The sequence below is a fragment of the Arthrobacter psychrolactophilus genome, from assembly GCF_003219795.1.
Taxonomy (GTDB): Bacteria; Actinomycetota; Actinomycetes; order Actinomycetales; family Micrococcaceae; genus Specibacter; species Specibacter psychrolactophilus.
Window position 1 is genome coordinate 1 of record NZ_QJVC01000009.1, and the last position, 57671, is coordinate 57671.

44 protein-coding genes (1 of these 44 running past the window's edge) are annotated in these 57671 nt (G+C 61.6%); 26 read left to right on the forward strand and 18 right to left on the reverse strand.

Annotated features, from left to right (window positions below; genetic code table 11):
• Window positions 1-56 precede the first annotated feature (56 nt).
• A complete protein-coding gene (gene lipB / locus CVS30_RS10365) occupies window positions 57-767 on the reverse strand; it encodes a lipoyl(octanoyl) transferase LipB (RefSeq protein ID WP_281268081.1) in 711 nt (236 codons plus the stop codon).
• A gap of 104 nt (window positions 768-871) precedes the next feature.
• Here lipB and CVS30_RS10370 point away from each other — a divergent pair, with 104 nt between their 5' ends.
• Window positions 872-2542 carry a serine/threonine-protein kinase gene (locus CVS30_RS10370; protein WP_110485274.1) on the forward strand — a complete coding sequence of 557 codons (1671 nt, stop codon included), beginning with the start codon at window positions 872-874 and terminating at the stop codon, window positions 2540-2542.
• Window positions 2543-2631: 89 nt separating this feature from the next.
• Here CVS30_RS10370 and CVS30_RS10375 read toward each other — a convergent pair whose 3' ends face one another.
• From CVS30_RS10375 to CVS30_RS10395, 5 genes are all read right to left on the reverse strand, one after another.
• Entirely contained in the window at window positions 2632-3060 is a 429-nt protein-coding gene (locus CVS30_RS10375; protein WP_110485275.1) for an OsmC family peroxiredoxin, read from the reverse strand.
• Between the two features lie 207 nt (window positions 3061-3267).
• Entirely contained in the window at window positions 3268-3621 is a 354-nt protein-coding gene (locus CVS30_RS10380; protein ID WP_110485276.1) for a hypothetical protein, read from the reverse strand.
• 145 nt (window positions 3622-3766) lie between these two features.
• Window positions 3767-5434, reverse strand: a complete 1668-nt coding sequence (gene sucB / locus CVS30_RS10385) for a 2-oxoglutarate dehydrogenase, E2 component, dihydrolipoamide succinyltransferase (RefSeq protein ID WP_110485277.1) — start codon at window positions 5432-5434, stop codon at window positions 3767-3769.
• A 140-nt stretch (window positions 5435-5574) separates the two neighbouring features.
• Complete coding sequence (gene lpdA, locus CVS30_RS10390) at window positions 5575-6957, reverse strand: dihydrolipoyl dehydrogenase (RefSeq protein WP_110485278.1); 1383 nt, start codon at window positions 6955-6957, stop codon at window positions 5575-5577.
• A gap of 294 nt (window positions 6958-7251) precedes the next feature.
• A complete protein-coding gene (locus CVS30_RS10395; protein WP_370800807.1) occupies window positions 7252-8775 on the reverse strand; it encodes a leucyl aminopeptidase in 1524 nt (507 codons plus the stop codon).
• Between the two features lie 213 nt (window positions 8776-8988).
• Here CVS30_RS10395 and CVS30_RS10400 point away from each other — a divergent pair, with 213 nt between their 5' ends.
• From CVS30_RS10400 to CVS30_RS10415, 4 genes are all read left to right on the forward strand, one after another.
• The gene (locus tag CVS30_RS10400) at window positions 8989-9954 is read left to right on the forward strand and encodes a proteasome assembly chaperone family protein (RefSeq protein WP_110485279.1); all 966 of its coding nucleotides are present in this window, start codon (window positions 8989-8991) and stop codon (window positions 9952-9954) included.
• A 4-nt stretch (window positions 9955-9958) separates the two neighbouring features.
• On the forward strand, window positions 9959-11317 hold the full coding sequence (locus tag CVS30_RS10405; RefSeq protein ID WP_110485280.1) for an MFS transporter: 1359 nt from the start codon (window positions 9959-9961) through the stop codon (window positions 11315-11317).
• Between the two features lie 149 nt (window positions 11318-11466).
• A complete protein-coding gene (locus tag CVS30_RS10410) occupies window positions 11467-12735 on the forward strand; it encodes a DUF4192 domain-containing protein (RefSeq protein WP_110485281.1) in 1269 nt (422 codons plus the stop codon).
• 330 nt (window positions 12736-13065) lie between these two features.
• Complete coding sequence (locus tag CVS30_RS10415) at window positions 13066-14322, forward strand: RNA polymerase sigma factor (protein WP_281268082.1); 1257 nt, start codon at window positions 13066-13068, stop codon at window positions 14320-14322.
• A 192-nt stretch (window positions 14323-14514) separates the two neighbouring features.
• On the opposite strand, the gene CVS30_RS10420 is transcribed toward CVS30_RS10415, so the two are convergent.
• Entirely contained in the window at window positions 14515-14739 is a 225-nt protein-coding gene (locus tag CVS30_RS10420) for a DUF7455 domain-containing protein (protein ID WP_110485353.1), read from the reverse strand.
• Window positions 14740-14935: 196 nt separating this feature from the next.
• Here CVS30_RS10420 and CVS30_RS10425 point away from each other — a divergent pair, with 196 nt between their 5' ends.
• The gene (locus tag CVS30_RS10425) at window positions 14936-17056 is read left to right on the forward strand and encodes a DNA gyrase/topoisomerase IV subunit B (protein ID WP_110485282.1); all 2121 of its coding nucleotides are present in this window, start codon (window positions 14936-14938) and stop codon (window positions 17054-17056) included.
• A gap of 90 nt (window positions 17057-17146) precedes the next feature.
• Here the strand turns inward: CVS30_RS10425 and CVS30_RS10430 are convergent, their stop codons facing one another.
• Window positions 17147-18097, reverse strand: a complete 951-nt coding sequence (locus CVS30_RS10430; RefSeq protein WP_110485283.1) for a M56 family metallopeptidase — start codon at window positions 18095-18097, stop codon at window positions 17147-17149.
• A gap of 46 nt (window positions 18098-18143) precedes the next feature.
• On the reverse strand, window positions 18144-18521 hold the full coding sequence (locus tag CVS30_RS10435) for a BlaI/MecI/CopY family transcriptional regulator (RefSeq protein WP_110485284.1): 378 nt from the start codon (window positions 18519-18521) through the stop codon (window positions 18144-18146).
• Window positions 18522-18691: 170 nt separating this feature from the next.
• Between CVS30_RS10435 and CVS30_RS10440 the strand changes: the two genes are divergently transcribed.
• From CVS30_RS10440 to CVS30_RS10455, 4 genes are all read left to right on the forward strand, one after another.
• Window positions 18692-20278: a cytochrome ubiquinol oxidase subunit I gene (locus CVS30_RS10440; RefSeq protein ID WP_110485354.1), complete on the forward strand. Its 1587-nt coding sequence runs from the start codon at window positions 18692-18694 to the stop codon at window positions 20276-20278.
• Window positions 20279-20344: 66 nt separating this feature from the next.
• Window positions 20345-21406, forward strand: coding sequence for a cytochrome d ubiquinol oxidase subunit II (cydB, locus tag CVS30_RS10445; RefSeq protein WP_110485355.1), 1062 nt, complete (start codon window positions 20345-20347; stop codon window positions 21404-21406).
• 1 nt (window position 21407) lies between these two features.
• Window positions 21408-24809, forward strand: a complete 3402-nt coding sequence (cydC, locus tag CVS30_RS10450) for a thiol reductant ABC exporter subunit CydC (RefSeq protein ID WP_110485285.1) — start codon at window positions 21408-21410, stop codon at window positions 24807-24809.
• Between the two features lie 9 nt (window positions 24810-24818).
• Entirely contained in the window at window positions 24819-25808 is a 990-nt protein-coding gene (locus tag CVS30_RS10455; RefSeq protein WP_110485286.1) for a GNAT family N-acetyltransferase, read from the forward strand.
• A 37-nt stretch (window positions 25809-25845) separates the two neighbouring features.
• Here CVS30_RS10455 and CVS30_RS10460 read toward each other — a convergent pair whose 3' ends face one another.
• Together CVS30_RS10460 and CVS30_RS10465 are read right to left on the reverse strand one after the other, a co-directional pair.
• Window positions 25846-26364 (reverse strand): DinB family protein, encoded by a 519-nt coding sequence (locus CVS30_RS10460; protein WP_110485287.1) that lies wholly within the window; start codon window positions 26362-26364, stop codon window positions 25846-25848.
• A gap of 52 nt (window positions 26365-26416) precedes the next feature.
• Entirely contained in the window at window positions 26417-29020 is a 2604-nt protein-coding gene (locus CVS30_RS10465; protein ID WP_110485288.1) for a DNA gyrase/topoisomerase IV subunit A, read from the reverse strand.
• Between the two features lie 83 nt (window positions 29021-29103).
• Between CVS30_RS10465 and CVS30_RS10470 the strand changes: the two genes are divergently transcribed.
• Genes CVS30_RS10470 through CVS30_RS10480 form a run of 3 tightly spaced genes read left to right on the forward strand, consistent with a single transcriptional unit; the run spans window position 29104 to window position 33753 of the window.
• Window positions 29104-31779, forward strand: a complete 2676-nt coding sequence (locus tag CVS30_RS10470; protein ID WP_110485289.1) for a bifunctional acetate--CoA ligase family protein/GNAT family N-acetyltransferase — start codon at window positions 29104-29106, stop codon at window positions 31777-31779.
• Between the two features lie 56 nt (window positions 31780-31835).
• The gene (locus CVS30_RS10475; RefSeq protein ID WP_110485356.1) at window positions 31836-32531 is read left to right on the forward strand and encodes a DUF5998 family protein; all 696 of its coding nucleotides are present in this window, start codon (window positions 31836-31838) and stop codon (window positions 32529-32531) included.
• Window positions 32494-33753 carry an alkaline phosphatase family protein gene (locus CVS30_RS10480; RefSeq protein ID WP_306418771.1) on the forward strand — a complete coding sequence of 420 codons (1260 nt, stop codon included), beginning with the start codon at window positions 32494-32496 and terminating at the stop codon, window positions 33751-33753. Before CVS30_RS10475 ends, CVS30_RS10480 begins: the two co-directional genes overlap by 38 nt.
• 61 nt (window positions 33754-33814) lie before the next feature.
• Here CVS30_RS10480 and sepH read toward each other — a convergent pair whose 3' ends face one another.
• Entirely contained in the window at window positions 33815-35098 is a 1284-nt protein-coding gene (gene sepH, locus CVS30_RS10485) for a septation protein SepH (RefSeq protein ID WP_110485291.1), read from the reverse strand.
• 264 nt (window positions 35099-35362) lie between these two features.
• Here sepH and CVS30_RS10490 point away from each other — a divergent pair, with 264 nt between their 5' ends.
• Window positions 35363-35653 carry a DUF4193 family protein gene (locus CVS30_RS10490; RefSeq protein WP_110485292.1) on the forward strand — a complete coding sequence of 97 codons (291 nt, stop codon included), beginning with the start codon at window positions 35363-35365 and terminating at the stop codon, window positions 35651-35653.
• Window positions 35654-36007: 354 nt separating this feature from the next.
• Here the strand turns inward: CVS30_RS10490 and CVS30_RS10495 are convergent, their stop codons facing one another.
• On the reverse strand, window positions 36008-36505 hold the full coding sequence (locus CVS30_RS10495) for a DUF3093 domain-containing protein (RefSeq protein ID WP_110485293.1): 498 nt from the start codon (window positions 36503-36505) through the stop codon (window positions 36008-36010).
• Window positions 36506-36600: 95 nt separating this feature from the next.
• On the opposite strand from CVS30_RS10495, the gene dut reads away from it, so the two are divergent.
• Genes dut through CVS30_RS10515 form a run of 4 tightly spaced genes read left to right on the forward strand, consistent with a single transcriptional unit; the run spans window position 36601 to window position 39026 of the window.
• Entirely contained in the window at window positions 36601-37110 is a 510-nt protein-coding gene (gene dut, locus CVS30_RS10500) for a dUTP diphosphatase (RefSeq protein WP_245934552.1), read from the forward strand.
• 57 nt (window positions 37111-37167) lie between these two features.
• Window positions 37168-37944 (forward strand): DUF3710 domain-containing protein, encoded by a 777-nt coding sequence (locus tag CVS30_RS10505; protein ID WP_110485295.1) that lies wholly within the window; start codon window positions 37168-37170, stop codon window positions 37942-37944.
• A gap of 2 nt (window positions 37945-37946) precedes the next feature.
• A complete protein-coding gene (locus CVS30_RS10510) occupies window positions 37947-38285 on the forward strand; it encodes a single stranded DNA-binding domain-containing protein (RefSeq protein ID WP_110485296.1) in 339 nt (112 codons plus the stop codon).
• Window positions 38286-39026, forward strand: coding sequence for a DUF3159 domain-containing protein (locus CVS30_RS10515; RefSeq protein ID WP_370800819.1), 741 nt, complete (start codon window positions 38286-38288; stop codon window positions 39024-39026).
• Window positions 39027-39078: 52 nt separating this feature from the next.
• Here CVS30_RS10515 and CVS30_RS10520 read toward each other — a convergent pair whose 3' ends face one another.
• Together CVS30_RS10520 and CVS30_RS10525 are read right to left on the reverse strand one after the other, a co-directional pair.
• A complete protein-coding gene (locus CVS30_RS10520; protein WP_110485297.1) occupies window positions 39079-39753 on the reverse strand; it encodes a potassium channel family protein in 675 nt (224 codons plus the stop codon).
• A 3-nt stretch (window positions 39754-39756) separates the two neighbouring features.
• Window positions 39757-40428: a potassium channel family protein gene (locus CVS30_RS10525; RefSeq protein WP_110485298.1), complete on the reverse strand. Its 672-nt coding sequence runs from the start codon at window positions 40426-40428 to the stop codon at window positions 39757-39759.
• Between the two features lie 152 nt (window positions 40429-40580).
• Here CVS30_RS10525 and CVS30_RS10530 point away from each other — a divergent pair, with 152 nt between their 5' ends.
• From CVS30_RS10530 to CVS30_RS10560, 7 genes are all read left to right on the forward strand, one after another.
• Window positions 40581-42551, forward strand: a complete 1971-nt coding sequence (locus tag CVS30_RS10530) for an APC family permease (protein ID WP_110485299.1) — start codon at window positions 40581-40583, stop codon at window positions 42549-42551.
• A gap of 5 nt (window positions 42552-42556) precedes the next feature.
• Complete coding sequence (locus tag CVS30_RS10535) at window positions 42557-44005, forward strand: class I SAM-dependent RNA methyltransferase (RefSeq protein WP_110485300.1); 1449 nt, start codon at window positions 42557-42559, stop codon at window positions 44003-44005.
• Between the two features lie 9 nt (window positions 44006-44014).
• Entirely contained in the window at window positions 44015-46573 is a 2559-nt protein-coding gene (locus tag CVS30_RS10540; RefSeq protein WP_306418772.1) for an HAD-IC family P-type ATPase, read from the forward strand.
• 68 nt (window positions 46574-46641) lie between these two features.
• Entirely contained in the window at window positions 46642-49470 is a 2829-nt protein-coding gene (gene acnA, locus CVS30_RS10545) for an aconitate hydratase AcnA (protein ID WP_110485301.1), read from the forward strand.
• A 220-nt stretch (window positions 49471-49690) separates the two neighbouring features.
• Window positions 49691-51682, forward strand: coding sequence for a 1-deoxy-D-xylulose-5-phosphate synthase (gene dxs / locus CVS30_RS10550; RefSeq protein WP_110485302.1), 1992 nt, complete (start codon window positions 49691-49693; stop codon window positions 51680-51682).
• Window positions 51683-51708: 26 nt separating this feature from the next.
• Entirely contained in the window at window positions 51709-52269 is a 561-nt protein-coding gene (locus CVS30_RS10555) for a DUF402 domain-containing protein (RefSeq protein WP_110485303.1), read from the forward strand.
• A complete protein-coding gene (locus CVS30_RS10560; protein WP_245934553.1) occupies window positions 52266-52922 on the forward strand; it encodes a hypothetical protein in 657 nt (218 codons plus the stop codon). Before CVS30_RS10555 ends, CVS30_RS10560 begins: the two co-directional genes overlap by 4 nt.
• A 118-nt stretch (window positions 52923-53040) precedes the next feature.
• Here CVS30_RS10560 and CVS30_RS10565 read toward each other — a convergent pair whose 3' ends face one another.
• Window positions 53041-53991: a PDDEXK family nuclease gene (locus CVS30_RS10565; protein WP_110485304.1), complete on the reverse strand. Its 951-nt coding sequence runs from the start codon at window positions 53989-53991 to the stop codon at window positions 53041-53043.
• A 180-nt stretch (window positions 53992-54171) separates the two neighbouring features.
• Here CVS30_RS10565 and CVS30_RS10570 point away from each other — a divergent pair, with 180 nt between their 5' ends.
• A complete protein-coding gene (locus CVS30_RS10570; RefSeq protein WP_110485305.1) occupies window positions 54172-55161 on the forward strand; it encodes an aldo/keto reductase in 990 nt (329 codons plus the stop codon).
• An 8-nt stretch (window positions 55162-55169) separates the two neighbouring features.
• On the opposite strand, the gene CVS30_RS10575 is transcribed toward CVS30_RS10570, so the two are convergent.
• Both CVS30_RS10575 and CVS30_RS10580 read right to left on the reverse strand, forming a co-directional pair.
• Entirely contained in the window at window positions 55170-55622 is a 453-nt protein-coding gene (locus CVS30_RS10575; protein ID WP_110485306.1) for a QcrA and Rieske domain-containing protein, read from the reverse strand.
• A gap of 126 nt (window positions 55623-55748) precedes the next feature.
• Window positions 55749-57671: the 3' portion of a 3-hydroxyacyl-CoA dehydrogenase NAD-binding domain-containing protein gene (locus CVS30_RS10580; RefSeq protein ID WP_110485307.1), read on the reverse strand. It continues 222 nt past the right edge of the window; 1923 of the gene's 2145 nt are visible here — the last part of the coding sequence; its start codon lies beyond the right edge, outside the window — the gene reads right to left on this strand; the stop codon is at window positions 55749-55751.

Consider the following 57671-nt stretch of genomic DNA (forward strand, 5'->3'; position numbering starts at 1 on the left):
AACAGCAGCATTACGCTGCTCAATACGCAACAACTTACGACCCTCAGGCGCCAACGTCATGAAAGAACTCCTTCTGCGTTGGGTGTAACCGTCGAAGATTCAGCCTGGATGTCTGTGACAAGCGGCGCGAGAATTCGGGCGGTAGCTGCCTGAACCAGCGGTGCGATGTCCTTGGGGGTCACGGCGAGGCCGGTTTCGGCTTGCAAGGTTGTGGTGCCTGCATCCTGAATGCCGCAGGCAATGATCTGGGCATATGGGGCCAGACTATTGTTCACATTGATGGCAATGCCGTGCATGGTGACGCCTTCGTGGACGCGGATGCCGATGGCTGCAATCTTACGATCGGGGCCCTTTGCGTCAGCCAAAAGCCAGATGCCAGCGCGGCCTTCGACGCGCAAGCCGTCCACGCCAAAGTGGGCGAGAACTTCAATGATGATGTCTTCAAGGGCGTGGACATAGGCCCTGATGCCACGTACGTCGGCCAAATGCACGATGGGGTACATCACCAGCTGGCCGGGGCCATGCCAGGTGAGTTTTCCGCCGCGGTCTACATTGACCACCGGTGTTCCATCAAAGGGGCGTTCGTGGTCTTCGGTCCGTTTGCCTGCTGTGTACACGGCGGCGTGTTCCAGCAGTAAAACAGTGTTGGTAGCAGTGCCGGCAACAACGGAAGCATGAATCGCTCGCTGTTGATCCCAGGCGCTGACGTAGTCGATGAAATTTGGCTCAAACCCGAGCTCGGTGAACTGAACACTCATAGGAGTCACTTTAGAGGACGATACTTTCTCGCCTAAATCATGAAATTCATATTTCCCCTCTGGCCTGTGGATAACTTCAAGCAGGAAATCCAAAAGAGGACTATTACTAATTTATGGACACTTTTAGCCACGGCGGCGGGGTCAACGGGCCGCCAGACATCGCCCACCACGATCCGGTGCGCTGCCTAGGATCCGGGGCTCAGGGGCAGGTTTGGTTGATGGCGCCACGAGATGGTTCGCCTCCCGTGGCGGCTAAGTTCGTTGGTCCACCTGGGGCGCCCGAGAGCGGTAGCAGCAATGGTGAACCGCCGCGTCACAATGAAAGCTACATCACACAGGAATGGCGTCTTTTGACGCACTTTCGTCATGAGCACCTCATTCCCTTGCGTCAGTTGGTGCGTGATGCTCGGGGCGGACAGGTACTGCTCATGGAACATGCCGCAGGTGGTTCGCTGGCCCAGATAGTGCGAGAGCGCGGTCCTTTGAGTGTTGGGGAGGCGGTGACAGTCCTCACTCCTATGGGGCAGGTGCTGGCATTCCTGCACGGTAGGGGAGCAGTCCATGGTGATGTCTCTCCCGGCAATATCTTGCTGAGTGCGGCAGGGAAGCCCTTTCTCGCGGACTTTGGTTTTGCGCGGATGCTGGGCCAAGAAGCTCAGAAGGTGTCCGGTACTCCGGGCTTCTACAGTCCGGGGGATATGGAACGCTCTGACGCCTCCGATGTTTATGCGTTGGCTTCTGTGGGCTGGTTCCTCCTCACGGGGCGGCCTGCGCCACCGACACGCGAACGGCTTCCCATGGGCACATTCGTTCCGGAGGTACCTGCTGAACTGGTGGCGGCGCTTGAAGCCGGCCTGCTTGATGACGCTTTTCAAAGACCGAGTGCTGCGGCATTTGCCCAGGCGGTGTTTCGCAGTGCCAAGGCCGTGCCCGTCGCCTTGGGCAATGCGGTACATCCGAGCGTCTTGCCGGAACTTATGACCCGACATGAGATTCATGGAAAAGCTGACAGGAAACGAGCCAAGGTCTTTTCCTTTGGCTGGTTCAGGCGCAAAGTTCGTCCCTCGTGGCGGAGCGCGGCCCGAGGGGCGCGTCCGGGGAGTGGCATGGGCATGATGTGGGAGAGCAGGCTGGGCACCGTTCGTCGCTCGAGGACAAAGCGTGTCTGGGTGAACGGAATGCTCGCTATCGCGTCAGTCGCAGTTCTTGGGGGAGCCCTGCTGACGGTCTCGACCCTGCGGGGCGCGACGAGAGTGGAGAGTGAGCCGAACGATGCGGGTGCGGTGAAACTGACGACCGATGCCAGATACTCCATGGAGTGGGCCGTGGGGCTACCCTCAGAGATTATGAAGGGGCTGAAGGATCAGGACCCCGTGAAGGCTTTGCAGGCTCTGGCCTGGACGCGTTCTTACGCCCTCTCCAATGCCGATGAGGAGCTGCTGGCCCGCATCAATGCACCCGGCTCCGCGACTCTGGCGGCGGATAGTGTCATTGTCGAGAGCCTGAAGGAGCAGGGGCACTCGCTGTCCGGGCTAGATATTCGCATTTCCGAAGCCAGCACGGATTCGCTGGAAAGCTTACGCTCCGGGGGTGACAGCGGAAGTGCTAGTGATCCGGCCACAATTGCCGTTCGGGCCACGATAACTACGAGTGCTTTTGCCGAACTGGATGGCTCAGGTGCACTCGTGCATAGGCAAGCGGAGGAGCAATTACAGCAGTTGAAGATCATCATGACGCGAGTGGCAGAGAGGTGGGCCATTACCGAAATCCTCGACGGCGGGTGATCGGTGCCAGGCACAGAGAAGGGGTAGTGGCCGGTCACCCCGGCCACTACCCCTTCTAGAAAAATCAACGGAGAAATTCTCCGCCAGTATTATGCTTCGAGCGTTGCGTCGAGAGTGATCTCAACGCCGGCCAGAGCAGCGGAAACCGGGCAACCGGCCTTGGCGCCGTTGGCGATCTTCTCGAAGTCTTCCTGGCTGATGCCGGGAATCTTGGTCGCGAGGGTCAGGTGGCTGCCCGTGATACCGGTGCCCGGTACGAACGTGACGGCTGCGCTGGTGTTGACGTAGTCGGCTGCGAAACCGGCGCCAGCTAGCTCATGGGAGAACGCCATGGCGAAGCAGGAGGAGTGAGCGGCGGCGATGAGCTCTTCCGGGCTCGTCTTGCCCTCAGAAGCCTCGGTGCGAGCCTTCCATGTGATGTCGAAGGTACCCAGTTCTGAGCTGTCAAGTGTGACTTGTCCGCCACCGGTGGGAAGGTCGCCGACCCAGCCTGCGTGGGCGTTACGTGTTGTAGCCATGTTCACTCCTTGTGAAGAATTAGAAAATGTTGCTGCCGCGATAATCCTTGGCATGCAACTCCACCCTATGCGGTCGAGGCGCTTCCCGGGCATCTGGGAGGAAAGATTGATTAGTTCAGCGTCATTAACGAGTTAGAGTCCGTAGTCTTGCCGGTTTCGAGATGTTCTCAAGGGGGCAAGACTACGGACTCACACGGGATGACTGAGTTATGCGACCCAGAAAACAGCAACGGCAACGTTGATAAACGCCATGCCGCCAACTGCGTGGGCGATGCCCTTGGAGACGTCCTGGTTGTTCTTGACCTTGCGTCGGCCGATGAAGGCGGCAACGGCAATAACGAGGGCGATGAGCAGCTTGACGCCGATCTTCATGTGGTTGACGTCGCCGTCGCCCATTTCAGCCAAACCAACCAGCAACAGGCCGGTGACGAGCTGGGTGAGCGCGCCAATCCACTGCCACTTGCTAACGGTGGGCGTCTTGAAGGTGGCGAGCCAGCCACCAACGATCGCAGCGGCACCAAGAATATGCAAAAACACGAGCACTAAGCGTAAAAAGTCCATGGTCCCAGCTTAGGCAACTTAGTGACACAGTGTCTATCAAGGGCGGCCTTATGTGTCAGATATGACAGCAGACACAACGACGGCGGCCGGTGACTTGAGAGATTAAGTCACAGGCCGCCGTCGAGCATTCATCGACTAGGGCGTATTACAGCCCCAGGTCAGCTTCGAATGCGCCAGCTTCCAAGCGAGCCTTCAAGGTCTGCAAGAAGCGGCCAGCGTCTGCGCCGTCCACCAAACGGTGATCGTACGTCAGGCACAGGTACATCATGTGGCGGATCGCGATGGTGTCGTCACCGTCTGCATCAGCAACAACCACTGCGCGCTTGACGATCGCGCCGGTGCCGAGGATGGCAACGTTGGGCTGGTTGATGATCGGGGTGTCGAACAGTGCGCCAACCGAACCGATGTTCGTGATGGAGAAGGTGCCGCCGGAAAGCTCATCCGGACCGATCTTGCCGCTGCGGGTGCGTGAGGCAACATCGGCGATCTTGCCGGCTAGGCCAGCAAGGTTCAGATCGCCTGCGTTGGAGATGACAGGAACCAGCAGGCCCTTGTCGGTGTCCACAGCAATCGCGAGGTGCTCGGCGTTGTGGTAGGTGATTTCCTGAGTTTCCTCGTTGTATTCACCGTTGACCTTCGGGTGAACCTTGAGGGCCTCGGTCACTGCCTTGGCAATGAAAGGCAGGAAGGTCAGCTTGGTGCCGTTGACAGCCTGGAACGGTCCCTTGGCCTGGTTGCGCAGCTTGACGATGCGCGTCATGTCAATTTCGTGAACCTGCGTGAGCTGCGTGGAGGCTTCCAGCGACTCGCGCATGCGGCGGGCAATTACCTGACGGATGCGAGGTGCCTTCACCGTGGTGCCGCGCAATGAAGACGGTACGACGGCGGCAGCAGCCTTGGGAGCGGACGCTGCGGGAGCGGCCGGTGCGGCAACAGTCTTGGCAGCCTCAGCAGCGGCAACAACATCCTGCTTACGGATGCGTCCACCAACACCGGTGCCGGTGACGGTTGCGATGTCAACGCCGTGCTGGTTGGCAAGCTTGCGCACCAACGGGGTCACGTAGTTGGACTCGGCGCCAGCTGCGGGCGCAGCGGGAACTGCCGGAGCAGCAACAGGTGCGGCGGGAGCTGCGACCGGAGCTGCAACAGGAGCAGGCGCGGCAACGGGGGCCGGTGTTGCCACGGGGGCTGCAACAGGAGCAGGAGCGGCAGCCGGGGCGGGAGCAGCAGCGGCAGAGCCGATGAGAGCCAGTACGCCACCAACTTCAGCGGTCTCGTCTTCGGGAACGCGGATTTCCAGCAGCACGCCAGCTACGGGGGAGGGGATCTCGGTGTCAACCTTGTCGGTTGAAACCTCGAGCAGAGGCTCGTCGATCTCGATGGTGTCGCCAACGGCCTTCAACCAACGGGTGACGGTGCCTTCGGTGACGGATTCGCCCAAAGCAGGCAGCGTCACTTCATGAGCATCGCCAGCCGGAGCTGCGGGAGCAACCGGTGCTTCGACAGGAGCCGGAGCTTCGACGGGTGCGGCAACCGGAGCTGCTGCAGCGGCCGGAGCCTCGGTCGGAGCGGCTGCGCCGGTGCCGATGCGGGCCAGGGGTGCACCCACTTCTGCGGTCTCGTCCTCAGGTACGAGGATTTCTTCCAAGATGCCAGCAAAAGGTGACGGAATTTCGGTGTCAACCTTGTCGGTGGAAACTTCCAGCAGGGGTTCGTCGATTTCTACACGATCGCCGACCTGCTTGAGCCATCGCGTGACGGTACCTTCGGTGACGCTTTCACCCAAGGCGGGCAAGTTCACGGATTCAGACATTTCGTCCCCGTTCTCCTTCTAATGCGCTGCATTTCGCTGATGGTGCACTCAGGTGCATCGCCACGAAATTCCTTAATATAAGTGTGTTTTTAGCTTAGTGCACCCGGCGCGGGCGCCGGGTGCACTAAGCGGGTTTGTTGCTAGCCGTGGAGCGGGCGTCCGGCCAAGGCCATTGCCGCTTCTCCCAAAGCTTCGTTCTGCGTGGGGTGGCCGTGGATGAGGCCAGCAATGTCTTCCGGGTATGCTTCCCAGTTAACAATGAGCTGTGCTTCACCGATCTGCTCACCGATGTGGCTGCCGATCATGTGAACGCCAACTACGGGGCCGTCCTTTTCACGAACAAACTTGATGATGCCGCCGGTGCCCAAGATGGCGCTCTTACCGTTGCCAGCCAAGTTGTACTCGGTGCTTTCAACGTTGGCATCGCCAAATTTTTCCTTGGCCTGCTTTTCGTTCAAACCAACGGAAGCGATCTCCGGGTCACAGAAGGTGACCTTGGGGATGTTGATATCTTCAACGATGACCGGGTTCATGCCGGCAATTTCTTCGGCGACGAAGATGCCCTGCTGGAAACCGCGGTGTGCCAGCTGAACGCCAGGAACGATGTCGCCCACTGCGTAGATGTTGCCGACGCCGGTGTGGAGGCGGTCGTTGGTGATGACGAAGCCGCGGTCAATTGTGACGCCAGCTTCTTCGAAGCCCATGCCAGCAGTGGACGGGCCACGGCCAACAGCTACGAGCATCAGGTCCGCTTCGAACGTCTTGCCATCGACCAAGGTGGCCTTGACGCCGTCGTTGCTCTGCTCGACGCCCTGGAAGAAGGTGCCGGTGTTGAACTTGATGCCGCGCTTGCGGAAGGTGCGCTCAAGAACCTTGATGATGGAGGCATCTTCGTTGGGGACCAAGGAGGCCATGCCTTCGATGATGGTGACGTCCACGCCGAAGGACTTCCATACGGAAGCAAATTCAACGCCGATCACGCCGCCGCCGAGCACGATGGCGCTCTTGGGCAGGGTTTCCATGGTGAGGGCTTCGTCGGAGGTGATGACCTTGCCGCCGATTTCCAGACCCGGAAGGCTGCGTGAGTAAGAACCGGTGGCCAGAACAATGTTCTTACCGGTGTAGTTCACGCCGTTGACGGTGATGGTGTTAGCGGCGGTGAGCTTGCCTTCACCGTCGATGACGGTGATGCCCTTGCCCTTGATGAGGCCCTGCAAACCCTTGTACTTGCCGGCAATGATGCCGTCCTTGTACTTGTTTACAGCGACCAGGTCAATGCCGTTGAGCTGAGTGTTGACACCAATGGAGGCGCCTTCACGAGCGTGGTCAGCAACCTCTGCTGCGTGCAGCAGGGCCTTCGTGGGGATGCAACCGTTGTGCAGGCAGGTGCCGCCCAACTTGCCCTTCTCCACGAGACCTACGGTCATACCCAATTGGACTGCCCGCAGTGCAGTTGCGTATCCGCCACTGCCACCGCCGAGAACCAAAATATCGAATTCTTGTCCAGCTGCCTGTTCGGCCACGTAGACGCTCCCTCGCGTTCAGGTGATGCGCACATTGTTGGCGCGTCATCTCATCAATTATTGAGAGAAACCATTCCATCCGATGCGGATGCAACGTTTCTTCCGGTCAAAGACAAATACTTTCAGCATTCACCTTACGTCAGTTGTTCCATTCAACGCCGTTGTTGCGGTCACAGTAATGGTGATTGTGGTCATAGTCACCCCTCGAATTTCTAGGGTGGGAAGTTTTCGGTAACGCGGTGCGGTTGCGGCGCCAATACCTCTTGACGCCGCAACCAGCACTTTTTCTTGAAATTAGTGGCTACGAGCTACTACATCTTCAACGTAGGCAACCAATGTGCGCACAGCCATGCCGGTGCCCTGCTTGGGGGTGTAGCCGTAGGCTGAACCCTCATTGAAGGCCGGTCCGGCGATGTCCAGGTGAGCCCACGGAATGGTTTCGCCATCCTTGCCCTTGCCAATGAATTCCTGCAAGAACACAGCGGCGGTCATCATGCCACCCATACGTTCGCCAATGTTGGCCATATCCGCTACGGGAGAGTCCAGCGACGGGCGCAATTCCTCCGGCAACGGCATGGGCCAGATCAGTTCGCCTGCGCGGTCTGCGGCAGCCTTCAACGCGGCACTGACACCCTCGTCACCCATGACACCGGCGGTACGGTGACCCAAGGCAACAACCTGAGCGCCGGTCAGGGTAGCAACGTCGATGATGACATCGGGGAATTCCTGTGAAGCGGCAACCAAGCCGTCGGCCATGACCAAGCGGCCCTCGGCGTCGGTGTTGAGGACCTCAACCGTCTTGCCGCCCAAGATTGTCAGAACATCAGAGGGGCGGATGGCGGTGCCGGAAGGCATGTTCTCGGCAATGCACAACCAACCGGTCATGTTGACCGGAAGACCCAGGGCTGCCACAGCCAAGATGGCGTTCAGTACTGCCGCGGCGCCAGCCATATCGCACTTCATGGTCACCATGCCAGCGCCGGGCTTGATGGAAATTCCACCGGAGTCAAAGGTGATGCCCTTGCCTACGAGTGCCAGATCGGCCACGGCGCGATCGGACTTGTATTCCAGCTTCACCATGCGCGGGGGACGAGAGGAACCCTGGCCTACGCCCATGATTCCGCCGTAGCCCTCCTTGAGGAGGCGCTTTTCATCCAAGATGGTGACCTTGACGGGCAAGCCCTTAGCCAAGTCCTTGGCTGCTTCGGCAAAGGTAGCCGGGTAGAGCTTGCTCGGCGGCTCGTTAACCAAGGTGCGCGTTGCGTTGACAGCATTGGCTACGATCGTGGCCCGCTCCAAAGCTGTGGCCAGCTCCGGATCCTTTGCGAGCGTTGAATGGATCGTGACCTTGGCAATGGGGGACAACTTGCCCTTGGTGTTCGAGTGCAGGCTTGCGTACTGGTAGGCGCCCATAGCGGCACCTTCCGCAATCCCAGCAACCTGGGCGACCGCCGTCGTCGGGAACGCGAAAAGCACATGGTTCAGGCCAGAGAGCTGACGCGCAGCGGATCCGGCCGCACGACGCAGAGCCTCATCGCTGACGACACCATTCTTGGCGGTCCCCACGCCGGCTAGAACCAAAACCTTGGTGCCGGTCTCGGGCAAGCCGGGAAGGCGAACGAGCTGATCGGCTGCGCCGGTGACGCCCAGAGCCGTCATCGAGCCGTTGAGCGATGCAATGGATGCGGGGGAGAGGGGAGCGCCCAGGATGACTGGACCGTCGGTGCCCTTACTGACAGCAATGACCAACGCATCTGCTGCTACCTTCGCCAGATCCGTGCTGATGACGCGGAAGCTGATGTTTTCTTTCACACTCACTGAAATACAGTCCTCACTTTTGGTGATATTGAACGGGTGTCTCTGCCCTCGATCGTATCCCCAACGCCTCAGGAATGCTCGCCAGCGTGGGTGTTGCCGCGCTCCGGTACCGTGGAAAGAATAAAGAGCTGAGGCGCGACGAATCGTTGTAAGGAATGATCGACGGGTGTGCGGCGTTGTGCTCTCTAGAGAAACAAGCAGCTGAGGAAGATCATGAATTTCACGCAACACACGCCTTTTCACCGTCCAGAATCCCTGTTTATCGTCAACGAAGAACTAGCGGGCGAGCAGGATCTTCGTGGTGTGAACATGGTCATGTCCTTCACCGGATTTTCCGACGCGGGTCATGTCGTGACACAAATTTCCAAAGAGCTCAAAGAGCAGCTGGCGAACGCCCCCTTGGCCATTTTTGATATCGATCAGCTCATTGACTACCGCTCTCGTCGTCCTCGCATCACTTTTGCCGAGGACCACCTCACGGACTACAAGGCACCGTCGCTGATGCTGTATCGCATGGTCGATGCCCTCGGGACGCCATTCCTCTACCTGCAGGGGAGTGAGCCGGATCTGCAATGGGAACGGTTTAGCGCTGCCGTGCTGTCTCTGGTGGAACGCTTCGATGTGAATTTGGTGGCCTGGGTCCATTCCGTCCCTATGGCCGTTCCCCACACCCGGCCCATCGGCGCCACCGTGCATGGGAACCGTCCGGACTTGATCGAGGGCATTTCTGCCTGGAAATCAATCGTTGAGATTCCTGCGGCGATCGGCCACGTCCTTGAATACAAGCTGGCCGAGGCCGGGCGCAATGTCGTGGGATACGCGATCCATGTACCCCACTACCTTGCCGACGCCGAGTACCCGTTGGCCGCTGTTGCCGGACTGGAATTCCTCGGAGCCGCCGCGTCCCTCATGCTGCCCAGCGAACGCTTACGCGAGTCGGGTCGCGCTGTGGAGCGCCAGATCACCGAGCAGGTAGAAGGCTCCAGCGAGGTGGCTGCCGTGGTCTCCAACTTGGAACAGAAATACGACGAACATACAGAAGGGTCTGCTCGTCGCTCCCTCCTTGCGGACGAGAACGATGAGCTTCCCGACGCTGATGAACTAGGTGCAGCCGTTGAGGCTTACTTAGCGAGCCGTGACACAGGACAGCAAGGGCTGGGGCCAGCTGACATAAGCTAAATGCGTGAATGGTAAACGCGCGTGGTTGGTCTGGGGTGTTGGTGTTTTTGCGTACCTGATTGCGGTGACGCACAGGACCTCATTTGGTGTAGCAGGTCTCGTCGCGACGGATCGATTCGATGCGACGGCCTCAGCGCTTTCGGCCTTCACCGTCATCCAGCTCGTGGTTTACGCGGTCCTGCAAATTCCTGTCGGGGTACTGGTCGATAGATTTGGCCCCCGGGTCATGATCGCCACAGGTGCCGGGCTCATGGCGGTTGGACAGTTGCAGTTGGCGGCTGCGACGTCCGTGCCTGGCGGAGTCGTCGGTAGGATTTTTGTTGGTGCTGGCGACGCCATGACCTTCATTGCGGTGATACGTATTATTCCGTTGTGGTTCCCCTCCTTCCGAGTCCCCGTACTCACCCAGCTGACCGGTCAACTAGGACAGCTGGGACAGCTCATCAGTCTTGTACCCTTTGCTTTTGTCCTACATGCTGCCGGTTGGAGCCCCGCCTTTGCCGGCCTGGCTGGGCTCGGTGTCTTGGCCTGTGTCTTGTCCGCGGCACTTCTACGGAACGCGCCTCAAGGCATGGAAGCCCCCGCGTCAAAGGACGGCATCAAAGAAACAGCCGTGAACTTGACCACGGCATGGCAGCAACCCGGAACCAGACTGGGAATGTGGAGCCACTTCGCGACCCAATTCAGCGGCACGGTCTTCGTGCTGACCTGGGGATATCCTTTCCTGGTCTCGGGGCAGGGCCTGGACTCTGGAACGGCCAGTGTCTTGTTGAGTCTCTTTGTTGTGGTCGGCATCATTTGTGGTCCTTTCTTAGGAAGCTGGGTGGGTCGTCACCCGCTGCGCCGCTCCAGCATGGTGCTCGCCGTGACACTAGCGACGGCGGCTGCCTGGGCCGCGGTCATCGCTCAGTCGGGCCCATCGCCCTTGTGGCTGCTCGTGCTGTTGGTTCTCGTCTTAGCTATTGGCGGGCCGGCATCCATGATCGCCTTCGACTTTGCCCGAACTTTTAATCCCTCTCATCGCATTGGAACGGCCACCGGAATCGTCAACGTTGGTGGTTTTGTGGCCGCCCTCATCAGCATGTACATCATCGGCATCATTTTGGACCTCCTCAACAGTGTGGGATTCTCCTCCGACGGCCTGTATTCGTTGGACGCCTTCCGCGTCGCTTTCTCCTTCCAATTTATTGTTCTGGGATTTGGCTTTGCCGCTGTTGCCATTACACGTGGAAAGGTCCGTCGCGGGATGGCCGAGCGTGGAGAAGTTGTGCCGCCGCTGCGCGATGTCCTTGCCGATAACCGTCGCCGTCGTGAGCAGTTCAAAAAGGAGCAGCAAGCACAACGCGAGTCCCGCAAGCGATAGCAGTAGGGGCCCGACTTTAGGCTTGTTGTCGCAGTCGTCGGGAAAAAACTTTGGCATCTTATGCGGATCTGGGGCTGCGTTATCCACAGATTTGGCGTTTTCGCCGGAAGGCTCTTACATCCTTGACCTTCCGGCGGGAACCTAAAGGCATGGGAAATCAACCAGACAAGATCAGGGTCAGCGCCGGTGAAGATCTCCTGGCATTCATCCCCCACATGGTGGGATATTGGCCGAACCGCAGCATCGTCTGTATCGGGATGAGCGGGAAGCGCTTGCGGGCCACCATGCGACTAGACCTACCTGCGGAGGACTACTCCGAGGTGCATCGCTTTGCCGAGATTGCGGCATCTCAATTATCCAGTGATCCGGATGCCGATGGCTGTCTCATTGCCATCTTCGGCAACGAAGACTGGATTGCTCCGAAGCAGATACCGCACGCCCAAACCTACTCCGCACTTCGGATGGCGTTGGCCGAAGTCGGCTTGCCGGTGCGCGACGCATGGTTCGTGGGACCTGATCACTGGCGAAGTTTGGAATGCACGGACGCGGGCTGCTGTTCGTGGCCAGGGAAAGACAACTCAGCTATTCGCGAAAGTTTCGTCAACACGGAGTTCATCTATCGGGGCAGTCTGGTCCGAGAAAGCCCGGCGGAACAGATTCAAGAGCTCATCGCCGTAGAGGACGAGGCCTTCGCGGCATCAGTTCTCGCAGCCGGCGAGGAGTACCGAGAGCCACTGGCTCAACGAGGCCTGGGTGAAGAGCAGATGGCGGTGACTCTCGGAGCCTGGGAGCACAGCTTAACTCGCTGGCCCACAACTCCTGATGCATCCATGACCGCATTCCTTCTTGCGAGCCTGGCCGACACGACGATACGTGACATCGTCATGGTCGCGCTGGCAACGACGCCCAACCATGCGTTCACCGGGGCTATGGCTTTGCGTCTTGTGGAAGAGGACGAGGGTGAACTGCATGTCCCACACGCCTGGCATGGAGGGAATCAAGCAGCTTCCTGCAGCGTGCATGTCGAGAGCTATGCCGACACCACGTATCTGTATGCCTGCCGAGACTTTGGCAACATTTTGATCGGGGAGATTTCCGACGGCGATGGCAGAATCAAGGGCCCCGATTGGCAGCGCCTTGAGAAAGCGCAACTTCTCCTCCAGTTCCTCTGCCGAACCACACGAGGAGCCGATAAGGCGCCCGTGCTGTGCATCTTGGGATGGATTCAATGGTGCAAGGGCCGAGGCACCTGGGCTGGCACCTACTTCCAGCAGTGTCAAGCGTTCCAGCCCGGATACCGGCTAGCCAGCATGCTGGATCAGCTTCTGGCTATTGGCCACATTGCCAGCTGCGCCAAAGACGAACGCACGGCGTGGCATGGATCCTCGAATGAAAGCTCGGAAGAGAAGGCTGCGTGAACTGATAGGGACGGTGTGGCCCGAGATGCTGTGACGGAGCCGGGCGGAAAATTCTGGCCCATCCATGGAGTTGCGCAAGGAGCACGGTGCAAATCGTGAGACACTATAAGTCGAGACCCGGTTGGGTTCGTGTTGAGGCATTGAATAAGTTTGGAAAATGGGATTCGGAAGGCTTTTTCTTCCGGTGGGGCGGGAACAAAACCGCATCACAGAGAGTTATACCCTCTGACCCTCCAAGCAGAAGTGATGCGCCAAGCAACGCGGACTTGACAGGGTCATAGTGGTGTTGCCCGAAGGTAACTCCACAGACCGCCGTAAGAAAGGTTTTCTGTGTCTGCTACTGACAAGAGCAATGTCTCCCCAACGAAGGAGAACGAGGATCCCACCTCGTCAGCCACCGCGCCGCTGACTCCCGCACAGAAGCGCGCTGCCACCATCGCTGCCAAGAAGGCAGCAGCCGGTGATGATGCAACACCCGCCGCCGCTAAGAAAGCCCCGGTTCGCCGCGGTAAGGCCAAGGCTAAAGACGATGAAGAGTCCGGCTCTGATTCGGTTGTAGAAGAAGATGAACAAGACGATGCCAAGGCCGAGCGTCCTGTCGCTACCGGCACTGGTTTCGTCTACTCCGATTCTGACGATGACGATGCACCCGTTCAGCAGGTTATGTCAGCCGGTGCAACAGCTGACCCTGTCAAGGATTACCTGAAGCAGATCGGTAAGGTTGCCTTGCTCAACGCCGAGCAGGAAGTCGACCTGGCGTTGCGCATCGAGGCTGGTCTATTTGCGCACGAGAAGATCGAAGAAGCCGGCGACGCCATGGACGTTCAGCTCAAGCGCGATCTTCAGCGCATTGTGCACGACGGAAAGCGGGCCAAGAACCACCTGCTGGAAGCCAACCTGCGTCTCGTTGTTTCCTTGGCTAAGCGCTACACCGGCCGCGGAATGCTCTTCTTGGACTTGATTCAGGAAGGTAACCTCGGTCTGATCCGCGCCGTTGAGAAGTTCGACTACACCAAGGGCTTCAAGTTCTCCACCTACGCAACCTGGTGGATCCGTCAGGCCATTACTCGTGCCATGGCCGACCAGGCCCGTACGATTCGTATCCCGGTCCATATGGTTGAAGTCATCAACAAGTTGGCTCGCGTTCAGCGCCAGATGTTGCAGGACCTGGGCCGCGAACCCACACCCGAGGAATTGGCCAAGGAATTGGACATGACCCCGGAAAAGGTTGTCGAGGTTCAGAAGTATGGCCGCGAGCCCATCTCTCTCCACACCCCGTTGGGTGAAGATGGTGACTCCGAGTTCGGTGACTTGATCGAAGACTCCGAAGCTGTTGTACCGGCCGACGCCGTGTCCTTCACGCTCTTGCAGGAACAGCTCCACTCCGTTCTGGACACACTGTCCGAGCGCGAAGCCGGTGTTGTTGCCATGCGCTTTGGTTTGACCGATGGCCAGCCGAAGACTTTAGACGAAATCGGCAAGGTCTACGGCGTCACGCGTGAGCGTATCCGTCAGATCGAATCCAAGACCATGTCTAAGCTGCGTCACCCGTCGCGTTCACAGGTTCTGCGCGACTACCTAGACTAAAGCCGAGAGGATCGGATACAGATCCTCTCACAGTTCGTCTGAGAACAACCCGCCGGTGCGGGGGACAGCCATGCTTGGTTGCGCCCGCACCGGCGGGTTGTGTTGTTTATAGCCTCAAGAGCCCAGCGGGCGCAAAAGGGCAAAAAAGTAGGGTTCCGGATCAATCCGGAACCCTACTTTTTGAATAATTAATTAGTCGACGGAGACTGGAGTCTTTTCGGTCAGACGGCTGGTCTCGTCGTGCCACTGCGAGGAGATGGGCTTCAGGTTAGCCTCAACTGCACGGGCATGGTGTCCGCAGAAGAGGAGTTCCCCGCCGGAGGATTCTAGGACAACCCGCACGTAGGCTTGGGCGCCGCAGCGGTCGCAACGGTCCAAAGTATTCAGCTCGCGGCTGGCGATGGCGGTGGTAGTCATGATGGCCTCCTTCATTGATCTTGATACCTATATAACCATTATTCGTAGCCGTTCCATCCCTGGATGGGTGTACTTTCGCTCACCGCGTAGCTGTGTCGGCGGGCACAGCTGTCGCTGCGTGTCAGTGGCAGCGGTTAACCTTGAGTGGGACAGGCGTAAGCTTGCCCATTAGCTTTGCTCACAAGTCATAAGGAGTATGCCAACCGTGGCACGTTCGAATTCCGATTACAGCGCCCGCCACCTCTCTGTCTTGGAGGGGCTCGAGGCTGTCCGGAAACGCCCCGGCATGTACATTGGTTCCACCGACTCGCGGGGTCTGATGCACTGCCTCTGGGAAATCATCGACAACTCCGTCGATGAAGCCTTGGCAGGATATGGCCAGAACATTTCGGTCATTTTGCACAAGGACAATTCTGTTGAGGTGCACGACGACGGCCGTGGCATCCCCGTAGACGTGGAACCTAAGACGGGGCTCACCGGCCTCGAGGTAGTGCTCACCAAGCTGCATGCCGGCGGTAAGTTTGGCGGCGGCTCCTATGCGGCCTCGGGTGGTTTGCACGGTGTTGGTGCCAGCGTGGTCAACGCCCTCTCAGCCCGTATGGACGCTCAAGTTGATCGTGGCGGCAAGACCTACCAGATGAGCTTCCGTCGCGGCGAGCCCGGCCATTTTAAGGATTCTGGCCGCACGCTCAGCCCCGATGTGGCCTTTGAGCCTTTTATTGATGGCTCCAGCCTGGACGTTGTGGGCACCACCAAGCGAGGCGTGACAGGAACCCGCATCCGCTACTGGGCGGATCGCCAAATCTTCACGGCCGACGCAAAGTTCTCCTACGACGAACTCGTCGCCCGCGCGCGTCAAACCTCCTTCCTCGTTCCGGGACTGAAGATCCGCATCGTCGATGAACGACGCATCGCCGGAACTCCGGGAGAGTTTGCCACCCATGAAGAGTTCTTCCACCACGACGGCGGGATCTCGGAGTTTGTTGATTTCCTCTCTGTGGGTGGCCCCGTGACGGATATCTGGAGAATTCAAGGCCACGGCACCTTCACCGAGACCGTCCCTGTACTCAACGCGCAGGGGCATCTGGAGAGCACCGCCGTGGAACGCGACTGCGAGGTCGACATCGCCCTGCGCTGGGGTGTTGGTTATGACACCACGATGCGCAGCTTCGTGAACATCATTGCCACACCCAAGGGTGGACGCCATCAGGAAGGCTTTGAACAAGCCATCCTAAAAACCTTCCGCAAGGTTATCGAAGCCAATGCCCGCAAGCTCAAGGCAGGCAATGACAAGATCGAAAAAGACGATGTCATGGCGGGCATGACAGCCGTCCTGACGGTCCGCCTGGCTGAGCCGCAATTTGAGGGCCAGACCAAGGAAATTCTCGGCACACCCGCGGTGAAGAACATCGTGGCCAAGGTAGTGGAGAGGGAACTCAAGGCCAAACTGGAATCCACGGCCCGTGGTGAGAAGATTCAAGCCGCGACACTGCTGGAAAAAGTCGTTTCGGAAATGAAGTCACGTATTTCCGCCCGTGTTCACAAGGAAACTCAGCGTCGTAAGAACGCCCTGGAAACCTCTTCGCTGCCCACCAAGCTGGCCGATTGCCGCAGCAACGATGTGGAAAAGAGCGAGTTGTTCATCGTGGAAGGTGACAGTGCACTCGGTACGGCAAAGCTGGCACGGTCCTCTGACTTCCAAGCTCTCTTGCCTATTCGTGGCAAGATCCTGAACGTTCAAAAGGCGTCCGTGGGTGACATGCTGGCCAACGCCGAATGCGCTGCCTTGATTCAGGTGGTAGGTGCCGGCTCGGGGCGCAGCTTTGACATTGCATCCGCACGCTATGGCAAGGTCATTTTGATGACCGATGCCGACGTTGACGGCGCCCATATCCGCACCCTGCTGTTGACATTGTTCTTCCGCTATATGCGCCCCATGATCGACGCCGGACGAGTCTTTGCTGCCGTTCCGCCCCTGCACCGGGTAGAGGTCGTCAACGCTGGCACCAAGGCCAACGAGATGATCTACACCTATTCGGAGAAGGAACTTCACACCTTGCTGGCCAAGCTGGCCAAGTCGGGGAAGCGCTACAAGGAACCGATTCAGCGTTACAAGGGTTTGGGTGAGATGGACGCCGACCAGCTGGCAGAGACCACGATGGACCCGCGCCACCGGATGCTGCGCCGCGTCACGAGCGCGGACGCTGACCGGGCCGAACATACCTTTGAACTGCTCATGGGCTCAGATGTTGCTCCGCGCAAGGAATTCATAGTCGCCGGCAGCGAGTTCCTGGATCAGGGGCGCATCGACGCCTAGCGCCCGGCCGCGGAGCGGTCAGACAGGAACCACGTCGGGAGGTGCCCTCACCACTGAGGGTGCCTCCCGACGTCGTTCTGGGGTTGATGCTTAGGGAAGGATTCCGGGGACGAGCAGCAGGGCTGTGGGCACGGCGAGCAACAATAAGGAACCTGCGACCAGTAACCACTGAATGCCGGAGGAGAGGCTCGGAACGGGGTTCAGGAGCCTGCCTAAGCGTGCCGAGGTTGTGGCCGGGGTGTCGATCTGTCCAGAACTCTCCGAGACCAAAGAATCAGCGGTGAGCTGTGCCGGGCCACTGGCTACCAAGGCGATGGCCGTGACCAAGGTGGACTTGCTGACAGAACGCAAGGCGACGTCGTCGGCCATAATCTCGATGAGCGAGGACACGGCGCGCTGCGCCAACTTCGAGGTGGGCAGCCACGGGAGCGCCGAACGCCACGCGGCAAAGGCCCACAGCAGGAGATGATGGCGCTGGGTCAGATGCGTTTGCTCGTGCAACAGGACCGCACGCAACTCCTCGGGGGAGAGGAGCTGCAACAGACCCTCGGACAAGACGGTGATGGAGCGTGAACCGCCAGGAAGGCAATACGCCACCGGTGCCTGGTGGCTGATCACGAGTGTGTCCGGGCGGTCGTCCGAGGGAGAGCTCAAGAGCGTCAAGAGGTCACGATGGCGCCGACGCTGCCGCACAATCCGGAAGTAGCTGAGCCACAGCGTGAAGACGAGGTGGGAGGTCAGCAGTGCTGCCGCGCTGAGAGCGAAGGCATGGATGAGGCCCAGCGTGTCGAGCGATTGCTGGCCCACCAAAATGTTGAACAGCCCGCGGAGACCGCTGGCTAGATTGTCGCCCAGGGGTACCAGGCCGTAACACAGCATGGCGCCGATCATGGATAAACCACCGGCAAGTGCAATGCATTGCCACAACACCATGGCAGCAAAAGGAGCCCGTGCAGGCCAGGCTGCACGGGCTAAGGAAACCGGAACCGGCCAGGCGAGAGCCACGGCCAGAACGGCGAGGAACCAAGAGGTCCAAAACATGCTTTACAACTTACCGTGAAAGAGGGCCAACGGTAGTGCTGTGAACCTAGTGGCCCAAGAGCTTGCGCAGGGTTTCGGCTTCTCCGGGGCTGACCGTTCCGATGAATCGGGCCAAAACTGCTTCCCGGTCAGGAGCGGAGCCGAGCACCTCAAGCATGAGTTCGGCCGTGTGATCTTCGCGACTCGTCACGGCGCGGTAGCGGTGGGGGCGTGAAGAGCGTTCCCGCTCTACCAGCCCCTTCTTTTCCAAGCGAGAGAGCACGGTCAGAACCGTCGTGACCGCCAAGGGGCGCGACTCCACCGTGCTGTCCTCGGTGGACGGGCGCTGCGAGAGCAGGTCCCGCAAACTATTGGCTGTAATGGCTTCCTGATGTTCCCACAGCAGGTCCATGACTGCCCTTTCGAGATCTCCAAGCGTTGCCATGTACATCCTTCAACTAAAATCCGCGTGCATAAAAACGTGACACATAAGCACGTCTACCCCTCTAATGTACAGCTTTTGACAGCAATGTTCTACACAGAGTAGAAATAGAACTTCTACAACAAGTAGAAAAGTATTCGGACCCGATGTGTTTCAAGGACGAGGGGAATTTCGTGGAAGCTCTGGACATTGCCAGGTGGCAGTTCGGGATCGTGACGGTGTACCACTTTTTGATGGTGCCGCTCACGATCGGATTGGGCACCTTGGTCGCGCTTTTGCAGACCCGCTGGCACAAGAGTGGCAACGAGGCGTACCTGCGTATGACGAAGTTCTGGGGCAAGGTGTTCCTCATTAACTTCATTATGGGCGTGGCCACCGGAATCGTTCAGGAGTTCCAATTCGGCATGGCGTGGAGCGAATACAGCCGCTTCGTCGGTGATGTCTTCGGAGCTCCGCTGGCCATGGAGGCCTTGCTCGCCTTCTTCGTGGAGTCGACCTTCCTGGGCCTCTGGATCTTTGGCTGGAAGAAGTTGCCGGCCAAGATTCACCTCGCCTGCATCTGGATTGCCGTGTGCGGCTCAATTGTTTCGGCCTACTTCATCCTTGTCGCTAATTCCTGGATGCAGCACCCCGTGGGTGTTGAGATGTTGGACGGGCGCCCTGTCATGGTGGACGCCTGGGCCGTGTTCACCAACAACACCGCCCTCGTGGCCTTCTTCCACACCATCACGGGAGCTATGGCCGTGGCCGGTGGCTTCCTCTTGGGTATCTCCTGGTACCAGCTGTGGCGCCGTCGTAAGGACGGGATCGACACCGTGGATGCCACAGGACGCGTCATTGTGGGGGAGTCCGCCACGATTCCGGGCCGCGACAAGCTCGATCACTCGGTCTGGATCAAATCCTTGCGAATTGGCGCCGTGGTGGCCATGATTGCCTTCGCCGGATCGGCCATCTCCGGTGACCTGTCCGGAAAGCTCATGTTTGAACAACAGCCCATGAAAATGGCCGCCGCCGAGGCCGCCTGCCACGATGGCACGAGCTTCTCTATTCTCTCGCTGGGCGACGTGGGAGCTAAGGACTGCTCCGACGTCGTAGCCGTCATGGAGGTTCCGGGCCTGCTGTCCTTCCTGGCTCACAATGACTTCGACACCAACATCAAGGGCGTCAATACCCTGGTGCCCGAATATCAGGAAAAGTACGGCACACACTACCCGGATGAGGCCAAGTACGGAGATCTGGCCAATACGGAGATCAACTACGTCCCCATTATGCCTGTCACCTACTGGGGCTTCCGCATGATGATTGGCTTTGGCGGGATTGCCGCCCTCGCCGCGGCCGTGGCGTTGTGGGTGACCCGCAAGGGCACGGTTCCGCAGGCCACGTGGCTCATGCGCCTGGCGATCTTTGGCATCCTTGCCCCATTTGGCGCCAACGCTGCCGGCTGGATCTTCACGGAGATGGGCCGCCAGCCCTTTGTCGTGGCTCCCAACCCGGCGATGAGCGGCGTCGACCAGGTCTTCATGTTTACCGCCAGCGCCGTCTCTCGTGGCGTCTCCATGGGGGAGATGGTCTTCTCCCTCGTAGCCCTGGGCACGGTTTATGCGGTGTTGCTCGTGGTGGAGGTCAAGCTCTTGACCAAGTACATCCGCGGCGGTGTGGTCTCGGCCATGCCTGAGTTGGACCAGACGAAAAAGAAGCACGACGACGAACACGGCCCCGGCGCGGAAGGCGGCGACGATGTTCTCGCCTTTGCCTACTGAGGTACTTCCTTGGCGCGCTTGTGCCGATATCACCATGAGACGTTTGCTGGAACTAAAGGACTAATGATGGATTTTCTGCCTACTTTATGGTTCATACTCATCGCCGTGCTCTGGACCGGGTACCTCTTCCTCGAGGGCTTCGATTTGGGTGTTGGCATGCTCATGAAGACCTTTGCCCGTGACGAGAAGGAACGCCGACTGCTGCTCAACACGGTGGGGCCCGTCTGGGACGGCAACGAGGTGTGGCTCCTCACCGCTGGTGGGGCAACCTTTGCCGCGTTCCCGTTTTGGTACGCCTCGCTCTTCTCCGCGCTCTACATTCCCTTGGTGTTCGTGCTGCTGGCCTTGATCTTCCGGGCCGTGGCCTTTGAATACCGCGGCAAGATCCATTCGGATCGCTGGCGCACAACCTGGGACTGGGCCATCGCGCTGGGATCCTTCGTTGCCGCCTTTGGTGTGGGTGCCATGCTGGCGCTGACGACCACCGGTCTGCCGCTTAATGAGAACGGCGACCGCGTGGGTGGCCCCTTCGCCTGGTTCACGGGATACGCCGTCGTGGGAGGTCTCGCCCTTGTCGGCTTTGCCCTGGTCCACGCCGCCGCATTCATCGCCCTCAAGACCGACGGCGAGGTCCGCCACCGCGCCCGGCGGCTCGTGGGCCGATACCTGCCGTTCGCCCTGCTCCCCATGGCCGTGTGGGCCATTGCCGTGGCAGTGGAGAACGGCAAATGGTTTAGCTGGGTATTGATCGCCGTTGCCGTGGTGGCTGCCGTCGCCTCATGGGTGGCTAACCGTGCAGGGCGTGAGGGACGCAGCTTCCTAGGCCTGGGTGGCTTCCTCCTGGCGGGCGTTGCTGCAATCTTCAGTGCGGTCTTCCCCGTGGTCCTGCCATCCACCCTGAACCCGCTGTGGAATCTGACGGTGGAGAACGCCTCGTCCTCGAGTTATACGCTGACGCTGATGTCTATCGTGGCTGCCGTGGGTGTTCCCTTGGTGTTGGCCTACCAGGCGTGGACCTACTGGATCTTCCGCAAGCGCATCAGCGTGGCACACCTGCCCGAACCGCATGACTTTGCTCCCGCCGTCGGACCTGCCGCGGGAACTGCTGCCGTAGGCGGAAAGAACTAACATGAGCCCCCGTCCCGCACTGCCCGAAGGAAAATCCACCCGTCTGGCCCTGGCTGGTCTTGCCGGCCTCTCCGCCCTCAAGGCCGTGGCCCTGGTCCTGCTCATGGGTGCCTTGGCCCATGCCCTCGGGCAGTGGGCTGCTGGCGATGAGCTCAACGCGACCCAGTTGATCGTGCAGGGCAGTGTGGGTTCCGGTCTCTTGGGGCTCACGGTGTGGGGGCAGTCCGTGTTGGCTCGTCGCGCCGCGCTGGGGACCAAGGAGGAGTTACGGGCCAAGCTCGTCGCGCACCGACTCAACCCCCGCTCCGGAGGCTCATCCCATGGTGGGGAGACGCGGGGCGGGGTGGGAGCCGAATCGATGCTCGCCAGCCGTGGCCTGGATGGGCTCGACAACTACTTCAGCAACTACCTCCCGGCCCTCGTGAGCTGTGCCGTGTTGCCCCTTCTCGTCGGGGTGCAGATCCTCATCGCCGATTGGGTCAGTGCCTTGATCGTGGTCCTGACGGTGCCGCTCGTGCCCGTCTTCATGATCTTGATTGGCTTCCACACACAAGAACGTGTGGAAGCCGCCGCCAGCGGACTGGATCGACTCTCCAACCACCTGCTCGAGCTCGCCCGCGGCCTGCCCGTGCTCGTCGGCTTGCGCCGCGCGGCAGCCCAGCGCAAGGCCCTGGCCGATGTGTGCGAGTCGTACCGCGTCTCGACCATGGCAACACTGCGTACCGCGTTCCTGTCCTCGATGGCGCTGGAACTCATCAGTACCATCTCTGTTGCCGTGGTGGCCGTGTTCATTGGTGTCCGTCTTGTCAGCGGGGACATGGGACTCGAAGCCGGACTCCTGGCCCTCATGCTCGCACCCGAGTGCTTCCGCCCCTTGCGCGACGTGGGAGCCGCTCACCACGGTAGCGAGGACGGAGTGGAAGCACTGCGCCGGGTCAAGGAAATTCTTGGCGAGGAGACAACGCCTGCGACTCAGAAGGATGAGGCGCTCGCAGCCGTCACGAATGGCAACGCGGTCCAGGGAGAACTGGTACTGCGGATCGAGAATCTTTCGGTCAGCTATCCCGGACGCGGTGCCGCTGTGGTGGACGGATACAGTGCGGAGCTGGCGCCGGGTGAGGCTCTCGTGCTCGCAACGCCCAGTGGGAGCGGCAAGTCCACGATCCTTGCCGCGATCGCCGGGACCCTCGATGGCGGCGCAACGGAGCGTGAAACAGTCAGTATCACGGGAAGCCTGCAGCGTCGTACTCCGGGGGCACAGGTCTTCGTGGCCCAACACCCGGTCTTTACGGAAGAGACGGTTCTCGCCGAGCTCGCCCTTTACGCCGCAGGTCCCCAGACTCGCCCCGTCGAGACCGCGCTGCTCATCTCAGCCCTGAAGGATGTCAATGCCGCACACCTGGCACAGCGCACCGTAGTTGATTGCAGCCCCGGTGAACTCCGCCGTGTTGCCGTGGCCCGCGCGCTGGCACGCATCGCCGCCGATCCGGCCATCGAACTCGGACTCTTCGACGAGCCCACGGCCCATCTCGATCCCATGTCCGCCACGGCAGTACGCGGTGCCTTGCTCAAGCTCCGGGGGAGCGTGGCTCTCATCGTGGCCACCCACGACCACGTGCTGGCAGCCCTCCTGAACGGAACCGTACCAGCAACTGCGGGCGCGCTCGCAGCTACTGGGCCGCAGGATCTCCTCGCGACGGCCAGCGACGCTCCGTCGCCCTGGGAAGAGCTCCCGGAGGTTGCTGTGCCGAAACTCTCGTGGCGCCATGTGCGGGCCCTGCCTCTTCGCTCGCCGCGATTTGCGTTGGGCGTGCTGCTCTCGGCCCTTGCCACCCTGAGCGCGGCGGCGTTGAGTGGCATCTCCGGATGGTTGATTGTGTGGGCTGCCGATCAGCCGCCCATTTTGTACCTCATGACCTTGATCGTGGGCGTTCGCGCCTTCGGCATTGGCCGCTCCATCTTGCGCTACTGTGAACGGCTCATGACACACGACGCCGTCTTCCGCTGGGCCGCACAGTTGCGCCTGCGCCTGTGGGACTCCCTCGGATCCTCTGTCCTGCATTGGGGCAAGCTGAGCCGTTCCGGCGGCGCCTTGGGTAGCCTCGTGGCCGACGTCGATGAGCTGCGCGACGCCGTTCCCCGCGCCGTGGTCCCGCTTCCTGCCGCGATCCTGTCCTACGGTGCCGTGCTCTTGACCGTGTTCCTCATGGTCCCCGAGGTCACCTGGATCGTGCTGGCCCTCGGGGTTCTGGCCCTTGTGGTCTTGCCCATCGTGGTCCTCGCGGCTCAGCGCCGTGCCTCGGCTGCGGCCGCGCTGCATCGTGTGTGGCTTGCCGGACGCATCACCACCTTGTTTGCCGCGGCGCAGCAGCTCAGCGCCAACGGCGTGGGCCGGGCCGAGGCGCAGCGATTCCGCACGCAAGACGCTGCCGTGGCCAAGCCGCTGCGACGTCTCGCCTGGGCCGACGGGCTGGGACAGGGCGCCGTGACGCTGCTGACCTCCGTGGCGGCCATCGCCGTTGCCGCCACCGCTATTGCTGCGGGGGCCGATCCTCGAGCGGCGGCCGTCGTGGCCCTCCTCATGCTGGCCTTGGCAGAACCCCTGGGGCAGTTCGTCGAGGCAGTGTCCGCCTTGCCGGCTCTGGCTGCCATGATGCGCCGCACCCTGCCGCTTTTGGATGCTCCCACGACCGTCCTGAGTGCTCCGGAGAACCTCGGTACCAGCGACGCCGTCACGGAGCTGGCCGTAGAAAGCATCACGGCTCGCTACCCCACCACGGCCAATCCGGTCTTGAGCAATGTCAGCGGCGGCACGCGTCGCGGCCAGTGGTGGACCGTCAGCGGTCCTTCGGGATCGGGCAAGTCCACCCTGCTGGCCGTGCTCCTAGGCTTCCTGCCGAGCGAGCGGGGTCGGTATCTGCTCAACGGTCAGCCGGCCACGGCCCAGGCACTGGAGCACATTGCCTGGTGCCCGCAGGATTCTTACCTCTTCAACTCCACCCTGCGCGGAAATCTCGCCATCGCGAAGCCGGCACACCAGCCGCCCACGGAGGCAGCGCTGCGCCAGGCCCTGACCACGGTGGGACTTGGGCCTTGGCTCGAGAGTCTCCCGCAGGGACTGGACACCCGGGTGGGCCCCGGCGGGCATCACCTGTCGGGTGGGCAGCGGACCCGCGTGTCGGTGGCGCGCACGCTCGTGGCGGGGGCCGACGTCGTGCTTCTCGATGAACCCACAGCACACCTGGGCGAGGACGAGGCGGAACAACTCATCGTGGATCTGCGTGCGGCCCTGACGCAGGCTGCCGTGGTCCTGGTGACGCACGACGACGAACTGGCCCATAGCGGCGACACGCACCTTCGCCTCGGGGAGACTGGGGTGGAAGTGGCGACCGCTCGGCTTTAGGCTGGGACGATGACATATGCACATCCTGCCGCCGCCCGTCCGCCATATCCTGTTGTGCCTGGGCTGAGCTTCCGGTCCCTGGCCGAGCCCGATGTGGACGCGTGGCTGGAGCTTGTCAAACGCATTGCCGCCCATGAGAAGGCGCCGTGGCATGCCCAGTACTCCGAGCTCGTGGCCGCGATCTTTGACGAGGTCAACCCGGTGACGGAGAATTCCATCGTCGGGGTGGACGATGCTGGCGTGCCGCGGGCATATGGGCGCGTGTCCAAGAACGTTGCGGGCGAGAAGGCGCATGTCTCCGGCGGGGTAGATCCGAGCTGGCAGCGCCGTGGGGTGGGTGCGGCGATCCTGGCGTGGCAAGAGGCACGGACCGCCGTCCGGTTCTTGCAGGATGGGCAGGGACATCCCACGGCCCGCGACTATGTCGAGGAGGACAACCCGGCACTGGCGGCTCTCTTGTCGGCTGCCGGGTACTCGATCGTGCGGTACTTCTCGGAGATGGTCAGGCCCCTTGACCAGACGCCCCAGCCTGGTGAACTCGAGGGGATCTCCATCGTGACGTGGACCCCGGAACTCAGCGAGGCCGCACGTGTGGCGCACAATGAGGCCTTTGCCGACCACTGGGGTTCCGAGCCGCGCTCCGTGGAACAGTGGCAGATTCAAATGAAACACGAGCATCTGCGCCTGGATCTCTCGACCCTGGCCGTGGATGACGCGACGGGTGAGATCGCCGGATACCAGCTGGCCTCGGTTGACCCGGACTCCAGCAATGGTCGCAAGGAAGGCTACACGGAGCTTTTGGGTGTCCGGCGTCCATGGCGCGGGCGTGGCATCGCCCCGGCGCTGTTGCTCGACGCTATGGCTCGCTTTAGCGCTAACGGCTTGGAATTTGCGGCCCTGGATGTCGACACGGAAAATCCCAGTGGGGCCCACGGACTCTACGCCCGCATGGGTTATGCGCCGGTGCGTAGCAGCATGGCCTGGGACAAAGCGCTCTAGTGTGTGCTCCGCGCAGCTGCGCACACACTAGAGCGGCTTAGGCGTTGATGTCGTGCAGGTGATGCACCACGTCGTGGAGGAAGTACCCGGCCAAGGTCAACACGGTGAAGGTGGATCCGTTGCTGCGGAATCCGCGACGCCCCCACTGCTCCACCGTAACGGCGGCAAAGGCGGCCGCGGCGTCCAGCCCGTTCTGCACGAGCTCGCGCGAGACCACCTCGGGATCCAGGGCGGAGTAGTTTCCGTCTAAGGCAGCCTGATCTTGATCCCAATTGGCAAAGGTGGGGTTGTCTTCGCGCACCATGAGTTCTAAGCGTTCGGTGAAGACCTCGAAGACGTCTCGCACGTGCGCGCTGTATTCCACGACAGACCAGGTTTCAGGGTTGGGTCGTTCCTCAGCAGTGGGGCGTCGAAGGGCGCCCTGCCAGCGCGGCAGGAGCGCCGGAAGCAGGGTGGCCGCCGTGGCAGGGGTCGCCGTCGCCGCATTGAAACCGCAGTCGGGGCAGGTACGTTCCAGAACCCAGGTCCAGTCTTTTGTGTCAGAAATGATCGCCATGCGCTCAGTCTAAATGGATTCCTTCCACGCCTGCCCCGATGCGTCGGCTTCATTACTCCAAGGGAAGTTCGAATGCTTCCTGCGTGACTTCCGGGACGGGCGCTGTCACTGCGGGGGCCGTCACAGGTGCCGTCGTCACCGGGGCGGCGTCGCCGCTTACGGGAGCCGTGTCGATGCTGCTTAGGCTCGGGCCCACGAGGTCAATCGCGGCGCTGAGCGCCACGCCGGAACCGTCGCGGTGGCCGTGCTCCACCGGCAAGGCCCGCACCACGCCGGCACTGCTGGAGGCCTTGGCCGGGCCATGACCTGCCCAGGCGACGAACAAGCGATCCTCACCCTTCAAGAAGCGATGCGCCCGGACGCCGCCGGTGGCACGTCCCTTCGCGGGATACTCGGAGAAGGCCGTCACCTTGGCCGAGCCCGACGGCGTGCCCGGCAAGGCGTCCTGCCCGCCAGCGACCGTGACAACAACAGCCTCGGCATCGTGAGGCGAGACCACGTTGAAGGAGAGCACCACGTCGCCGGCGCCGAGCTTGATGCCGGCCATGCCGCCGGCCGTACGGCCCTGGGGACGGACGTTAGCGGCACTGTACCGAAGCAACTGGGCGCCCTGCGTGAGGAAGACGAGTTCGTCGTCGTCCGTTGCTACCTCAGCGCCTACAACATAGTCCTTGGGCTTGAGGGAAATGTACTCCCAATCGTCGCGGTTGAGCGGGTACTCCGGGGTGACGCGCTTGACCACACCCGTGGCCGTTCCCACGGCAAAGACGCTGTTGAGCGGCACGAAGCCCACGAGGGATTCGCCCTTGGTCAAGGTGATGAAGTCCTTGGCGGCGACGCCTCCGGCCAGGTTTGGCAGGGCGGCCGTGGGAGGCAGTACGGGCATGTCCACCACCTGCAGGCGCAGCATGCGGCCCAGCGAGGTCAGGGCGCCAATCTCGGCCCGTGCGGTGGTCTTCAGGACGGAGGAGAAGACATCGTGCTTGCTGCGGCCGCCGGATTCCACGAGGGGATCGGCCGTGCTGGTGCGGGCGATCTGGCCCGTGGCGCTGAGCAGCACCCAACACGGATCGTCGGCGATTTCCAGGGCGAGCGGGACAGCCTTTCCGGGTTTCCCGCCCGGGCCCGCAGCCAAAGCCTTAGCCACCGAAGGGGCCAAGGCCTCGGATTCGAGCAGGACCGTGCGGCGCGGGGTGGCGTACTTGGCGGCAACCTCACCGAGCTCATCCGATACGAGGCGATGCAGCACCTCCTGCGAGCTAAGAATTTCCTCGAGGGCTGCGATCTCGCGGCGCAAGTCATCACGCTCGGTTTCCAGTTCCACCATGGAGAACCGCGTCAGGCGGCGCAGCTGCAGGTCCAGGATGTAATTGGCCTGGATCTCGGAAAGATCGTAGATCGACATGAGCCGTTCGCGAGCCGACGCCACCTCATCCGAGGTGCGGATGATCTGAATCACCTCGTCGATGTCCACGATGGCGATGAGCATGCCCTCGACCAGATGCAGGCGGTCCTGCTTTTTGCCCAGACGGAACGCCGTGCGGCGCCGCACCACATCGATACGGTGCGCCACAAAGACCTGCAGCAGCTGCAGGAGCCCGAGCGTCTGCGGCTGGCCGTCGACCAGGCAGACGTTGTTAATGCCGAAGGATTCCTCCAGCGGTGTGTACCGGTAGAGCTGCTCCATGACGGCGGCCGGGTTGAAACCGTTCTTCAGCTCAATGACCAGACGCAGGCCATTCTTGCGGTCGGAGAGATCGATGAAGTCCGCAATGCCCACCAACTTCTTGTTGTTGACGGCGTCCTTAACTTTTTCCTTAACCTTTTCCGGACCGACCAGGTACGGCAGCTCGGTCACGACCAGTCCCACGCGGCGGGCGGAAAGCTGTTCGACGGCGATCTTGGCGCGCGTCTTGAAGGAACCGCGCCCGTTGGCGTAAGCGTCCCGGATACCTTGGAGCCCTACGATGCGCCCACCCGAGGGCAGGTCGGGGCCGGGAACGTACGCCATGACGTCCTCGAGCGTGGCCTCGGGGTTTGCGATGAGGTGCTGGGCGGCGGCAATGACCTCGCCCAGGTTATGCGGAGCCATGTTGGTGGCCATGCCCACCGCGATGCCGCTAGCGCCGTTGACGAGCAGATTGGGATACGCCGCCGGCATCACGGAGGGCTGCATCATCTGGTTGTCATAGTTGGGGACAAAGTCCACCACGTTCTCATCCAGATGCCCGGTCAGCTCCAAGGCTGCTGCGGCAAGGCGGGCCTCGGTGTACCGAGGGGCTGCGGGGCCGTCGTCGAGCGAGCCAAAGTTGCCGTGTCCATCAATGAGGGGCAGACGCAGCGTCCAGTCCTGGGCCATGCGCACCATGGTGTCGTAGATGGCGGTGTCGCCGTGTGGGTGGAGCTTTCCCATGACCTCGCCCACCACGCGGGCGCTCTTGACGTGCCCCTTGTCGGGGCGCAATCCCATTTCGCTCATCATGTACAGGATGCGTCGCTGCACAGGCTTGAGTCCGTCGCGGGCGTCAGGCAGCGCGCGGGAGTAAATCACCGAATAGGCGTACTCAAGGAAGGAGCCTTCCATTTCACTGGAAACATCGATATCTACGATGTTCTCAACGAAGTCGTCGGCTACGGGAGGTTGACGCTTGGCCATGATGGCAGTGGTTCCTTTTCTACATGGGGTGTTGCGAAGGCGACAACGACGCTAAAAGCAGATCATGTCGGTACAGTGATTCTATGGTGAAGCCAGAGCCCGCGCCCGAATATCCGGCCCATTGGGAAGCTGATGTTGTTCTCCGCGATGGTGGAACGGGCCATTTACGCCCCATGACGGTCGCAGATGCTGACGCTGTGCAGCTTTTTCACATGGCTCAGTCGCAAAATTCGATCTATTTGCGCTTTTTTACCTACAAATCCAAGCTCACGGCGAAAGAATTACGCCGATTCACGGAATTGGACTATTCCAACCGTGTGGCATTTGTCATAACGCGGGGCGGGAAAATTATTGGGATCGGCCGTTACGACCGGCTCGATGACCCCACCGAGGCCGAGGTGGCGTTCAACGTCTCCGACTCCAATCAGGGCCGCGGCGTGGGATCTATCCTGTTGGAACACCTTGCCGCGGCTGCCCGCGAGAAGGGAATCGATAAGTTTTCCGCTGAGGTGTTGCCGGAGAACAGGAAGATGATCCAGGTCTTCTCCGAGGCTGGGTACGAGGTTCACCGGCACTTTGATGACGGGGTCATCTCCTTGCACTTTGATATTGACCCCACCGACAAATCTCGGGCCGTCATGGAATCTCGCGAACACCGGGCCGAGGCACGCAGTGTTGCGGGCCTTGTCGCACCAGGATCCGTGGCCGTGATCGGCGCCAGCCGGGAGTGGGGCAGCGTAGGGCAGCAATTGCTGGAGCATGTGGTGGAAGGAAAATTCACGGGAGCGGTCTTCGCCGTCAATCAGGACGCCCTCGAGGTGCAGGGCATGATGCCCTACGCCAGCATCGAAGACGTACCGGGACCTGTTGATCTGGCCATTATCGCCGTGCCCTACGATCAAGTTCCCCATGTTGTCGATCAGTGTGGCAAGGCCGGGGTCAAGGGCCTCGTGGTCGTGACGGCCGGTTTTGCGGACAACGGAGCCCGCGGCCTTGCGCGGCAGCGCGCCCTCGTGCGTCAGGCACGAGCCAACGGTATGCGCTTGGTGGGGCCGGCGTCGTTGGGCCTGGCCAACACCGATCCGGCTGTTTCCCTCAATGCCTCGATGGCGCCGTATTTGCCGCGCCAGGGTGGCGTGGGGATTTTCAGCCAGTCGGCTGCCCTAGGCGTGTCTCTCGTGGCGTCCATGACGCGGCGAGAGGTGGGCATGTCCACCGTGCTTTCGGCGGGAAACCGGGCCGATGTCTCCGGTAACGACATCATGCAATATTGGGAAGACGATCCCCACACGACGGCGTGTGCGCTCTATTTGGAGTCTGTGGGTAACCCTCGTAAGTTCTCCCGCATTTCACGACGGCTCTCGCGCAGCAAGCCCGTCATCGTGGCGAAATCAGATTCCACGGGCCTGCGCCTACCCCCGGGCCATGCCGTGCGCACCACGGTGGCTCCTGCCGGTGCCCTCGATGCTATGCTGCGGCAGTCCGGCGTCATCCGGGTCAACACGATCGAGGAGCTGGCCGACGTCGCCCAAATCGTGGCGGGGCAACCGCTACCGCAGGGCTCGGGACTGGCCATCATTGGCAATTCTGCCGCGATGGGCACCGTGGTTGCCGATTCAGCCGAGCGGCACGGGCTGAGCGTTGTCGCCGTACACTCCCGGCTCGCCCTTGATGTGGGGCAATCACGAGCGCTGCCCTTGCTCAAGAAGACCGTTCTTCAGGCTCTGGGGGAGCCGGGCGTGGATTCGGCCATCGTCACGCTGCTGCCCATCATCGGGCTCACGCTCGAGAGCATTGGCGCAACCTTGCAAGAGTGCTCGGACATCGCGGGCAAGCCTGTCATCGCGAGCTTCACGGGAAGCATGGACGCGCAGCTACAGATCAACCGGCAGATGGCCCGATCCTTGCCCGCCTATTCCAGCCCGGGTGCGGCCACGGCCGCCCTGGCCGCGGTGACCCGCTACGCTCATTGGCTGACCCTGGAGGCACCACTTTTCGAGGCACCCGCGGGCGTCAACCCGCACGCCGCGGAGGAACTGCTCGACGGCTGGCTCAAGGGAGTCTCCGGAGATGGCCTAGTCACACTCCGTCCTGAGCAGGCCAGAGAATTACTGAGCCATTACGGCATTACGGTCCTCGAATCCACCCCGTTCGACAGCGTCGAGGACGCCGTGATGGCCGCCGAACGCCTGGGCTGGCCAGTGGCCATCAAGACCCTCGATGCGAGCCTGCGCCACCGCCTCGACCTTGGCGGGGTACGGATCAACATTGAAAATGCTGATTCACTGCGCCGCAATATTATCCAGATGCGCAAACTCCTTGAGCCGTATGGGCATAAGTCCCTCGAGGTGCAGTCCATGGCCCAGGTTGGCCAGTCCTGCACACTGCGTGCCATCGAGGATCCACTCCTGGGCCCTGTCGTGTCCTTCGGCCTGTCAGGGGACGCCGTGAATCTCCTCGACGACTGGGCACACCGCGTGCCACCCCTGTCGAGGGCCGACACGGCAGAGCTGATTCGTTCGCCCCGGGCCTCTGTGAAACTCTTTGGCTACGAGGGGCTGCCGCCGGGAAATGTGGCTGCCCTGGAGGATCTCGTGGCCCGGGTGGCCATGCTCAAAGACGAACATCCTGAGGTGGCGTTCATCGAATTCCGTCCCATCCTGGTGGGACCCACCGACGTCACGGTCTTGGCCGTCGATGTTCGCATTGGTAATCCTGCCCAGCGCACCGACAGCGCACGCCGGGCCATGCGATCCTGACCATGTGGGCCGGGCCAGGCTGGCCCGGTTCGCAACGCCGCCGCCAAAGTGCGAAAATGGGGGATATGAACAGCTTCGGAGCCGGTGCCCCGGCCAACACCACGGCCCGTGAATTAGAAGCCGCTCTCCAACGCTCGGGGTTTTACCCCCGACTCGTTGCGGATGTGGTCAATGACGCCCTCGATGGTCAGGAAAGCCTCTCCCATCTGGTCCATCTGGAAACACACTTCGAGCGTAACGAGGTGCACCGTCACATCACGGTCCTAGCCTTGACCTCGGAAATGCTCGTCATCACGCACGTGGATGATCACCAGCTCGATGAATCCGGGGAGCAGATGGTTGCTCAGGTCTCGACCGAGTCGGTGCCCGTCAGTCAGATCAAATCCGTGGTCCTGAGCTATATTTACGCCCAGCCGCAAGATTACAAACCCTCAGATCCGGCCCGTGAACTAACCCTCGCGATCGCCTGGTCTGGCGGACAGCGTGTGGAAATGGGTCCGGCGTCGTGCGGTGATGCTGACTGCGACGCAGACCACGGCTACTCCGGCACCATTGCCCAGGAAGACATCGCCCTGCGCATCAGCGCCGAGGCCGAAGGTCTGCAGGCTGTTGCCGATGCGAAAGCTTTTGCCAGGGCGCTGCGCGCGGTCAACACCGGTGCCGTCAACGTGGGGGCTGCCCATACGGCCCTGCCGGGGAGTAAATTCCCGGTCTTTGGAGCACGCTTGGGGCGTTCACATTACCGCCGATAAAGCCCCGAATCTGATGCCCTCCCTCCTGACTCGCCAGCCGGCGCTTCCGGGCGCGCCCGGGTACGGAAAATCCAGTATCGGCGACGTGCTCAGCAGCGCCGCCGCCGTGCTGGGCGTCCCCGGATACGAGAATGTCCTCAAGCTCCCCGTAGCGCCGCGCATCTGCGTAGTGCTCGTGGACGGGCTCGGCAAGTCGCAGCTCAAGCAACGAGCCTCGCACGCGCCCTTCCTACGCACCGTGGTGGCCGAGGACTCTCGCGGCGAGCACCCCCGAACCTTGCACGCAGCCTTCCCCAGCACCACGGCGACCTCGCTGACCTCCCTGGGGACCGGCGTCGTTCCTGGCCTGCACGGCATGGTGGGCTACGATGTGCTCGACCCCCGGCAGGACAAGGTGGTCAATCTTCTCGGTAACTGGGACGCTGGCGTTGACCCGCTCACCTGGCAGCCCTATGGCACCGTCTTTGAGAAGGCCTGCGCCACCGTCCCCACCACGACGGTGAGCCTGCCCCACTTCGCCAACTCGCCCACGACCCGTGCTGCACTGCGCGGCGGTTCCTTCCGAGGCGTGCAGTCCAAGAGCGAACGGGTGGAGATTGCCGCGGAGGCTCTAGCCGCAACACCCACCTCTCTTGTGTACCTGTACTGGAGCGAGCTGGATAAGGCCGGGCACGCCCACGGGGTGGACTCTCCTGCGTGGGAACGTGAACTAGAAGAGCTCGACGCCGGGATGAAGCGTTTAGCGGCAGCGGTACCAGCAGATACGTTGATTTTGTTGACGGCAGATCACGGCATGATCGACGTGCCACGGGCGGCCCGGATCGACTACTCGCTCTTCCCCGAGCTCGTGGACGGCGTCCGGCACACGGCAGGGGAGCCGCGCATGGTTCACCTCTACCTCGAAGCAGATGCCACGGAAGAGAGCCGTCAGCAGCTGATGGCCGCCTGGTTGGAAAAGTTTGGCAAACAGGCGTGGGTCTTGACGCGAGAAGAAGCCATCGACGCCGGATACTTTGGTGAGGTGCGCGATGGTGTGCAGGCTCGCATAGGTGACGTGCTCATCCTGGCCCGCGAACCCATCGCCTTCTACGATCTGCGCCGCGTCCGGCTGCAGGCCATGGACGTTGTGGGCCAGCACGGATCGATCACAAAAACCGAGCGTGAGGTGCCGTTGCTGCGGATACCCGTCACGGCAAAAAAGGCTAAGGGCAAACGCCGTTAAAAAGCTGTGGGCTGGACACTCCGCATTGGAGAGTCCAGCCCACAGCATTTTTAAGGTGAAATCAATCGCCCTTGGTACCAAAAACGATTTCATCCCAACTGGGAACGCTCGAGCGTTTGGGCTTACCAGCAGCCTTGCGTTCCAGACGCGCCGCCACCTCGCTGTCGCTGGGCCCGGCTTCCTCATCATCCTCGGAAGGCTGAGCGCTGCCCGAGCTTGTTGCTGTGGCCTCGCCCTGCAGGCGCAAGGGACGCAGCGCGGTGCTCGGCTCGCCCGAGAGCACGATCTCGCGAGTGTCACTGCTGACGTCAGAGACGCCGTCGAGCACATGATCATCCTCAGGTAACTGAGGCGCCAACTTCAAGAACGGGATAGAGCGCAGACGCTCCTTCGGAGAGGTCTCTTGCGGCTCCTCAAGCTGCTCCACGCTCTCGTTGCCGGCTGCGCCGTACAAGTTCTCATCGCGGGGATGAGCGCCGGGGATGTGCGTGCCGAGCATGGCGGCGAGCTCGTCGTCGCCATCCTCGTCGAGTCCCAGACGTACGCCACGTCGTGAACGCAACATCTCCAGGAGGCCACCGTGGGCGGGGTAGTCCTCGCCGTCCTCGCTCACCTCGGCAGTAACCTCGGGCTCAGCTTCAGCTTCGGGGCTGCCAGCCTCAACATCAAAGGGCTTGTCCATGACGGCACTGAGGCGGCGTTCGGGAACGGGGCTGTCCAGCGGTTCAAGCTCGCTGAGCTGCTGTGCCCAACGATTCGCGTTGTGCAGATCCTTGCGGCTGGAATGGAAACGCCACAGGGCCGGGGCAGGTTCGCCGATGCTGCTGGCGGGCCGCTCCGTTCCGGGCTCAAAGTCCGCGCTGATGGTCCAGGCGCCGGCACTATTGCGCCACGCATCCCAGCGCAAGGTTTTGGGATCAATGCCGAACGCCACGAGGCGGTGATTGACCATCTCATCCAAAGATGCGGGTTCTTCCCCAAACGCAGACTTATAACCGTCGTTGTGCGGGGCAGGCGCCGAGACGATGACAGCGCGGGCCTGATCAGCAATATGTTCGCGTTCGGCCAGCACCGGCCCCTCATACCGTCGAACCTGTTCCAAGGAGAGACCCGATTCCTCGGCCACCTCAGACGCGCTTGACCCTGCACGGATCAAGCTTTGAATCTCTCGAGGTGTCATCCGGGTACCAGAGCCCTGGCTCGCACGTGAAGGGCGGTTGGCAGATTTGCCAACCGCTGTGCGCAGCGCCTCGTCCATGGGGAGAAGGTAGATGTTCCCATCGGGACCACTTAGAAGCAGATTTCTGCCGTCGTCGTGGACACCCACCAGCCGCAGATCAGCCATGCCGTCCTCCCAAAAAGTCTTTTAGTTCACTTCGAAACTTTGCCACTGATGGGCGTGATTTCCTACTACCGCTTAGGCGTGGCGCGAGAAGCCTTCAAGAATGTGCGCTTCGCCACGGCCGAGAGCGGTGGAAAACGGCGTCATGGGCCTTAAGCCAGCTGCGAACTCAGGGTCCCCTTGGCTGCTCAAAGGTGCTGCGAGGTTTAAAGTATTTGCAGTGTTTATCGCCCATGACACATGGGCAGCTATCCAAAGGAACAGATCATGACTACCGGTCACCACCGGCCACGCACGGCCCGCCACACGTCCGGTCCGGCAACTGCGCCGCAGGGGCACGCCTCACGGGCGAATGCCGTGATTGATCTGGCGGAGTCTGAGCTCGCCGAGTCGTACGAGCTTCCCGGTGGGGACTTGCCGCCCGACGAGCTCGCCCTAGAAATCCTGGCCGAACAGCTCGATGAATTTACCTGCGGATCCTGCTTCCTGGTCCGGCACCGCTCTCAGCTGGCGAAGGAAAAGAACGGCGTGAAGTACTGCAAGGACTGCGAGGGGTAGCAGAATCCGCCAGGAGGGGGTCTGCCACGCGGCGGGTTCCCTCGTGTGTGCCCGTCAATGTCCCTTGTGTGGCTCGTCAACGTGCGACGGCGCGCCTCTCACCCGCCGCTTCCATACGTTGACCCGGCAGATCACGCCCTTTAGATTCGGTCTTTTGGGCGTGATCTGCCGGGTCAACGCGTGTCAGTCATGCCCAGTGCCGAGAACGCAGTCTGTGGGTCACGCCCACCTCGAAGCCCTGCCATGACGCACAGAACCGCGCCCGCTGGTGCCCGTTTAAGGACACGGAGCGCACGAAATTTTGCACGCATCTACCCCAGCTATTGGCGTATCTTCTCAGTCGCGAGAGTAGCCTTAGTCCTGCTCGGAGGGAACGGGTGTCACCCCGCCGAGGGCTGCGGCCAGGTATTCCGGGTTGCGTGAGGACGTCAACCAGTACGGTGTGCGATCGGCCGGATCGGTGATTTCAATCTTCACCACCGGCTTGATCCAGCCGCGAATGCACAGGTACGCCAAGCCATTGAGCTTCCGGCCACGCTGCTCGAAAGCAGCCTCGCCGCTATAGATGCTGACCGCACCCACAAACTTGCGTTCAATCTGCGCCCGGCCCACCTGCACGGTATCGGCCGTGACTGAAATGGTGGGGGTCGTTGCCACGAGCAAGATCGTCAGGCCTACGAGCATGACGAAGAAGGCAATGTAGCCCGCGAGGGGGCTGATCGGGATAAAGATGAGCACGGATGCGGCAGAGAGCCCCAAGACGATGACCCACCCCCAGAAGTTCGGCCACAGCTTCTCTGTGTAGTTTGCCGTTGCGGGGGATGTGGGGTCATGCGGAGTTTGAGAAGACATGTCCTTAGCTTTTCATCTTTTCCTGAGTAAATCACTTTGACGCCAACCCATTGGCGGGCGGCATCCTCTGTCTGTTAGCGATAGAGTGGGCTGTTGTGACCCATGAGACTTTTCCCGTAGACAATTTGAACGACGGCCACGAAGCTGGCCGCCCCACCTTGAGCGTGCAACTTCGCATGCTCGACGCCGGGGTCGAACCTCCCAGCTATGCTCACCCCGGTGATGCCGGAGCCGATCTGCGCACCCGCATTGATGTTGTCCTCGCACCGGGGGAGCGGGCCCTGGTTCCCACAGGCGTCAGCATTGCCCTGCCGTTTGGCTTCGTCGCCTTGATTCACCCACGCTCGGGTCTGGCCACCAAATCCGGTCTGACGATCGTCAACAGCCCCGGAACAGTGGATGCCGGCTACCGCGGCGAGCTGTCCGTGACCTTGCTGAACACCGATTCACGCCATTCCATCTCCCTGTCCCGGGGCGATAGAATTGCCCAAATGGTCATCCAGCGCGTGGAAATGGCAGAGTTCATTGCCGTTGACGAATTGCCTGACTCGGTGCGCGGCACCGGTGGATTTGGTTCCACCGGCGGGTTCACCCCTTCCGCTTAATTGGCAACCGGCCACAAATCGCTTCATTCATGAAAACTTCAAGGAGTCTTTAATCCCATGGCTTTTGGGTTCGGTAAGAAAAAGAAGATCAGCGTCAACACCTCCGATGAGTTTGAGTCGGCGGCGGGTACTGTCGCAGGCGACGCCAAGGAAGACTCAATCCTGGACCTGCCGCCCAACCCGGCTGACACTGCCTATGAGCGCCAGGTCCACGGCCCACTGGATGAATCGGAAGTTGCCTCCACCGACGGTTATGTAGATCTCGGAGCCTTGCTCATCACCCCGCGGGAAGGGCTGTCCCTGCGACTTGAGGTCGAAGAGAGTACCTCCCGCGTCATCGCCGTCACGCTTGACCTGAACGGTTCAAGCCTCCAGCTGCAGGCCTTTGCCGCCTCACGCTCGGAAAAATTGTGGCACGACATCCGCGAGCAGATCGGCCTCTCCGTTGGATCTCAGGGCGGCGAGATTGAAATTCTTGACGGCACCTTTGGCAAGGAAGTCCTCGCCAAGGTTCCCGCCCAGGCAGCCGACGGCAGCAAGGGCTTCCGTGTGGCGCGCTTCATCGGCGTCGACGGCCCGCGCTGGTTCCTGCGCGGGGTCCTCGGCGGAAATGCCGCAGTCACGGCCGAGGCAGCCAAGGAATTGGAAGACCTCTTCCGCGGCGTCGTCGTGGTCCGTGGCGAAACACCGCTGCCTCCTCGCGATCTCTTGTTGCTGCGCCTGCCCAAGGACGCCGTCGCCGGCGCCCAGGGTCAGCTCGCGGCAGATCAGGCAACACCGGCACAGGGTGGCGAACCTTTCCGGCGCGGTCCTGAGATCACAGCGATCGGCTGATTTTGACGCCCGTACTCCAGGGGGAATGGCCCAAGGCCACAGCCATCGCTGAGCTACCCCTGCGTGGTCGCGCCGTGTGTTCCGGGGTCATCGAGGCCGTCACGATTCTGCCCGAATCGATGGCCCCGGCCTACACCGCGATCGTCAGCGATCGGGAATTTCACCGGATTGCCAGTGACGGGGGAAGTCACCGGCTGCGTCTGGTCTGGATCGGACGACGGCGCGTACCCGGCATCCTTGCCGGCACCCGTTTGCGGGTCGAAGGGATGGTGTCGCAGCGCGATGGCCTGCCCACCATGTACAACCCCCGTTACGAAATCATTGGAAAACAGGAGAGCTAGTTGAGCCCCGAAGAGAACTCCCGCGCTGACGATGCGAACGAGGCCGCAGCGGCCGACGGCACTCCTGTAGCTGGGAAACCCGCCGGATCTTTTGCCGACCTGGCCCAAGAAATGGCCGCCAAGAATCCCTTGGTCCGCAAAGACAATGGACACATCGACCTCTTGGCCGCCGCGGGTGGCATCCGGGGCATCGCCGAAAGCATCCTGCCCGGGCTCGTGTTCCTCGTGATGTTCACCGCGACGCGGAATCTCAGTGCGGCACTCATCGGATCCGTGGCCGTGGCCGCGGTCTTCCTCGTCGCCCGACTGATCCAGCGCACCCCCTTGACGCAGGCGCTGGCCGGGATTGTCGGCGTCGCGCTTTCAGCGTTCCTAGCCATGAAGACCGGCAAGGCCGAGAACTATTACCTGGTGGGTTTCTACACCAACGCCGCCTATATCGCCGCCATGGTCATCTCGATTGCCGTGCGCTGGCCGGTTCTGGGGCTGCTGTTCGGCTATGCCCGCAATGAGGGGCTCAAATGGCGGCAGGAGCCGGAGCGTTTGCGCGCCTACCGCGCCGCGACATGGATCATCGTGGGCGTCATGGCGGCCCGGATCGCCATTCAGCTGCCCTTGTATCTGACCGAACACGTCGATGCGCTGGGCGCCATGCGGCTCATCATGGGTGTGCCGCTGTACGCCTTCGGGCTCTGGATCGCCTGGCTCATTAGCCGGCCCGTGAGTCGCGAGGCACGCTGAGAGCAACGCTAGGGCCCGGTTCATACGAACCGGGCCCTAGCGTTGCTTTAAGTTACCGTTCGGGGTTGGGCTGGGAAGAGAGCAGCGCGCGCAGCTCGTTTTCCGCAGCGATCGTCGTCACGAAGAACAACTCATCGCCGCCCTCGAGGACATCGTCCGGGCTGGGCGTGATGGGAGCCTCGTCGCGCAAAATCGCCACCAACGTGGAATCGAGCGGCCACTGAATGACCGCCACGGTTTGGCCAATGATGTGCGATTCCGAGGGCACCGTGAACTCCACGAGGGAGGCCACGCCGGCCTGCAGGGTCAGGAGTCGCACGAGGTCGCCAATCTCGACAGCCTCCTCCACGAGCGCCGTCATGAGCCGAGGGGTGTTAACGGCCACGTCGACGCCCCACGAGTCATCGAACATCCAGTCGTTCTTGGGATTGTTCACGCGCCCTACGGTGCGCCCCACCCCAAACTCGGATTTCGCCAACAAGGACACCACGAGATTGACCTTGTCGTCACCGGTGGCGGAGACCACCACATCGGCTTCCTCGAGTTTCGCCTCGCGCAGCGTGGAGATTTCGCAGGCATCGCCCACAAGCCACCTGGCACCGCGCAGCCCGCTCTTGCCAATGACCTCTGGCTTGGGATCGATGAGCAAGGTGTCGTGGCCGTTGGAGAGCAGCTCCTTGGCGATGGAGCAGCCGACGCTGCCCGCACCCACAATGACAACCAACATGGTTTAGGACTCCTTTTCCGGTGGCTGCGACAGGATATGCATGACTTCGGAGGATTGGCTACCCACGATCATGGCATGCACCGTATCGCCTTGTTGGAAGCTCGTGCTCGGGTCGGGCAGTAAGCCCTCTCCAAAACGGGTCAGATAGGCCACGCGCACCTGGGCGGCGTTTTCAATATCGAGCACATGGTGGCCGATCCACTCCGGATGCAGGGTCAGTTCGGTCAGGATCAGCCGGCCGGAGGGCTCCCGGAAATCGCCCTTGATGGCAGACTCTGGCAGGATGCGCCGCAAGACCTGATCGGCGCTCCACCGCACAGCAGCGACCGTGGGGATACCGAGGCGCTGGTAGATCTCGGCTCGGCCCGGATCGTAGATCCGAGCCACAACGTGCTCAACATGGAAGGTTTCGCGCGCGACGCGGGTGGCCAAGATGTTCGAGTTGTCACCGCTGGAGACGGCGGCAAAGGCGTAGGCGTTTTCAATGTCCGCCTGCTTGAGCGTCTCCTGGTCAAATCCGACGCCGGTGACCTTGCGTCCCGTGAACCCGGTCCGTAGGCGGCGGAAGGCATGTTCGTCCTGATCGATGATGGCCACGGAATGGCCAGAATCCTCCAAGGCATGAGCCAGGGTGGCACCCACGCGTCCGCAACCCATGATCACGAAATGTGCCACTGATGCTCCTTGTTGTTGGGGTAACTAAGTAGTTCTCGCTACATTCTCGCATCACTTGTGGCCCGCGCTCATAGCGTCATACACCGTGCCGGGTTAAAGATAATTCGCCGCTCACGAGGCCCGAGCTGCGAGGTGATGCTAGCGTTACCCGCGTGCTGAACTTCTTCAACGCGTTTAAGCGGATCCTTGTGGGGCGTCCCTACCGCAACGACAAACTTGCCCACACGCTGCTGCCCAAACGCATTGCGCTGCCCGTTTTCGCCTCTGACGCGCTGTCTTCGGTGGCCTATGCCCCCGATGAAATCCTGCTCACCCTGGCCCTGGCCGGTGTGGCCGCGGTGTCGCTGTCGCCGTGGGTGGGCCTGGCCGTCATGGTGGTCTTATTGACCGTTGTGGCCTCATATCGGCAAAACGTTCATGCCTATCCCTCCGGTGGTGGCGACTACGAGATTGCCACTGTCAATCTGGGCAAGAGGTCCGGACTGACGGTTGCCTCCGCCTTGCTTGTTGACTATGTTTTGACCGTGGCCGTGTCGATGTCCTCGGCCGCCAATTATCTGGCCACAGCGGTTCCGGGATGGCATGGCACCCAAGCCGCTATCGCCGTCGTCGGTGTCATTATCCTGGCCCTTGTGAACCTGCGCGGCGTACGCGAGGCGGGCAGCGTCTTTGCCGTGCCGACCTACATTTTCATGTTCTGCATCTTTGCCATGACCGCCGCCGGGATCTTCCAAGCCGTGACGGGAACTCTGGGACGGGCACCGTCGGCCGAATTTGAGATCGTGCCGGAGGCGGCCTTCAACCAGGGCTTGGTAGGCCTTGCCGGTGCCTTCCTGCTCCTGCGCGCCTTCTCTTCGGGTGCCGCCGCCCTGACGGGTGTCGAGGCCATCAGCAACGGTGTGCCGAACTTCCGCAAGCCCAAGAGCAAGAACGCGGCCACGACCTTGTTGCTGCTGGGCGCCATCGCCGCAGGCATGATGGCCAGCATCTTGTTCCTCGCCAACGCCATCGACGTGCACATCGTGGCCGATCCGCACACCGAATTCTTGCTGAACGGGGTGGCGCTACCGGAAAATTACGTGCAAAACCCCTCGATCAGTCAGATTGCCTTGACCATCTTTGGCTCCGGATCTATCCCGTTCTTCATCATCGTGGCCGCCACCGGCGCCATCCTGGTCTTTGCCTCCAATACGGCCTTCAACGGCTTCCCCGTGCTGGCCTCCATTCTGGCCAAGGATGGTTACCTGCCGCGTCAGCTGCGCACCCGCGGCGACCGGCTCGCCTACAGCAACGGCGTGTTGCTCCTGGCCGCTGGCGCCCTCGTGCTCATCGTGTCCTTCAACGCCGACGTGACACGACTCATCCAGCTGTACATCGTGGGCGTCTTTATCTCCTTCACGGCCAGCCAGCTGGGCATGATGCGGCACTGGACCCGAGAACTCCTCATGGTCAAGAACAAGGCCGTCCGCTTCCGCATGATGCGCTCACGGGTCATCAACACCATCGGCTTCAGCATGACCCTGACGGTCCTGTTGATTGTCCTGGTGACAAAATTTGAGCAGGGCGCCTGGATTGCCTTGCTAGCCATGGGCATCTTGTTCGTCATCATGTGGAGCATCCGCTCGCACTACGACAACGTGGCCAAGGAACTTGCCGTCGAGACGGATGCGGCCGTTAAGGCCCTTCCGGCCCGCATTCACGCGGTGATCTTGGTCTCGCACGTGCGCAAGCCCGTCATGCGCGCCATTGCGTTCGCCCGGGCTTCCCGGCCCTCAACCCTTGAAGCAATCACGGTTGATTTGGACTCCGCGGAGACCGAAGCGACCATCGCGGATTGGGCAAGGCTGAGCATCCCGGTACCGTTGACAGTGTTGGCGAGTCCTTATCGGGAAACGCTGACACCGCTGATCAGCCACATTAAGGCCATGCGCCGGGATTCCCCGCGGGACTTGATCGTGGTGTACATCCCGGAATACGTGGTGGGCAAATGGTGGGAACAACTGGTGCACAACCAGACGGCCCTGCGCATTAAGACGCGGTTGCATTTTGAACCAGGAGTAGTGGTTGCCAGCGTGCCTTGGCAGCTGAAGTCCTCCACTGACGCGAAGAAATATCAGGAATAGAGCTTATGAGCGAGACCACCAACACCCCCAGCCCCACCGTCGACGACCGCCTGATCGTGAGCGTGGGACGGGTGGCCCATGGCGGCCATTGCGTTGCCCGCCACGACGGCCGAGTCATCTTTGTCCGCCACGCCATTCCTGGCGAGACCGTGGAGATCGTCCTCACGGAGCAGGGCGAGGACGCGAAGTTCTGGCGCGGCGACGTTGTCCGCGTCGTCGAGGCGTCACCGGAGCGTGTGACCCACTTCTGGCCCGAAGCGGACGCCTTGCGCGCCGGTGCCCGCCACGCGTCCCCGATTGGTGGCGCCGAATTTGGCCACGTCTCCCGCACCGGCCAGCTGGCCCTCAAGACCGCTGTGGTCCGCGAACAGCTCGAACGCCTCGGCGGCCTGAGCAGCGAAGCCGTTGACGAACTCTTCGCCGCTGGTGTGGAAGATGTGGATGCCGCCGGCAACGCCGAGCAGAAGTCCGGCATGGGCTGGCGTACGCGCGTTGGTTTCGCCGTCACCTCCGCCGGCAAGCTGGGCATGCACGCTCACCGCTCCCACAGCATCTTGCCGGTTCAGGAAATGCCGCTGGCCGTGCCCGCCATCAATGCACTGCGCCTGTGGGAGATTGACTTCACCGGCATCGACCGCATCGAGGTTGCGGCTCCGGCCAACGGTTCCGGCGTTCTGGTGCTGTTGGCACCTGTCCACGGCCTGAGCGAGAAGGCTGCCGGTGCCGCCGTCAAGCGCGTGGCCCGCGCCCTGGCCGCCCTGGAAACTGCACCGTCCGTGGCTCGCTGGAACCCGGAGAACAGTGCTATCGAGGTCATCAACGGCCGCGGCTGGGTCAAGGAAACCACCGACGATCACGAATTCCGTGTGACCGGCGATGGCTTCTGGCAGATTCACCGCAACGCACCCAAGGTGCTCACCGATGCAGCCTTGGGCTACCTGTTGCAGGGCGGCTTCTTGAACGACGGCGCCGATGTCGCGGATCTGTACGCCGGGGCCGGCCTGTTCACGGCACCGTTGGCTGACGCCGTGGGCGCGGATGGCAGCGTCCTGTCCGTGGAAGGTTCCCCCGGAACCAGCCGCGACGCACGAAAGAACCTGCACGCCAGCGCCCACGTGGAAATCTTGCAGGGCCGTGTGGAAAAGATTTTAGGTACTCAGTCTCGAGCCTCACAATCCGCAGCTGGACAGCGTCGCCAGTTCGACGCCGTCGTGCTTGATCCGCCCCGCGCAGGTGCCGGCAAGGCCGTTGTGCGTGCCCTCGTGGCCACGACACCTTCGGCTATCGCCTATGTTTCCTGCGATCCGGCAGCTTTTGCCCGCGATGTGAAGTACTTTGCCAATGCCGGTTGGAAGGTCGAGAAGCTGCGGGCCTTCGATCTGTACCCGCACACCCACCATGTGGAATCCGTCGCCTTGTTGGTACCGGCATCGAAAGTTACCACCACCGAGTAGGAACACTTTTTGAATCCAAGCGCACCCAAGGTCCGCCCGCCCAAGCGTGATCTGACCCGCAACAAACCCAAGGGCACACTCCTGGCGGAACGGCGCGATGACCATCGCCGTTCTGCCATGGCGGCGGCTCGAGGGCGGCTGGCTCCCGTGGACGCGGCCGCTCTTGAACACGACGGGCTCACGCCCGCCCAGGTTCGGGAGCGGCACACGGCCGAGCTGAGCAATGCGGTGGCCCATGAGAGCAGCCGCAGCATTTGGGCGATTGTGCGGGCCAATGTGTTCACGCTCTTCAACACCGTGCTGGGCAGCTGCCTTGTGCTGGTGTTGTTTGTGGGTGATCCACGGGATGCGCTTTTTGGATTCATTGTGGTGGCCAACGCCGCGATTGGCGTGGTGCAGGAATACCGTGCCAAGCGCACCCTCGATAAATTGGCGGTGCTGCACGCGCCCAAAGCCAAGGTGCGCCGTAGTGGGGCACTGACGGAGCTGGCCGTCGCCGAGGTGGTGCAGGACGATCTGCTCCTGCTGCACACGGGGGATCAGTTACCTGCCGACGCCATCGTGGTGGCCTCCGAGGGTTTGGAAATTGACGAATCGCTGCTCACGGGGGAGTCGGACCCCGTGGAAAAATCCACGGGGGACCTGACGCTCTCCGGCTCAGTGGTGGTGGCCGGTCACGGTTCCGCGCGCGTACACCGGGTTGGCGCGGAATCATATGCCGCTGCACTGACGGCCGAGGCGCGGCGCTTCTCGCTGGTCAATTCAGAGATCCGCAATTCCATCAACCGGATCATTTTGTATATTGCGTGGGCCTTGATCCCCATCATCATTTTGGTCATCAACGGCCAGATGAGCGCCCATGGCGGCTGGAAAGCTGCCATCGCCTCGGGGGACTGGCGCATCGCCGTGGTCAGTGCCGTGGCTAGCATCGTGGCCATGATTCCCGAAGGCCTGGTCTTATTGACGAGTGTTTCCTTTGGCATGGCGGCCGTGTCCCTGGCTCGCCGTCAGGTGCTGGTGCAGGAACTGCCGGCCGTGGAAGGGCTCGCCCGCGTCGATGTGGTCTGCCTGGATAAAACCGGCACCCTGACCGAGGGACGCATGGAGCTGGCCCGGTCCATGGCCTTTGACGAGGTCCCGGGATGGCAAGAACTGCTCGCCTGGATGGGTGCGCACCCCAACGCCAATGCAACAGCTGCAGCCTTGGCAGCGAGCTATCAGGATTCACCCCATGAGCTCCCGACGGCGGAGCTGAGTTTCAGTAGCGCCCGAAAGTTTAGTGCTGTCACCTTCGCTCAGGGCTCAGTGGCTGGCGAATGGGTCCTGGGTGCCCCTGAGGTTGTCTTATCCGGCGGGGAGCACCCGGAACCGCTCGCGGCTGCTTTTGAGGCCGCAGGGCGGGGATTACGCGCCGTCGTCCTGGCGCACCGGCCCTTCGTCGAATCGGAGGAGCCAGAGGTTGCGGCGGAGGATTTCTCCCTTGCCGGTCTGGCCCCCGTCGCGTTGCTTCTCTTCCGGGAGAAGGTTCGGCCCGACGCCGCGGAAACACTGCGCTACTTCCGCGAACAAGGCGTGGAGTTGAAGATTATCTCCGGAGACAACCCCCGCACCGTCGCAGCCGTGGCTCGTGAGGTGGGGTTTGACTTCAGCGGTGATGGATATGACGCGCGGGAACTCCCAGAAGACGAAGCGGTTCTGGCAGAGCTGCTGGAACGAGAAAACGTCCTGGGCCGGGTCACCCCCGAGCAGAAAAAAGCCATCGTTTTGGCCCTACAGCGCAACGGTCACGTCGTGGCTATGACGGGCGACGGCGTCAATGACGCGCTAGCTCTCAAGCATGCCGACATTGGCATCGCCATGGGCAGCGGCGCTGCCGCGACCAAGGCTGTCTCGCGGCTGGTCCTCCTTGACGGGCAGTTCTCGCACCTGCCATCCGTCGTCGCCGAGGGGCGCAGGGTCATCGCCAATGTGGAACGTGTGGCCAACCTGTTCCTGACGAAAACCACCTACGCCATCATCATTTCCATCGTGATTGGTATCCTCATGTGGCGTTACCCCTTCCTGCCGCGCCAGCTCTCCATTGTGAGTTCCATGACGATTGGAATTCCCGCGTTTTTCCTTGCCCTTTTGCCCAATGCGCGGCGCTATCAGCCCGGGTTCTTGCGGCGCACACTCATGTTCGCCATACCCTCCGGTACGGTCGTGGCTGCGTGCATCATGGCCGTTTACTCCTACGCCATCACGTTCCCCAACACACGAGTTGCGGCGGACATTGCTGTGGGGGAGGCTCAAACGGCGGCGACCATGACGGTGCTACTGGTGGCCCTGTGGATTCTGGGCACCTTGGCCCGGCCTTTCGATAAGTGGCGCGGTCTCCTTGTTGCCGCCATGGTGCTGGGTCTGGTCTTGATTATGGCGATTCCCTTCGCCCGGAAGTTCTTCGCACTCGATATACCCCAAGGCGGCCTGTTAGCGGTTACGATTGCCGTGACTGCAATGGGATGCCTGGCGATCGAGCTGCTCTACCGTTTTTTGAAGAAGCGCGGAGCAGTCTCCGAACGCGAGTAAGGCGTGCCTAACTGGCATCCTGCCCCGTGCGTGACCAAGATAAAAGCAGTGGCGAGAGGAGTCCATCAATGACAAATGTGGACAGTTTTGGTTCCAAAGGCGTACTTAATGTCGCCGGAACCGATTACGAGATTTTCCGACTGAACTCGGTCGAAGGCGCCAAGAGCCTTCCGTTCAGCCTCAAAGTATTGCTGGAAAACATGCTTCGCACCGAAGATGGTGCGAACATCACGGCCGACCACGTACGTGCGTTGGCCGAATGGGATCCCACAGCGGAGCCCAACACCGAAATCCAGTTCACCCCGGCACGTGTCATCATGCAGGACTTCACTGGAGTTCCTTGCATCGTTGACTTGGCCACCATGCGTGAAGCCGTCAAGGAACTCGGCGGAGACCCCACCCGGGTGAACCCCTTGGCTCCGGCCGAAATGGTCATTGACCACTCGGTCCAGATTGACGTGTTCGGTAACTCCAACGCCGTCGAGCGCAACATGGAGATCGAATACCAGCGCAACGGTGAGCGTTACCAGTTCCTGCGCTGGGGCCAGACCGCCTTTGAAGACTTCAAGGTAGTTCCCCCGGGCATGGGCATTGTGCACCAGGTCAACATCGAGTACTTGGCCCGCACCGTGATGACCCGCGAGGTCGACGGCGTTTTGCGCGCCTACCCCGACACCCTGGTCGGCACCGACTCCCACACCACCATGGTCAACGGCCTGGGCGTGTTGGGTTGGGGCGTTGGCGGCATCGAAGCCGAGGCAGCCATGCTTGGCCAGCCCGTCTCCATGCTGATCCCGCGCGTTGTTGGTTTCAAGCTGACCGGGTCCATCCCGGCCGGTGCAACCGCAACCGACGTTGTTTTGACCATCACCGAGCAGCTGCGTAAGCACGGCGTTGTTGGCAAGTTCGTTGAGTTCTACGGTGAAGGTGTTTCGGCTGTGCCGTTGGCCAACCGTGCAACCATCGGTAACATGAGCCCGGAATTCGGTTCCACGGCTGCCATGTTCCCGATCGACTCTGTCACGGTTGATTACCTGCGCCTGACCGGCCGTTCCGAAGAGCAGCTTGCTCTCGTTGAGGCTTACGCCAAGGAACAGGGCCTTTGGCACGATCCTTCGGTTGAGATCAAGTTCTCCGAGTACCTCGAGCTGGACCTCTCCACCGTGGTTCCCTCGATCTCTGGCCCGAAGCGTCCCCAGGACCGCATCGAGCTCACAAACTCCAAGGAGCAGTTCCGCTCGGATCTGTTGAACTACGTCTCTGCAGATGCAAACGCCGATGGCAACACGGTTGACGAGTCCTTGGAAGAATCCTTCCCGGCCTCGGATGCCCCGTCCTTCACTCACCCGGGCGGACACACCCACGACACCGAGCGCGTCGTAGTTTCCGCCGCCAACGGTGCCCAGGGTCGTACCTCTAACCCGATCCACGTCAAGAACGAATCAGGCGTTGAATTCGAGCTGGACCACGGTGCAGTCTCGATCGCCTCGATCACCTCTTGCACCAACACCTCCAACCCCTCCGTGATGCTCGCTGCAGCCGTTTTGGCTCGCAACGCCGTCAACAAGGGTCTGTTGTCCAAGCCGTGGGTCAAGACCTCCGTTGCTCCGGGCTCCAAGGTTGTCACCGACTACTACGAGAAGTCCGGACTTGTTCCCTTCTTGGAGAAGCTCGGCTTCTACACCGTTGGTTATGGTTGTGCTACGTGTATCGGTAACTCCGGCCCCTTGGACACCGAAGTTTCAGCAGCAATTGCTGAAAACGACCTGTCCGTGACGGCCGTCCTTTCCGGTAACCGTAACTTCGAAGGCCGCATCAACCCGGACGTCAAGATGAACTACCTGGCCTCACCGCCGTTGGTTATCGCATACGCCCTGGCCGGTTCCATGGACTTCGATTTTGACAACGATGCACTCGGCCAGGACGCCGACGGCAACGATGTCTTCTTGGCTGACATCTGGCCGAACCCGGTTGAGGTCCAGGAAGTTATGGACGCCTCCATCGACCGCGAGATGTTCACCAACTCCTACGCCACCATCTTCGATGGCGACGATCGCTGGAAGGCTCTGGAAACTCCCGAAGGCAACACCTTCGAGTGGGATCCCAAGTCCACCTACGTCCGGAAGCCGCCGTACTTCGAGGGTATGAAGGCTGAAGCTGATCCCGTTTCCGACATCGCCGGCGCACGCGTGCTGTTGAAGCTCGGCGATTCGGTCACGACCGACCACATCAGCCCCGCAGGTTCCTTCAAGTCGGAAACCCCGGCCGGACAGTACCTCTTGGCTAACGGTGTCGAGCGCAAGGACTTCAACTCCTACGGTTCACGCCGTGGAAACCACGAAGTCATGATTCGCGGAACCTTCGCGAACATCCGTATCCGCAACCAGATCCTGGACAACGTCGAGGGTGGCTTCACTCGCGACTTCACCCAGGCTGGCGGCCCGCAGGCGTACATCTACGATGCGTCCGTCAACTACCAGGCTGCCGGCACCCCGCTGGTTGTCTTGGCTGGTAAGGAATACGGCTCCGGCTCCTCACGTGACTGGGCCGCCAAGGGCACCGCACTGTTGGGCGTCAAGGCTGTCGTTGCCGAGAGCTACGAGCGTATTCACCGCTCGAACCTTATCGGTATGGGTGTCCTGCCGCTGCAGTACCCGGCTGGTGCGAACGCTGCCTCACTGGGTCTGACCGGCACGGAAACCTTCTCTGTTGAAGGCGTCACCGAGCTGAACAATGGCACCACGCCCAAGACCCTCAAGGTCACGGCTGTTGCTGAAGATGGCACCACGGTGAGCTTCGATGCCGATCTGCGCATCGACACACCCGGTGAAGCTGATTACTACCGTAACGGCGGCATCTTGCAGTACGTACTGCGTCAGATCTCCGCTAAGGCATAATTAGCGAGCTTTGATCTAAAGGCGGGTATTCGGGAAACCGAATACCCGCCTTTTTGCGTTAATTCGCTGCCAGAGGCATGAATTGGCGGTTGCTGATGCCCTGGCAGCCCCGCCTGGGCGCAATTCACACGAGAAATTCTCTGCCGCGGGCGGAGTTCGGTGTGGGGAGCGGCAGGGACGCGATATTGTAGACGTTGACTGTGCACCCAGGGAGGTACCAATGGGACTTTTAGAAACCATCACGCATCCGCGCGAACTGAAAAAACTCAGTGACACGCAAATGGAAGCCTTGGCCCAAGAAATTCGGGACTTCCTCGTCACGAACGTTTCACAAACCGGCGGCCACCTTGGCCCCAACCTTGGTGTTGTTGAATTGACGCTGGCCGTCCACCGGGTGTTTGAATCACCCCGCGACAGTGTCATCTTTGACACGGGCCACCAGTCCTACGTGCATAAGCTCGTGACGGGTCGACAGGACTTCTCCACATTGCGTCAGCAGGGCGGACTCTCCGGCTACCCCGACCGAGGCGAATCCGAGCACGACATCGTCGAAAGCTCGCATGCCTCCTCCTCACTTTCCTGGGCCGATGGAATTGCCCGGGCACGTCAACTCAACGGTGAAACTGACCGCTACGTTGTCGCCATCATCGGTGATGGTGCGCTGACCGGCGGCATGACCTGGGAAGCCATCAACAATATTGCCGCCGACAAGGATCGCAGGCTCGTGATCGTGGTCAACGACAATGGCCGCTCCTACGCCCCCACCATTGGTGGTGTGGCCGACTATTTGGCGTCCCTGCGCCCGGCCTTAGACCAGGTACGAACCCACCGACGCTACGAGGCGTCCATGTCGTGGGGCAAGCAGCGTTTGCAGGACGGCAACGTCGTCGGACAGTTTGTCTACAAGAGCCTTCACGCCGCTAAGAAGGGCGTCAAGGACTGGTGGGCACCCCAGGGGCTCTTCGAAGATCTGGGCATTAAGTACATTGGCCCCATTGACGGCCACGATCAAAAAGCCATGGAAAACGCCCTGGCCGCCGCGAAGAACTATGGCGGACCGGTCATCGTTCATGCTTTCACGGAGAAGGGCCGCGGCTACGCGCCGGCCCGCGCCGACGTCAACGACCAGTTCCATGCGGTGGGAGTCATCGACCCCGAAACCGGTGCCTCCATTGAGGAATCCGGCGGAATGTCCTGGACAAGCGTCTTTGGCGAGGAAATTGCCACAATCGCCGAGGAACGCCAGGACATCGTCGGTATCACGGGCGCCATGTTGCTGCCCGTTGGCTTGGCGAAGTTCGCCCAGAAGTTCCCCGACCGCGTCATCGACGTGGGCATCGCCGAACAGCACGCCCTCACCATGGCGGCCGGCATGGCCTTTGGCGGCCTACACCCCGTCGTCGCCATCTACGCGACGTTCCTGAACCGCGCCTTTGATCAGCTCCTCATGGATGTGGCCCTGCACAAGGCCGGCGTGACGATCGTGCTTGACCGTGCCGGCGTGACAGGACCCGACGGTCCCAGCCACCACGGCATGTGGGATATGTCCATGCTGCAGATCATTCCCGGCCTGCACCTGGCTGCCCCGCGCGATGCCGTGCGCCTCCGCGAGGAATTGCGCGAGGCCGTGGCCATCTCTGATGCACCCAGCGTTGTGCGTTATTCCAAGGGCAAGGCCGGCCCGGAAATCGCGGCCATCGAGCGCTTGTACGACGGCGTCGACGTCCTGGCGCGTCAGCGTCAAGACATGGCGCAGGCCAACTCGGACACCGAAACCGACGTTTTGATTGTCAGCGTTGGCGCCATGAGCGAGCTCTCGCTCGAGGTGGCTCAGCGCATCGGCGATCAAGGCATCACCTCCACCGTGGTGGATCCGCGCTGGGTGCTGCCGGTGCCGCGTTCCATCGTGCAGTTGGCCTCGCAGCACCGCATCGTCATCGTGGTCGAGGACGGCGTCCGCGCCGGTGGTGTGGGCTCACGCATCCGCCAGGAGCTCCGTGCCGCCGGCATCGACACGGCTCTGAACGAGGTCGGCCTGCCGGTTGAGTTCCTGGCCCACGGTAGCCGCGCCCAAGTCTTGGAGCGCGTGGGTCTCACCGCTCAGCGCGTGGCCCAGGACGTCGTCGAACAGGTCCTTGGCACGAAGGTGCCCTTTGCCCGTCCGCTCCCGGGCCAGGCCGCCCCGCGCACGGGTCAGCTGCCGATCCTGTGACGGCTGCGAAGGAAGCTCTGCTCCCGTTGCAGCACGCTGCCGACGCCCCGCGTCCCGGAGATCTAGTGGTCGCCCGGAACCGGAAGTACGATGGCACGGCGCACTGGGTTGTCCCGGGACGTTACCTCGGCAGCGACGAGTTTGGGCACTGGATGTTTCAGGGCACGAACGAGTTCATTTCGCGCCCCGGTGCCGCGCTCTACACTGAATCCGACGCCATCTTACTCATCCCGTTCACCGGCGACTGGGTGGCCACCTTTTATGATGAGGCACACCCGGAACGCGTCGAGCTGTACATCGACTTAGCGATTGAGCTTGCTTGGCGCCGCATTCGCCCCGACGTGGTTGAGTTTCACATCATCGACATGGACCTTGACGTGGTGCGCACCCAAGCGCGCGGACTGTACGTCGATGACGAAGATGAATTTGCCCAGCACCGCATTGAGCTGGCCTACCCTGACGAGCTGTGCACCCGCATGGAATCCGCCTGCGCGGACCTCGTCACGGCCGTGGCCGGCGCTAACGCCCCATTCGACGGTCGCGATGCGGCCTGGTTCACCCTAGGAAGGACGTCGCCATCACTATGAGCGATCACAACACCAGCGAACAGAGTAACGCAACAATTTTGGCGGGCCTGGACCCGAATATTGTGCGCATGTACAAGAAGGACGACGCCGGAGCCCTTTCTTTCCGTGAAGCGTGGGTTGACGCTGGGGGAACCGAGGAGACGGACGAGGCTGCCGCGATCTTCTTCGTTGTCAACCACGGAGCCGTGGGACACCTGAGCACCTCCAAAGAGGTCACGGTTGAAACCCTTGAAGAGGCCGAAGCCATGCTCGTCGCCTTTGCCGAGCAGTGCGCCGAGGATGGCTACGCCGTACTCGCCCGCGAGGATCAGACGCTCGTCGTGGCTCAGTTCGCGTTGAAGAATGACCGGGTGTCCGATCGCGACAAGCACCTAGCCTTCCGCGTGAAAGAGTCCTTGACCTCGCACCTAGCCTGGCGTGGCAGTGGCGTGTTGGAAAAGATGGAATTCACTGCGGCAGGTCACGGCCTGGGCAAGCTCAACGTCTACATCGTGGCTCCCGACCCGGCCCGCGCCGTCGCCAACATCAAGGTCTGCATCCGCGAGGAAAAGCTTGACTTCACGAAGCTGACCGTCGCGACGGGCCCCATCGAAGATCCCAGTGCCCTGCGCGCCAAGCACAGCCCCACAGGCACCACCATCTTCAGCCTGTAACCCTCCGCCGAGCCTACCCGCTCCCGTCATCCCTCCCTTCTTCCCTTCCCCTCTGATCTGTGTGGCAGTTGTTACTGCGTCAAGCGCTTGATCTGCTCGATTTGCGGTAGCAACTGGATCACAGATCGGAGGAGGGGCGCCAGCCGTGGGCCCAAAGGGCTTCGCGTACTTTGCGGACGGCTTCTTTGGCGTCGTTTTGCATGTGATGCCTCATGATGCGCACCTCGCTCCATCCAGCGTTGGCGTAGTCCTCGGCTCTGAGAACGTCCTTCTCTACTTGGCGCGGGTCAGCGTGCGTATTGCCGTCATATTCCACCGCGACCTTGTAGTCGGGATAGGACTGGTCCGGTTGTCGGATGACACCGTTCACCAAAAGGGTTGGCTCGTTGAGATGAGGTTCGGGCAAGCCCGCAGCGCTACACGCGAGGCGCAGTTTAGTTTCCTGCGGCGAATCAGAACCGACGCGAGCCAACTCGAGTGCCGCCCGGGCTTTGACTATTCCGGGGGTGCCGGGGTGACGAGAGAGTAGTTCGGATAGCTCCTCGAGAGTTACATACTCCTCGTTTCGTCGTTCAAACGCTGGCCGCGGAATCCGAATCAGGTGATCGGCGGTGACCACCAATTCCTCCACGGACATACTCCGTGCGCAATCGAGCCATGTCCTCGCCCGTGAGGTCAACCAAAGACCGTCGACAAGCTGCACCTCGTCGGTGTCAAACATGGTGCGATGGCCCTGGATGCCGGAGCGCCGCGGTATTGAGTGCGGATACTGGCGCGAGATATGGATGGTTCCCGACGTTGCCTCAGGGAGAAAACCGGGCAGTTCCCAGAGGATAAATGCCGTAGCATGGGAGGCCGCCGAATAGCCCGTGACCTGGGTGTAGGGGCGGGTGAGCAGGGCCAGAGAAAGCGCGGCGTCATCTTGTCCGTGGATGGCTTTGATGCCGCGACTGAGGTTGACGATGTCTTGGCGTCGCAATCGCGCGTAGCTCAGTCCAAGTTCCTGGGCTTGGGCTACGGTAAACGGGGAATTGCGAATGCTCGAGGGAAAATTTTCGAAGGCGCTCATGGAACAAGAATGGCAACTTTTGCCGTTCTTTGCTGGGAGTTATCCACAGCCTGCTCCTTCCTCGGATCTGTGTAGCAGTTGATACCGTAGTAAGCGCTTTCTCGTCGGAAATTCGGTATCTACTGCCACTCAGATCCAGGGGTGGGGATGAGTGGGGCATCTTTTGGCTATTGTGGAGCTATGACGCAGAACCACATTGAATACCGCCAAGTAGGCCGCTCCGGCTTGACCGCTTCCACCGTTGGCCTGGGGTGCAACAACCTCGGCCGCAGCGGGACGGTGACGCAGACGCAAGAGGGAAGTAACGCCGTCGTGCATGCCGCACTGGATGCCGGCATCACCCACTTTGACGTGGCAGATAACTATGGCATGACCGCTGGCCTGAGTGAGACCATCCTGGGTAAGGCCCTGGGCGCCCAGCGTGAGAACGTGGTGATCGCGAGCAAGTTCGGCATGGATACCGGCGGTGCGAATGGCGTGGATTGGGGCCGTCGCGGTTCGCGCAAGTACATCCGTCAGGCCATCGAGGCATCCCTGCGACGCCTGAACACCGACTACCTGGATCTGTATTATTACCACACCCCGGACGGGCACACCCCGATGGCGGAGACACTCTCTACCCTGGACGATCTGGTCCACGAGGGCAAGATTCGCTACTTCGGTCACTCAAATCTTGCTGGATGGCAGATCGCCGACGCCGAACACACCGCGCGCGCCCGCGGCACCGAGCGCTTCATCGCGAGCCAGAATCACTACAACCTGCTGGATCGTCGTGCCGAGCAGGAAGTCACTCCTGCCGCTGAAGCCTACGGGCTCGGCGTCATGCCGTACTTCCCGCTCGCGAACGGCCTGTTGACGGGCAAGTACAAGGGCGGCGCAGTTCCGGAAGGTAGCCGCCTCTCGCATACCCGTCAGCACATGGTCTCCGACGCCGATCAGGCCCAGTTCGCTGCGTTTAGCGCCTTTGCCGCGGCTCGGGAACTGACCGAGGTGCAGGTGGCGTTCTCCTGGCTGGCCGCTCAGCCCGCCGTGGCCAGTGTCATTGCCGGCGCCACGAAGCCCGAGCAGGTGCGGGAAAATGCTGCGGCCGTGAGCTGGAAGCCCACGGCCGCGGATCTGGCCGAGCTGGACACCATCTTCCCGAAGGTGCCCAAGGTCGCCCTGTTCTAAAGTGCTCGCTACATCGAGACGGTGATCCATTCACCGTCAATGGCGGCGGCGAAACGGGGGAGGGCTTCCTTTGCGGGGCCCGAGACCACCGTTCCGTCGCTGCCCTTGAAGACGCTGCCGTGGCAGGGGCATTTGAAGTCTTCGTTGTGCGGGGCCACCTTGCATCCGGCGTGCGTGCAGATGTCGCTGTACGCCAAAATAGTGGTTTCATCGGGTCGGAACAAGATCACGTCGACGCCGTTAGCCGTGCCCACCGCCGTGGCACCTACAGCTAGTTCGGAGACCTTGCCGACCTGATGCGGGGTGCCGCCGGTGGGGATTTCGGCTGGCGTGGCGCCCTTTTTCGCGCCCGCATTTCCCGCCGGCGCACACCCTGCCAACGCGAGAGCGCAGGCTGCTCCGGAAGCGGCGGTGGTGGCTCGGAGGGCGGAACGACGGCTCAGTGATGGTTCAACAATCATGCCCTCATTCTCTCAGGTTCCTGAGCCGGAAGGCGAAACGGCCACCGCCAGTGCCCGTTAACGAGGACGCCGCCGGACCCTCACCGTGGCAGTCACGGTGAGGGTCCGGCGTCGTACTGGGTGTGGCTAGGACACCGGGTGGAACGTCTTGCCGTTGACGCGCTGGGAGGCGCCCACGCGGTCCAAGTACGGCGTGATGCCGCCCAGGTGCATAGGCCAGCCGGCGCCAAGGATCATGCACAGGTCAATATCCTCGGGTCCGGCGACCACGCCTTCGGCGAGCATGAGCCCGATCTCCTCGGCCAGGGCGTTCTGCGTCTTGAGTAGCAATTCCTCACCCGTGGAAGGCGTGTTGCCAAAGCTCAGGAGCGCCAGGGTGTCGGCGGGGATGGAGACGGAACCGTCGGCTGCGGTCTCCCACAGGGCCTTCTTGCCGCCGTCGATCAGCGCCTGCTGATTGGCGGAGACGTGGAAGCGATCGCCAAAGGCCGTGTGGAGCGACTCCGTGACGTGCTGCGCCACCGGAATGCCTACCATGGCCAGCAGGGTGAACGGCGTCATCGGCAGGCCCATGGGGCGCAGTGCGTTATCTGCCGTGTGCGCGTCGGTGCCCTCGTCGAAGGCTTGGGAGACTTCGGCCATGAGGCGCAACAGTACCCGGTTCACCACGAACGCGGCCGCGTCCTTGACCAGCACAGCGGTCTTGCGCAGTGCCTTGGCGGTGGCGAAGGCGGTGGCGAGGACGGCGTCGTCGGTCTTGGGGGCGCGCACAATTTCCAGCAGTGGCATGACGGCCACAGGGTTGAAGAAGTGGAAGCCCACCAGACGCTCGGGATGCGCCAGGTCCTCCGCCATCGCGGTCACAGAGAGTGAGGAGGTGTTGGTGGCCAGGATGCACTCGGGCGAGACGATGGCCTCCACCTCGGCAAAGACCGCCTTCTTGACGTTGAGTTCCTCAAACACGGCCTCGATCACGAAGTCGGCGTCCGCAAAGACCTCCTTGGAGACCGAGCCCGTCACGAGCGCCTTGGTGCGGTTCGCGGCGTCCTGGCTGATCCGGCCCTTGGCCCGCAGCTTGTCCACCTCGCCGTGGACGTAGGAAACACCCTTCTCCACACGCGCCGCATCGATGTCCGTCATGACCACGGGTACCTTGAGCTGCTTGGCGAAGAGCAGCGCAAACTGCCCTGCCATGAGGCCGGCACCCACCACACCCACCTTCGTGACGGGGCGTGCGAGCTTCGGATCCGGGGCACCGGCCGGGCGCTTGGCCCGCTTCTGCACCAGGTCCAGGAACGCATACACGGTGTCCTTGAACTGTGGGGTCCCCATGAGCTCGGCCAGTGCCGCATCCTCGGCCGCGAACGACTCCGCCTTCGTGAAGTGCTTGCCCTTTTCGAGCAGCTCGATGACCTTGGCTGGAGCGGGGGCCGCGTTGGAGGTCTTGGCCTCGACAAACGCCTTGGCACGCACGACGGCGGCATCCCACGCTGCGCTGTTGTCCTCGCTCAGGGGTTCACTCACCTCGTTGGGTCGGCTCACGTTTTCGGCGCCAGCGAGCACGCGGGCCGCCCAGTTGAGAGACTGCTCCAGGAAATCGGCGGGCTCGAAGAGCGCATCTGCGATGCCCAGCTTGTAGGCTGCCGGGCCGCTGAGGGTGCGGTTATTGCTCAAGGCGTTCTCGATCATGACCGTCACGGCGTTGGAGGGGCCAATGAGGCGCGGCAGCAGGTAGACACCGCCCCAGCCGGGGACGAGGCCGAGGAAGGCCTCGGGCAGCGCCAGCGCGCCGGCTCCCGTGGAGACCGTGCGGTAGTTGGCGTTGAGCGCAATCTCGAGCCCGCCGCCCAGAGCCAGGCCGTTGATGAAGACAAAGCTGGGAACGCCCAGATCGTTCAGGGTGGAGTAGACGTCGTGGCCGAGCTGGGCCATGAGCAAACCGGACTCGCGATCCTTCAGGCTCTTGACGGCCGAAAGATCCGCACCGGCAACCAGGAAGAATGGCTTGCCCGTCACGCCCACGCCCACGATCTCGCCGCGGGCGGCACG

Coding starts and splice junctions, on each gene's coding strand:
- CVS30_RS10370 (WP_110485274.1), top strand. CDS start 872: ATGGACACTTTTAGCCACGGCGGCGGGGTCAACGGGCCGCCAGACATC.
- CVS30_RS10375 (WP_110485275.1), bottom strand. CDS start 3,060: ATGGCTACAACACGTAACGCCCACGCAGGCTGGGTCGGCGACCTTCCC.
- CVS30_RS10380 (WP_110485276.1), bottom strand. CDS start 3,621: ATGGACTTTTTACGCTTAGTGCTCGTGTTTTTGCATATTCTTGGTGCC.
- sucB (WP_110485277.1), bottom strand. CDS start 5,434: ATGTCTGAATCCGTGAACTTGCCCGCCTTGGGTGAAAGCGTCACCGAA.
- CVS30_RS10400 (WP_110485279.1), top strand. CDS start 8,989: ATGAATTTCACGCAACACACGCCTTTTCACCGTCCAGAATCCCTGTTT.
- CVS30_RS10410 (WP_110485281.1), top strand. CDS start 11,467: ATGGGAAATCAACCAGACAAGATCAGGGTCAGCGCCGGTGAAGATCTC.
- CVS30_RS10420 (WP_110485353.1), bottom strand. CDS start 14,739: ATGACTACCACCGCCATCGCCAGCCGCGAGCTGAATACTTTGGACCGT.
- CVS30_RS10425 (WP_110485282.1), top strand. CDS start 14,936: ATGCCAACCGTGGCACGTTCGAATTCCGATTACAGCGCCCGCCACCTC.
- CVS30_RS10430 (WP_110485283.1), bottom strand. CDS start 18,097: ATGTTTTGGACCTCTTGGTTCCTCGCCGTTCTGGCCGTGGCTCTCGCC.
- CVS30_RS10435 (WP_110485284.1), bottom strand. CDS start 18,521: ATGGCAACGCTTGGAGATCTCGAAAGGGCAGTCATGGACCTGCTGTGG.
- cydB (WP_110485355.1), top strand. CDS start 20,345: ATGGATTTTCTGCCTACTTTATGGTTCATACTCATCGCCGTGCTCTGG.
- cydC (WP_110485285.1), top strand. CDS start 21,408: ATGAGCCCCCGTCCCGCACTGCCCGAAGGAAAATCCACCCGTCTGGCC.
- CVS30_RS10455 (WP_110485286.1), top strand. CDS start 24,819: ATGACATATGCACATCCTGCCGCCGCCCGTCCGCCATATCCTGTTGTG.
- CVS30_RS10460 (WP_110485287.1), bottom strand. CDS start 26,364: ATGGCGATCATTTCTGACACAAAAGACTGGACCTGGGTTCTGGAACGT.
- CVS30_RS10465 (WP_110485288.1), bottom strand. CDS start 29,020: ATGGCCAAGCGTCAACCTCCCGTAGCCGACGACTTCGTTGAGAACATC.
- CVS30_RS10470 (WP_110485289.1), top strand. CDS start 29,104: ATGGTGAAGCCAGAGCCCGCGCCCGAATATCCGGCCCATTGGGAAGCT.
- CVS30_RS10475 (WP_110485356.1), top strand. CDS start 31,836: ATGGGGGATATGAACAGCTTCGGAGCCGGTGCCCCGGCCAACACCACG.
- sepH (WP_110485291.1), bottom strand. CDS start 35,098: ATGGCTGATCTGCGGCTGGTGGGTGTCCACGACGACGGCAGAAATCTG.
- CVS30_RS10490 (WP_110485292.1), top strand. CDS start 35,363: ATGACTACCGGTCACCACCGGCCACGCACGGCCCGCCACACGTCCGGT.
- CVS30_RS10495 (WP_110485293.1), bottom strand. CDS start 36,505: ATGTCTTCTCAAACTCCGCATGACCCCACATCCCCCGCAACGGCAAAC.
- CVS30_RS10505 (WP_110485295.1), top strand. CDS start 37,168: ATGGCTTTTGGGTTCGGTAAGAAAAAGAAGATCAGCGTCAACACCTCC.
- CVS30_RS10520 (WP_110485297.1), bottom strand. CDS start 39,753: ATGTTGGTTGTCATTGTGGGTGCGGGCAGCGTCGGCTGCTCCATCGCC.
- CVS30_RS10535 (WP_110485300.1), top strand. CDS start 42,557: ATGAGCGAGACCACCAACACCCCCAGCCCCACCGTCGACGACCGCCTG.
- acnA (WP_110485301.1), top strand. CDS start 46,642: ATGACAAATGTGGACAGTTTTGGTTCCAAAGGCGTACTTAATGTCGCC.
- dxs (WP_110485302.1), top strand. CDS start 49,691: ATGGGACTTTTAGAAACCATCACGCATCCGCGCGAACTGAAAAAACTC.
- CVS30_RS10560 (WP_245934553.1), top strand. CDS start 52,266: ATGAGCGATCACAACACCAGCGAACAGAGTAACGCAACAATTTTGGCG.
- CVS30_RS10565 (WP_110485304.1), bottom strand. CDS start 53,991: ATGAGCGCCTTCGAAAATTTTCCCTCGAGCATTCGCAATTCCCCGTTT.
- CVS30_RS10570 (WP_110485305.1), top strand. CDS start 54,172: ATGACGCAGAACCACATTGAATACCGCCAAGTAGGCCGCTCCGGCTTG.
- CVS30_RS10575 (WP_110485306.1), bottom strand. CDS start 55,622: ATGATTGTTGAACCATCACTGAGCCGTCGTTCCGCCCTCCGAGCCACC.